This is a genomic window from Mesorhizobium sp. M0910 (assembly GCF_040319465.1).
GTDB lineage: Bacteria > Pseudomonadota > Alphaproteobacteria > Rhizobiales > Rhizobiaceae > Mesorhizobium.
Window position 1 is genome coordinate 557547 of record NZ_JAMYNZ010000002.1, and the last position, 55195, is coordinate 612741.

A 55195-nucleotide genomic window follows, 5' to 3' on the forward strand; every position below is an offset into this window, starting at 1 on the left:
GTGATGAAATAGAACCAGCCCCAGTCGATCAGCAGGTCGAACTGGCGAATATGACGGTCCTTTTCATAGGCGTTGATCGTCGAAACTTCCTTGGCGCCGGCGAATATCTCCGACTCCACGGTCGTCGATTGCCCGGGAGCGATTGTGACCGGATCGGACAGGAAATCGGATTGGTAGCTATGCGGGTGGGGTCCGCTTTTGAACTCGAAATAAGAGAATTTGGGCTGAAATTCGCGGCCGCTCGGCGGCACCAGGGTCACCGCCCAGTATTTATCGGTGATGCCGAGCCAGCCGTCGCTCGACTTGCCTGGTTTGTACTCCTTGTCCGATTCGACGCTGGAGTATTTGTATTCCTGCAGGCCCTCGCTTCCGGTAACGCCGATCAGGCCCTCGTGCAGCACATAGGTGCTGGCGATAGCCGGCTTGTCGAAGCGGGTGACTCGGCCATAGTTCGACAACGTCGCGGGTGCCGAGCCGCCGTTCTGGACCGTGTCGGATACGGTGAACATATATTGGCTGTCGACCGAGAAGGTGCGCTTGAAAACCAGGCCCTTGTCGTTGGTGAAGGTCAGCGTGACCGGCGTCGCTGGTGTCAGCGTCGCATTGCCGTCGGTCTGCCAGACCGTGTCGGGGCCGGGCAGCCTGCCCACATCCGGCGTGCCGGAAAAGCCGATCTCGGCGAAATAGCCGTTTGGCAGGGACGCCGGGTTGAGCAACGCGATCTCGGGCGAGGTCTTGTCGACCGTCTCCCTGTAATGCTTGAGCCGGAGATCGTCGAGGCGCGCGCCGGTGAGGTTGATCGAACCTTCGAGGCTCGGCGTGTCGATCTTGACGCGCTTGGTCGAGGCGATCGCCTGGTCGCGGCTAGCCGCGGTGACGGCTTCGCCGCCAGGCGCGCTCGGAATGGCGCCCGGCTGCACCGGTGTTTCGCTGGCGCCCGGACTGGTGCTTTGGGCGACCTTCTTCTGCTCCGCCACGCGCTGCTCTTCGATGCGGGCGGCTTCGCGCTGCATCTCGCTGCGCGGCATCACATAGAAATATTGCCAAAGCGCCAGGATCAGCACCGACAGTGCGATGGTGATGAAGAAGTTGCGGTTGTTTTCCATCGAAGCCCTTGGCCTATCGTGTTCCACGCAATCTGCGGGAGAGTTCGGCCTTCAACTGGCCGAACGGAGTGGTAAGCACGTCTTCGCGCCCGACGATGACATAATCATTGCCCGGCGCCATGTCATCCGCGGCATGCGTGCGCACGGCCTCTCTGAGCCGCCGCCGGATGCGATTGCGAACGACGGCGTTGCCGACCTTCCTGGTGACGGTGTAGCCGACGCGCGGCGCCTCGCTGTCGCCGCGGCCCAGGACCTCGACGAGGAAAAGCCGCCCGCGGCGCTTTTCGCCACGGCGGACGGCCAGGAATTCCGCGCGCTTCAGAAGCCGCTTGGGATGGGCACCCGTTGGCTTGCCGGTTGCGGGCAACGATCTTGTCTCTCGCTTGGTGCTCAGGCGCTGAGACGCTTGCGGCCGCGGTTGCGGCGGGCTGCGACGACGCCGCGGCCACCTTTGGTGGCCATGCGGGCGCGGAAACCGTGCCTGCGTTTGCGGACGAGTTTGGACGGCTGGTAAGTACGCTTCATTTGTTTAAATACCGCGGGGTGCGGCCCTTCTTGATTCTGTCACTTTGTAACAGGAGCTTTGCCGGGCCGGTTTTGGCGCGATCGAAACCGCGCCGGGACGAATGGCCCGAGCGTGAGCGGGCTTATAGAAAGAAGGGTTTTGGAAGTCAATCCAGCGTGTCGGGCCGGCATTGTCGGACCGGCATCGAAGTCTTGCGGCCCTTTGTCCGGCTTCGACCAAGGATGAATTTGGCAAAAAAGCCGCAATCGCCTAATCTCACCCGATCAAGCGATCGTGAAGACGAGCAGTCCCTAAGACAAGCAGCCGTGATGACAGGCAGCCGTGACGACGAGCATGAGTGAAGTCCCAGCAACCGACGAAAGCATCGCCCAGGCGAAGGCGGCCACCCGCAGGGTGCCGCTGGCGCGCGGCCTGTCGACCAAGTTGCTGCTGCTCACCATCGTCTTCGTGCTCTTGGCCGAAATCCTCATCTTCGTGCCCTGGATCGCCAGCTACAGGCTGAGTTGGCTGAAGGAGAGGCTGAGCACCGCCGCCGCGGTTTCCATCGTCCTGGTGCAGGGCGAACCTGCCTCGCTGTCGCGTGCCGCCCAGAACGACGTACTGATGGCGATCGGCGCCAAGGCGATCGCCGTGCGCGACGGCGGCGTCTCGCGGCTTCTGGTCGTGGCCGAAATGCCGCCGCAGGTCGACGAGCATATCGATATCGCCAATGTCGGCATGATCGAGGGTATGACCGGCGCGCTGGACACGCTGTTTTTCGGCGGCAAGCGGATGCTGCGCGTTTTCGGGCCGGTCGGCGACAGCGACAAGGAATTCGAGCTGATCATGCCCGACCACCGCCTGCGCAATGCCATGCTGATCTATTCGCGCAACGTCGCCTTCGTCTCGCTGCTGATCTCGCTGTTCACCGCCATGCTGGTCTACGCCGCGATAGACCTGATCATGATCGGCCCGATCAGGACGATGACACGCTCGATGCTGTCCTTTTCCGAGGCGCCCGACGACCCCGGCCGCATCATTCACCCCGCCGCCCGGGCCGACGAGATCGGCGTCGCCGAACGCGAGCTGTCGCAGATGCAGGAGCGGCTGCAGAAGATGCTGACCGAGCAGAAGCACCTGGCCGATCTCGGCCTGGCCGTGTCGAAGATCAACCACGACATGCGCAACATCCTCGCCTCGGCGCAACTGATGTCGGACCGCCTGCGCCAGGTCAAGGACCCGACCGTGCAGGCCTTCGCACCAAAACTGCTGCGCGCGCTCGACCGTGCGGTGTCCTACTCGGAGGGCGTGCTGGCCTATGGCCGCACCCAGGAGCCGCCGCCGTCGCGCCGCAGGCTGCGGCTGCGCCAGCTGGTCGAGGACGTCCAGGGCCTGCTCGACATCGAATGCGGCATCGAATTCGTCAACGCCGTCGATCCGGTGCTCGAGGTCGACGCCGATTCCGACCAGCTGTTCCGCGTGCTCACCAATCTTAGCCGCAACGCCGTGCAGGCGATGGCGGCCGACACCGAGAGCGCCGTGGTGCGCCGCTTGACCATATCGGCCGAGCGCATCGGCAGCGTCAGCCGCATCGTCGTCACCGACACCGGCCCCGGCCTGCCGCCAAAGGCGCGAGAAAACCTGTTCGCGGCATTTCGCGGCTCGGCCCGCAGCGGCGGCACCGGCCTTGGCCTGGCGATCGCCCATGAACTGATCCGCGCCCATGGCGGCACGGTGGAGCTGGTCGAATCGATCGGCGGCCGCACCACATTCGCGGTCACCATTCCCGACCAGCCGGTCCGGCTCGACCAGGCCCGCAACGGTCTGCGCCGCCCGGCGTAACGAACCGTTTCGTTACGGACCGTTTCAATTCGCAAATGGTTGGTCCGAGACTACGAGCCATCGGCTCGGCCGCCGTGCAACGGCGTGTTTCGTTACGGGCCGTTCCGATTGGCAAATGACTGATCCAAGACGACGACCTATCGGCTCGGCCGCCGCGTGACGCGATCTTGCCTTCGCCGGCCGGCGCATGACGGCAAAACTTTTGGCCAGGATCGGCTTGCTTTTCGCAAATTCAGTCGCTAGGGAACAGCTCACATTCGCGGCCGATCGCCAGGATCGGATCGCGGGGCTATGCAAAGCATGGCCTGTTGCGCGCCCGTAGCTCAGCTGGATAGAGCACCAGACTACGAATCTGGGGGTCAGGAGTTCGAATCTCTTCGGGCGCGCCAAATATCCACCGATCGCACTATATAGCCCGATTCCCACCAGACTACGCCCGCGCAAATCGCGGGAGATAGTCCGCGAGCGAAAGGCGTAGAAACGGCGGCGTTAGGCGGTGGAAAAGGTCGAATCTCTCGGGTTGAATGGCTGATTTCTGATCAGCAGGCACGTGCCATATATCACTTGGGTGGCATCAGCCATTTCACTCTAAATCTACTTCGGTTGCGAACGTAGAAGGCCGCTGATTGCCGCGAAGTTTACCAATAAGACCTCTTTGCAGGCGCCCGTCGGCCTCGGTGCGTGCTGTAGGCTAAATACAAGGCAATGGCCGTCGTACAAAAGGTGACACCGGCGCTGATAAAGAACACAACGCTCAAACCTGCTCGATCGGCAGCCCATCCCAACACCGGGCTTCCTAGAGCCATCGCGACATCGAGAAAGACCGTGTAGATGCCCATTGCCAGCCCGCGGCTTTCAGGCGAGGTGTCACGGACAGCCTCGACACCCAGACCGGGATAGACGAGCGAGTAGCCGAGTCCCGCGAGAGCGGCTCCGGCGGATGCCATCATCATGCTTCGGGCCAATCCCATGAGGATCAATCCGGCCGCTTGCACCAGAACGAACACCAAGGCGATTCTCGCGCCACCGAACTTATCCGGTAGATGGCCAAACATCATTCGCGCCACGATCAACGCCGCGCCAAAGGCAGTGAAGGCAAGCCAGACGGGCTGCCAGCCGTGATTGACATAAAGGAGCGGGCTGAATGCGAGAATGGCGCAATAGCCGATGCTGCTAAGCGCCGCGCCAAGTCCGGGTAGCCAGACCGCTCCAATCACGCCGCCAAAAGTGGATCTCGTCCGTGCCGATAGGACAGGCGGACTCGGCGCTCGCAATAGGAACAGCAGAACGAGCAGTGGCGCCAAGGTCGTGATAAGGCCGATCGCCGCAAAGCCGTACGGTACAAAGAGCATCGTGCCGAGCGGACCGCCGAAGGCGAGCGCCGCGAACATGGCCGTGCCGACCCAGGCGATGACCTTCCCCGCATGGCCGGAATCGACCATTGCCAATCCCCAGCTCACGCCCCCGGTGATGATGAAGCTTTCGGCTCCACCGAGCACCGCACGTCCCACCAGAAGAATCGCAACAGAGAGGGTTGGCGAACTCACGAAGGTCAAGGACAGGAGATACAGCAATCCAGCACCGGCGGCGGCGATCAGGCCGAGGACGACGCTGCGTTTGCCACCATTCGCATCCGAATAGGTGCCGGACCATATGCGCGTGACCAGAGACGCGGCAAATTGCGAGCCCGCAACCAGGCCGACGACGAAAGTTCCGAAGCCGAGATCCTGATTCACATGCAGCGGCAGCACCGGCAGGGCCGCGCCGATGACGAGGAAGCCGGCCAACACGGCCGCCATGATCGGCAGCAACGTCACGGCGGCCGAGGGCGGCGGTCTGGACGATGAGGGCAAAGGAGTCATCGCGACCAGCAGCGTTCAGTTGGCGGAGCGCTTCTCGAACACGGAGCGCGCAACGGCGGCTGCCGAGAAAGCGTTCGGCCATCCGGCGTAGTACGCGAGATGGCTGATGGCTTCGGAGGCTTCCATGCGCATCAGTCCATTATCCATCGCCCGGTTGAGGTGGTAGGGAATCTGCTCGACCTGGCCGGCCGAGATCAGGGCGCTGACCGTCACCAGACTGCGATCGCGCGGGGCGAGATCGGGCCGCAGCCACAGGTCGCGAAACAATACGACGGTCGTATCCCTCACCAATCCCGGCGATGCCGGTCCTGTGCCTTGCGCGACGCGGGCGGCGCGATCGGCCTCGGCTTTTTCGTCCAGCGGCAGGAAATCAACCATGGCCTTGGGGAGCTGGTCGGGTCCGACACCGCGCGCCGCGAACACCTCCTTCGTGATGCCCGTCGCGGCAACCGCATTGCCCCAGCCGGCATAGAAGGCGAGATGCGTGATAATCTCTGAGATTTCGGCCGGCTTCACCCCATTGTCGAGTGCGAGATGCACCTGCTCCGGCAGGAGAATGTCCTGGTTGCGCGTGATCACGGCAGCGACAGTGACGATGCTGCGATCCCGCAGCGACAGGCCCGGCCTCTTCCAGAGGCCATTTGCAAGCTTCTCATCGGCGTAGCGCTCAAGCGCGGGCGAAACCGTTCGCACGTCCTCGCGGGACAGGCTGCCGGTCTGCGATCCGGCCTGCGCGGCGGCATCGACGGCTCCCATGGAAAGAGCGAGAGCCAGAACGGTCGAGGTTTTCATGATGAAGCCTTTCGTTCAGTATCCCGTCAGCGGTATTGCTCGTCGGAAACAGGTTCGAACCAGTCGACGCTCTTGCCGTCCCGCATGTAGCTCAAGGCGATATGCGCCATGGGGCTGATCGCGGTCGCTCCATGCCAGTGCTTCACGCCGGCCGGAATCCAGACCACATCGCCAGGATTGATGCCTCGCCGCTCCTTGCCCTCTTCCTGCACCCAGCCTTGACCGCCCGTGATGATAAGCATCTGGCCTGCCGGATGGCTGTGCCAGACCGTCCGCGCGCCGGGCGCGAAGTTCACAAGTCCGGTGCTCGCCCGCGTCATGTCGGTAGGCGGATAGAGCGGACTGATGACCGCCTGCCCGGTGAAGTTGTCCGCCGTTCCGATCACGGCCGGCGTGCTGCCGTTCGTGCGGATTTCGATGGTCTCGGCCTCGGCCGGCATTAAGCCGGCGGTGCTGATTGCAGCGGCAGCGAGAATCTTCTTCATGTTCGTCTCCTTCTGCGTTTGCAGCTTCTTGCTGTTCCCGGTGAATGATGCGGGTTTTTCCGACACCCGCGGCATTGTCCTGATGCGCAGCGGCCTTCCAGGTTCAGGAAAGCATTTCGACGTGCAGCGGATGTTCTCCGCGCATCAGAAGCGGCGCAGGTCCCTGGTCTAGTCGCCCGAGCCGGATCAGGCCGCGCGACCAGCGATAGGGACCATGAAACATCGCGAGATTGCCCCAGGGGGCGTAGTAGCAAAGATCGCCAGCCGCCTCGTTCCCGAAGCGACCGTTGCCTTCCTCGGTGAGCTTGCGCGGCAGATAGGCGATCTTCTCGTTGGACGAATAGTCGTCGATCGTCAGGTCCAGCGGCAGCATCGAGACCAGGTCGTGCGCGGAAGGATTGTTCTCCAGCGTCGCCGTGAAATCCTGATCTGCAAAAACAAATCTCAGGCGCATCGGGGCTCCTTTCGTACCCGGGGTTGTGGAGGTCTGAGAGTGCACCGAAGAGGGAAGCGCGAAGCTGACAGCGCCTGCCAGCAAGGTGCGGCGTGAAAGCCATGTGGCGTCGCGTGTCATTTAAGGTCTCCCAATCGGTGCGGCCATATCCATTGTTCCGGCACACGGCCGCACCCTTCGACGAATACGGCCTTGTTAAGCTGCCAGATGCTGACCGAAGAAGCTGGTAAGCCTGTCGAACGGAATCAGGTCCACACGGTCGTAGAGATCGACGTGACCGGCGCCCTGGACCCAGACCAGTTCCTTCGGCTCGGCTGCCAGTCTGTAGGCTTCCTCACTGAACTCCTTCGAATGCGCCTGATCGCCGCTGATGAACAGCATTGGGCGCGGCGAGATCGTCTCGATGTCGTTGAACGGGTAGAAGTTCATGAATTTGACATTGCTGGTCAGCGTCGGCTTGGTCGTTATCTGGTCGGAGACACCCGCCGGGGTAAACTCTCCGCGGGGTGTCCGATAGAAATCGTAGAACTCACGCTGGATGGGATGCGTCGACGCGGTCAGTTCGAGATCGGTTCCGCCCGTATACTGGATCTGGCCGCCTTCGAATTCGGAGTAGCGCTGCTCGGCGGCGGCCGCGATGATCTGCTTGCGTTGCTCGACGCTTAGCGAGTGATTGAGTGCGTTTCGGTTCGCCGCGCCCATGTCATACATGCTTACCGTGGCAATGGCGCGCATGCGTGGGTCGATCTTGGCGGCGCTGATGACGAAGCTGCCGCTGCCGCAGACACCAATCGCGCCAATGCGGTTGCGGTCCACGAACGCGCGTGTCCCGAGGAAGTCCACCGCCGCGCTGAATGCCTCGGCATAGACATCCGGTGAAACGATCTGTCGGGCTTCGCCCTCGCTCTCGCCCCAGAATGGCAGATCGATCGCCATGGCGATGAAGCCCCGCTCGGCCATCTTGGTGGCATAGAGCGTCGCGCTTTGCTCTTTCACCGCGCCCATTGGATGGCCGACGACGATGGCCGGATGACGTGCATTGCGGTCAAGGTCCTTGGGAACGAGCAGATTCCCCGCGACATTCATCTGGTATTGGCTCTTGAAGGTGACTTTCTGCAGCGTCACCTGATCGCTCGTATAGAAATTGTTTGCACCGTTGGACATGTCTTGAGCCTTTGCGAAGGTTAGGTTTCCAAGTGACATCGCGCCGAATGCGGCGATGCCTGTTCCGGTCAGCTTCATCAACTCACGCCGGTGAATGTTTCGGGCCGGGGCTTTCTGGTTTGTTGCGTCAGGGATGTTCGTAGGCATCTATGATCTCCTGCAAGGTTAGAGTGGATTTGAGATTGGCCGATCCTGCTGGTCATTCAGGCTTGAGCAGACGCGGCCCATTGCCGGCCAGAATCACGCTGCCGACGAACGCGGCGAAGATTGACATGCCAGCCAGCAGCAGCCCGCCGACCACGGCACCGAGCAGTGGTGATGACCATGCTCGCAGCCACCGCGAAGAGGCCGCTGATCGAAATCGCCTGTCCGGTTGCTACCTGCATCTGCTGTGGCGGCGATCGCCATATGGTTCGGTCCCGCTGAATTGTTGCAGTGCAAACCTAGTGGTTTTGCCATAAAACGATTACCCGTCGAAATTGGCATGAACTAATCGACCACATCGAATAATCTGTTGCGAGATGGCAAACGAAGGAAGCTCATGGCCAGAACCGATCTCAACCAATTGACGTGGTTTCAGGCCGTCGCAGAAGAGCGCAGCTTCACCAAGGCAGCGGCAAAGCTCGGCGTCGCGCAATCGACGCTCAGTCACACGATCAAGCAGCTCGAAACACGCATGGGCATACGCCTTCTGACCCGCACGACGCGTAATGTCGCGACGACCGTTGCGGGCGAAAGGCTGCTACAGACGATCGCTCCGCGCATTGGTGAAATCGAAGACGAGATCGCAGCGCTGATGGCGTTCCGCGAAAAGCCGTCAGGCTCGATCAGGTTGACCCTGTCCGACCACGCGCTCGAAAGCGTGGTCTGGCCGAAGCTTAAGCCGGTCCTCAGCGCCTATCCCGACATCGGCGTCGAACTGATCCTGGACAGCACCTTCCGCAACATCGTCGAGGAAGGCTTTGACGCCGGTGTCCGGCTTGGAGAGAGCGTCGAGAAAGACATGATCGCGGTCCGCATCGGCCCGGACTGGCGATTGGTGGCCGTGGCTTCGCCGCGATACTTCGCGGCGCACGGTGTGCCTGTGCATCCGCAGGATCTGGTCCGGCACATCTGCATCAACATGCGCCACGAAACCGCCGGCGGTCTGTACGCATGGGAGTTCGAGAAGGATGGACAGGCGCTGCGTGTCCGTGTGGACGGTCAACTTACCTTCAACAACACCTACGCCATGATCGACGCCGCGGTGAGTGGCTATGGTATCGCCTATGTTCCCGAGAACATCGTGGAGCGGCACGTCGCCTCAGGGTTGCTGGTGCAGGTCCTCGACGACTGGTCGCCCTTCTTCGATGGCTATTTCCTCTATTATCCTAGCCGCCGCCAAAACCTTCCTGCGTTCAAGATTATTGTGGACGCATTGCGGCATCGGGAATGAAGCGACAGGATCTAAACCCGCGCGATTGGCTCACGCCCCATTTGGGAGTGTTCTAGAGGCAATAGGCAGAGTTCTCATCATCGCCCCGATGCGGCGCCATTAAACTCATGCCCACCCCGGGAACATAGGTAACAGAATCTATCGCCTGCGGCCGGAAGATTGCGAGGAGTGAGCGCCATCCCTGCCAAAAGAGCGGTGTCGGCTGAAGCTGCTCAGTCGGCCTGCTTGACCTCCGGACCTGGTTCAGTTGGCGGAACTGGCGTGCAATCTTGGCCGGTGCATTCCTGCACAGGATCGTTCGCCGGCGGGAGACAATTTTGGCCTTCACAATGAACGGGCGGCTGCGCTGTTGCGGCTTTATTGTTTGGCGGCACAGGCCGATCCTCAGCGTGAACGGCCGGCATTCCAAGGTCGATCATGGCCGTGCACAAGAGCGCAATCCGAAGCAAATTCATTTTCGCCTCCGCACCTGACAGCGAGACGCAGACTATACCTTCGAACTGCGGCCAACATCCTGTCACTCCCGAACGGCGTTAACAGCGCGTTACACGCAGCGGCAGCTTGAGGGCGGACATACGGATGCTGTTTCCGGCGAGGCCGTCTTCGAAACGGGCGGCAGGTTGGTATAGGGTTCGCACTTCGAAAAGCTTATGCTGTGCTTCCCGGCTCCCTCACCTAAACCGCACATTTTCCCTGGAAAGCTCTGCCACCGACCTGCATCCCATCAGCCGCATGCCGCGTTCGATCTCGGTTCGCATCAGGCCGAGCGCCCGTTCGACGCCGGCCTGTCCGGCGGCTGCCAACGGGAACAGATAATACCGCCCGACGCCGACGGCCTTGGCGCCCAACGACAGGGCTTTCAGCACATGCGTGCCGCGCTGGACGCCGCTGTCGATGATCACGTCTATCTTGTCGCCCACCGCGTCGACGATCTCGGACAGCTGGTCGAAGGGGCTGCGCGAGCCGTCCAGCTGCCTGCCGCCATGATTTGACAGAACGATGCCGGTGCAGCCGATGTCGACCGCCTTTCTGGCATCGGCGACGCTCATGATCCCCTTCAGGCAGAACTGGCCGTTCCAGAAGCGGACCATGTCTTCGACATCCTTCCAATCCAGCGACGGGTCGAGGATCTCCGTGAAATAGCGGCTGATGGAAAGCGCTCCGCCGCCGAGATCGATATGGCCGTCCAACTGCGGCAGGCTGAACTTTTCGTGGGTCAAATAGTCGATAGCCCATCTCGGCTTGATCGCGAACTGCATCATGCCGCCGAGCGTAAGCCGAAAGGGGATAGAAAAGCCGGTCCGCAGGTCACGCTCGCGGTTTCCGCCGGTGACGCTGTCGACGGTCAGCATCATCACCTCGACGCCCGACGCCTTAGCGCGCTCCATCATGGCGCGGTTCAGGCCGCGATCTCTGTGGAAATAGAACTGATAGACCTGCGGCGTCCTGTGCTTGCGCACTTCCTCCAGGCTAACCGTGCCGAGCGACGAGACGCCGAACATCGTGCCGAACTTCTCCGCCGCCGCGGCGACGGCGCGCTCGCCGCTATGGTGAAACAGCCGCTGGAGAGCCGTCGGCGAACAATAGACCGGCATCGCCAGCTTCTGGCCCATGACGGTGACCGACATGTCGACCTGTCCAACGCCGGCAAGGACGTTAGGGACGAGATCGCAGTCCTCGAAAGCCGCCGTGTTGCGCCGCAGCGTCGTCTCGTCGTCCGCGCCGCCATCGATATAGTTGAAGATTGGGCCTGGCAGGCGCTGTTCTGCCAGCCGGCGGAAGTCCTGAAAATTATAGCAGCTTTGCAATCTCATGAAATCAATCGGGTATATGGCGGGCCTGATGTCAAGCCTGTGCACTGTCGATCGCCGGCGCGCTCGCCTCAGCCCGCCACGGCGCCAACCGACTCCCGCTCGACCAGCGGGCATTCGAGCTTGGTTACGGGATAGCGGCTCCGGCCGCGACCGGGAGCAGCGGGGACTTCCAACTGCTCGATCGCCCATTGTCCCATCGCCATATGCGGCAGGATCGACGTCGTCAGCGGCGGGAACAGATGCCGCGCGATCTCCTCGTCGTCATAGCCGACCACCGAAATATCTCCGGGGATGTGCAGGCCGGCCTCCTTCAGCGCCTCGTAGCAGCCGATCGCGGTCCGGTCGTTCTGGCAGAAGATGGCGGTCGGCCGGTCCTTCAGCGCCAAGAGCTTGACGGTCGCGGCATAGCCGGCGCTCGCTGACCAATCGCCTTCGACGACCAGCTCCGGGTCGAACGGGATGTCGGCCGTCGCCAGCGCCCGGCGGTAACCTTTCAGCCGGTCCTGGGCCGCCTGCATCCAGGGCTCGCCGGTGATGGTGGCGATGCGGCGATGGCCATAGCTGATCAGGTGCCGGGTCGAGCTCTGGCCGCCGGCGATCTCGCTCGGCACCACGGCGGGAAAGGCATAGTCGGCGGTGTAGCAGTTGAGCAGGATGACCGGAATGTCGAGGCCGTAGAGATAGTCCGGCGCGACGATCTCGCGGGTGAAGATGGTCATGTAGATCAGCGCCGAAATGCCCCGCTTGGTCAGTGCCGCGATGGCCCGGGGCTCCATCACCTCGTCGCCCAGGGTCTGCGCCACCAACACGACATTGCCGGCGTTCCACGAGGCTTGCCGCGCCCCTTCAATGGCGACGACCGCCTCCGGGCTGGTCGCCAACTGGTCGACGGCGAAGCCGATCACGCCATCCAGCCCGTCGAATGCGGCAACCGGGGCTCGCAAAGCAGAAAACACCGGCGGCGAATAGCCCAGTGCTCGCGCCGTCTCGATCACCCGCTCTCGGGTTTGCTGCGACAGCCTGATGCCCGGCGTGTTGTTGAGCACGAACGAAACCGTCGCCTGCGAACAGCCGGCGACCCTGGCGATGTCGGTCATGGTAACGCGGCCCTTGGGGTTTTTCCCGGACAGCTTGCGCCGCCTGGTACCCTCAAGGACGGGATCACGCAATGGTTCGTTCATGTCATTGGTCCCTCGAATCTCGCATTTATAGGGCGAAGCCCCGCTAATAGATATAATCGAACCTCTTGGGCGATGTAGTCCCCGGTTCAAAACGGTTGCTGGGGAGGCCTCTCTCCTTCGTGGCGAGAATCTCGACCAAACTAATACTCTTTACTAATATCCGGCATCCCTATAACGTCAATCCATCATGCCCGGACGACATCGGACCGCGCATGTTCGGAACGCAAGCCAGCCTGGTATCGGACGGTTCCCGTCAGCCGAAGCTTGCCTGCCGCTCCGGGAAATGTCAGACAAATCGGACTATTTACGAACGGCGAATGAGTCTCTAAAGTCGACGATCGCGGCTGGAATGGCGTCGTTCTTCGCTGCCGGAAACCCTTGAGGAGGAGGGCGTCCAAGCCGCGCCGGCACGTTCATCATCAGCGAAATTACTGAGTCAAAATGGGAGGTTAAATATGAAATCTGTGATACGAAATGCGTCCGTCGCCGCTGCGGCCCTGCTGCTCGGCCTGTCCGCCAGCGCAATTGCGCGGGCCGACGACAAGCCGACACTGGCCTTCGTCGTCAACGGCGCTTCCGATTTCTGGAAGGCGGCGGAAGCCGGCGTCAAGAAGGCTCAAGCCGAACTGCCCAACTACAATCTGGAACTCAAATATCCGGAGCAGTCCTCGGTCGCCATCCAGCAGCGCCTGATGGACGATCTGGTGACGGCCGGCGTGAAGGCGATCATGGTCTCGGCCGTCGATCCCAAGACGTCGACCGACGGGCTGAACAAGATCGCCTCGGAAACGGCGTTGTTCACCACCGACAGCGACGCGCCGCAGACCAAGCGTGTCGCCTATATCGGCTCGTCCAATGTCGATGCCGGCAAGCAGGCGGCAGAGATCGCCAAGAAGGCAATGCCTGACGGCGGCAAGTGCCTCGGCTTCGTCGGCCTGCTCGGCGCCGACAACGCCAAGGAGCGCATCCAGGGCATGAAGGAAGGTCTCGCCGGCACCAAGATCGAATTGGTCGACGTGCGTGGCGACGACATCGATCAGGCTCGCGCCAAGAAGAACGTCGAGGACGCGCTGGTCGCCAGCCCCGACGTCACCTGCATGGTCGGCTTCTATTCCTACAACACGCCGCGCATCTATGAAGCGCTGCGCGATGCCGGCAAGCTCGGCCAGATCACCGTCGTCGGCTTCGACGACGATCCGATCACGCTGGGCGGCGTCAAGGAAGGCACCGTCGCCGCCACCGTCGTGCAGCAGCCCTTCGAATGGGCCTATCAGGGCATGAAGCTGATGGCTGCCTATCTCGAGGGCGACAAGTCGGGCATTCCCGCCGACGGCCTGATCATCATCCCGACCAAGATCATCGGCAAGGACGATGTCGACGCCTACGCCGCCAGCCTCAAGGCGATGTCTGGAAACTGAGCGAATTAGGTTGCGCCGGCTCAAGGTTCGCCTTGAGCCGGCGTTCTATTGACGGGCCTCGCGAGGCTCGTCAGTCTGAGACCAAACGGCTCACCGGCTGCTGTCAGGCGTGATGAATTATTCCGACCCATCCATCGTTGCATCTGCGGACGCTCCGTTCCTGAGTCTCGACGGTGTGCGCAAGACCTATCCCGGCGTCGTTGCGCTGGACGGGTTCTCGATGGAGGTCAGGCCCGGCGAGGTCATCGGCCTGGTCGGCGAAAACGGCGCCGGCAAATCGACGCTGATGAAGATCCTCGGTGGCGTGACCAGGCCGGACACAGGCACCATCACCGTCGATGGCGTCGCCCATGACGGGCTGACTGTCGAGGCCAGCATCGGCTCGGGCATCGCTTTCGTCCACCAGGAACTCAACCTGTTCGAAAACCTCGACGTGGCCGCCAATATCTTCTTCGGCCGCGAACCGCTGCGCGCCGGGCCGCTCAAGCTCGTCGACCGCGCCAGGCTGCGAGCGCAGGCGGCGCCGCTGCTCAAACGCGTGGGCGCCAATTTCTCGGCCGATACGCCGGTGTCGGCGCTGTCGCTGGCGCAGCAGCAAATGGTCGAGATCGCCAAGGCGCTGTCGATCAAGGCACGGCTGGTTATCCTCGACGAACCGACCTCGAGCCTGCCGATCGCCGAAACCGACAAGCTGCTCGGTGTCATCAAGGCGCTGAAGGCAGACGGCATCAGTGTCATTTTCATCTCGCACCGCCTTCACGAGGTCGAGCGCGTCGCCGACCGCGTCGTCGTGCTCAGGGACGGAATGCTCGCCGGAACCTTGCCGAAGAGCGCCATCAATCACGACCAGATGGTCAAGCTGATGATCGGCCGCATGCTCAAGGAGCGCGAGAAGGCCGCAGAATCGGCGCGCCCGCCTGGCTCTGTCGCGCTGTCGGTCAAGGCCATTCGCACCGCCGCCTATCCTGACCGCCCCGTCGACCTCGACGTCAGGCATGGCGAAATCCTCGGCCTGGCCGGTCTCGTCGGCTCCGGCCGGACGGAACTGGCGCGCGTGCTGTTCGGCATCGACAGGAGCTTTGGCGGCTCGTTCCAGCTTGACGCAAAAGATCTGGTTCTTGGTTCGGCCGCCGACGCAGTGGCCAACGGTATTTTCCTCGTCCCGGAAGACCGCAAGCTGACTGGCATCCTGCTCGACCTGTCGATTGCCCAGAACATCTCGCTGCCCAATCTGCCGGCGCATTCGCGGCGCTCGCTGGTCTCGGCCAGCGCCGAGGCCGCCACCGCCGAAAAACAGAAGACCGATCTCGGCATCAGGGCGCCCTCCGTGCAGACGCGCACCGGCACGCTGTCGGGCGGCAACCAGCAAAAGGTCGTGCTGGCCAAATGGCTGGCGATGAAGCCGAAGGTGATGATCCTCGATGAGCCGACACGCGGTATCGATATCGGCGCCAAGGCCGAGATCTACGGGCTGATGCGGGCGCTGGCCGATGCCGGGGTCGCCGTGCTGATGATCTCCAGCGACATGGAGGAGGTGATCGGCGTTTCCGACCGCATTGCCGTCATGCATGAGGGCCAGATCTCCGGCATTCTCGACAAGGACCGGTTCAGCCAGGAAAACGTGCTGCTGCTGGCGGTCGGCAAGCAGCCGAAGTAATTCGCAGGCGTTGGGAGAAGACGATGAGCAAGAAAGATCTCGGCCTGCTGATCCTGATCCTGGTGGTCGGCGCGGTGGTGGCGATCATCAACCCGCGCTTCCTGCTGCCGATCAATCTCGCCAACACCTCGAACCTGATCGGGCTGTTCGGCATCCTGTCGATTGGCCAAGCCTTCGTCATCATCACCGGCGGCATCGAATTGTCGGTCGGCTCGGTGGTTGCGCTACTCGGTACGCTTTTCATCGATTTCATCGCCGTGCGGGAGATGGAGTGGCCGCTGGCCTTCGTGCTGATCATCGCGCTCGGCGCCATCATCGGCCTGATGCATGGCTGGCTGATCACCCGGCTGAAGTTGCAGCCGTTTGTCGTCACTCTCTGCGGCCTGCTGATCTATCGCGGCGTGGCGCGCTTCTACACTGCCGACGGCACCGCCGGCTTTGCCTTTGGGCAGAACTTCCCGGAACTCGAATTCCTGACGGCGGGGCGGTCCTGGGGCGTGCCGAACAGTTTCATCGCGCTGATCGTCATCGCCGTCGTCATGTGGGTGGTGCTGCACCGTTCGGTATTCGGGCGCTATCTCTACGCCATCGGCAAGAACGAGGAAGCGGCAAAATATTCCGGCATCCGCACCGGCCGCATCGTCATAGCCGCCTATGTCATCTGCGGCGTGCTGACGGCGCTGTCGGCTATCTATTTCGCCATGTACACACGCTCGATCTCGCCGGCGAGCCACGGCCAGTTCTACGAACTCTACGCCATCGCGGCAGCGGTGCTCGGCGGCTTCTCGCTGCGCGGCGGCGAAGGCTCGCTGATCGGCGTCCTGCTCGGCACGGTGCTGCTGCAGGAGCTGCAGAACCTCGTCAACCTGCTCGGCATCCCGTCCTCGCTCAACTTCGCCGTCATGGGCGGGGTGATCCTCATCGGCGTGCTGGTCGACCAGCAATGGGGCGTGTTCAGGGCGCGGCGGCGGATGCTGGAAGCTACCCGTAAGGGCGTGGCGGGTGCTGCCGCGGAATGACGCAAAAATAGCTGGATGAAATGCGCCGACTGCCATTGGCAGGCATCTCTCCATTTGGAACGAAACCCGTATCGAAGCGTTTATTTAAGCTTTGCTATGCGGAGGCGTCCCATGCCCACGAATCCAGTAAGTACCGCAAAGGTCGGAACTCACCCTCTCCACCCGATGCTGATACCTTTTCCTGTCGCGTTTCTTGTCGGTGCCTTTGTCACCGACCTGGTTTTCTGGGGAACTGCCGATGCTTTCTGGGCACGGGCATCGATGTGGCTGATCGGGGCAGCCATCGTAATGGCCCTTCTCGCCGCGACAGCCGGTTTTATCGACTTCCTCAACGAGCCGCGCATTCGCGCCTTGTCGGACGCCTGGTATCACATGCTGGGCAACCTGACCGCGGTCGTTGTGGCACTGATCAATTTTTATCTTCGCTATGCCCAAGGCGCCGAAGCCGCGGTCCGCCCATGGGGTGTGCTCTTGTCGTTCATAGTGGTCTGCATACTGCTGTTCACCGGCTGGAAGGGCTGGGAAATGGTGTATCGCCATCACGTTGCAGTTCTGGATACACCGGCGGATGCGCCAGTGAAGCCTTCGATAACCACTGCCGCGGATACTCGTCACGCTGGTCGGGACCGGCACGCCGCATGAGGCCATAATCCCGAAAAGGGGGTACCGGCTTCCAAAGATATTGGTTAGACAAGTAGCGCCCATACCGAATGCATCGGATGGGCGCTACTTTAGATAAGGCCCGACATGTCGGAGAAGGCCATGGCCTTGCGCAGCACCTCGGCGAAGCGCTCGCCGGCGGCTTCACGAGGGCCGCTATTGTCGATCGAGGTGACACCCGGTCCGGACAGCGCCACATTGGCACTGCGCGCCAGCCGTGCCAGAACTTCGCCGCGCGACTCGCGACCGCGCAATGCCAGCCGCTCGGCCAGGATATCCGGTGTAGCCGTGATCTCGACGACAGCCAGATTGGCGTAGCGCTCCCGCAGCGCAGGGATGATCGCGCGCGAGACGTTGGCGATCGCGACACGGCCGTTGGAGACCGACCAGTCGACTTCGGCCGGGATGCCGTAGTGCAGGCCATGCGCCTCCCAGGAAATGGCGAAGGCGCCATCCGCTTCGGCCTCGACAAAGGCAGCATCGGCGAGCGTATCGTGATCCTCGGTGGCCGCATCGCTCGGCCGGGTGATCACCCGGCGCACGAACTCCAGCCGGCTCTCGCGGGCAAACACCGCGCGCGCATAGCCGATCACCGTGTCCTTGCCGGCACCGCTCGGCCCGACGACGGCGACGAAGACACCGTCGCGGATCGGAAATCCCGCGGCGGACAATTCACGCTCGACCGATGCCGACACCATCATGCGACCCGGCGTCCCTGCCGCCAGACCGTGCGGACGACCGGGACATGGTCGTCGACGCGCACGCGAACCAGATCGGCGCGCCGGCCGGGCTCGATGACACCGCGATCGGTGAGGCCGACCGCCTCGGCCGGGTTCTTCGAAACCATGGCCACAGCCTGCGGCAGCGAGATACCTTCGACCACGTCGCCGAGGAAGAAGGCCGACTGGATCAGGCTGAACGGAATGTAGTCCGATGACAGTATATCGAGCAGGCCGTCGCCGGCCAGCGTGCGGGCCGAGACATTGCCCGAATGCGAAGCGCCGCGCATGACGTTCGGCGCGCCCATCAATACGCCGAGCCCTGCCTTTTTCGAAGCCCTCGCTGCCTCCTCGGTGGTCGGGAACTCGGCGACGCGCACACCTTGCTCGATCGCGTCGTCGACATGGCCGACGGTCGCGTCGTCATGGCTGGCGAGCACGATGCCGCGCTCATGACAAGCCGCGGCGATGAAGCTGCGGTTCGGGCTCGAGTTCCTCGCCGATTCAGCCATCCGCTTTTCGCAGAATTTCTGGAAATCGCGGTCCGTAAGCTTCAGCTTGCGCTGATAGTAGTAGGCGTAGGTCTCGAGATCGACGAATTGCCGCTGTCCCGGCGCATGGTCCATCAGCGACGCCAGCCTGACCCGCTCGTCACCGTCGAAATTGGCGAAGGCTGGAAGGCAGTCCGGCGCCGAAACCTCGCAGCGCAGATGGATGAAATGGTCGGCCCTGAGCCGGTCCTGCTGGACACTGTCCTCGATCGCGTCGGCCAGTTTGCGTATGTCGGCAGCCGTCAGGTCCGCATCCTCGTCCATGCCGACGCGCAAGGCGTCGAGCACGGTGGTGATGCCGGCGGTCGCCACCTGCGCGTCATGGGCGAGCACCGCGGCGATCGGGTTCCAGCGCACTTTCGGCCGTGGCGCGTAATGGCCTTCGAGATGATCGGTGTGGAGCTCGACCAGGCCAGGGATGATGAAGTCGCCGCCCATGTCCTCGCCGCTGCGGCCGGGTCCGGCATCAATGGCGGCGATCATGCCGTCGCGCAGCACGATCGACCCTTGGACGATCTGATCGGCGAGCACGATGCGGGCGTTGTCAAGAACAGTCTCGGCGGTCATTTCAAGCAGTCCTTGCAGGATTTTGCAGCCAACTGGAACCAATTGGCGTCGCACAAACGCGGTTAGAGCAAATAGTCATTAGGCAGTTCTTCTGGCCGGGCGGCGCCCGAGCGCGTGATGGGACAGCACCATGAACGGCGCGCCAGGTTCAGTTTCCACAAACAGCGTCAGCGCGCCCACCGGCACCGGCCTTTGCAGCACGCCCGCAAACAGGCTGTCGATTGCTAAGCGAAGACGAGGGCTTTCCTGTGACGAGACCCGGCCGGACAGCGTCATGTGGAAGCGAAACGTCTCGAACACATAGGGATAACCCCATTGGCAGAGATTGCGGAACTCGTCGGGCTTCAGCGAATCGGGGCTGCGCCGTTCGATCTCGGCTTCCGTCAACGGCGCGCGAAAGCGGTCGAAGTCGCGCACCACATCATCGGCGAAGCGGTTGAGCGACGGCAGCGGTGCTTCCGGCACCAGCGCGAAGAAGCCGTCGATCTGGCTGACGACGAGGCGCGGGATCGTAACCACCGGCGTCGCCTCGGCAAAATCGTCGAGTGCCGCGCGAAGCGAGGTTTCCGTCTCATTGGAGGCCAGTCGAAAGGGCGCCTTCAGCGTCGCATGAAAGCCATAGCGGCGCGCCGAAGCGGTATGGAAGGCAACTTCTGCCGCCGACAACTCGCCTACTGCCTCGACCGGCTTTGTGGCGGCACCGAATGGGTCGCGGCCGAGCCAGTTGGCGGCGATCCGTGCCAGCGGTTCGTCCTGTCGGGGGGTGAAATAGATCGCGTAGCGCATCGAAAGTCCTTGTCAGCCCCGCTGCCATAGGTGATTTCCATGACGAATTGACGAAGCTTTGCGGCGTTTTCGGTAACAAAACCACGCAGCCGGGTAGTTAGCCGACGATTTTTCGCTTGGACCAGCCGTTGGGGCGAAGGGGAAGTGGTCAGGCCTTCATCAGCCATTCGTGCTCGGGCGCGTTGTGGAATTTCCACGTCCGCTTCGGTCCGGCCATGACGTTGAGATAATAGAGATCATAGCCGTGGCAGGCTGCGCAGGGGTGATAACCCCTGGGTACCAGCACGACGTCGCCGTCCTCGATAGCCATCGCCTCGTCGAGCGAACGAGCACCGCTCTGGTCGGCGTCGGTGTAGACGCGCTGGAAAGCAAAGCCCTGCGGCGGGTTGAGGCGGTGGTAGTAGGTTTCCTCCAGATAGGATTCAGCCGGCAAATTGTCCTGGTCGTGCTTGTGCGGCGGATAGCTCGATGTGTGGCCGCCGGGTGTGATGACCTCGACCACCAGCAAGGAATCGGCCGGCTTGTCCTCCGGCAGGATGTTGGTGACGTAGCGCGTGTTGGTGCCTTTGCCGCGAACCTCCTGGCCGAGATCGTCGGGCCCGATGACACGGACCAGCAGACCGCCGCCCAGTCCTGGCGCCGAGCAGACGGCAAGTTCGAGATCGGTATCGGCGCTCACCGACCACTCCGACCCCTGCGGCACATAGACCGACCAAGGCTTGCCTTCGAACGGCGACATGCGTTCGCCCAGCAGGCCGAGATCCTTGCCGCCGGCTTTGGCCTTGCCCTTGCCGGTGACGAACACCAGGCAGACCTCACGATCCGCGGTTTGCCCGGAAGCGCTCTCGCCGGGTCTGAGCCGATGCAGATCGAAGCCGACATAGGTCCAGCCGGCGTTTTGCGGCGTCACATGAGCGACGCGGCCGTGGCCCTTATTGGCTTTGATGAGCAGCTTAGACATGGTCATTCCTTCGGTTTGGCGTCCGCCGATGGCTTGTCCTCGTCAGCCGGCTTGTAGAGATAGAAGAATTGCCAGACGGCATAGCCGGCGAAGCCGAGCGCGATCACGCCCCAGAACGGCGTGCCGGTGGCGAATTCGATCACCGACCAGACCAGGCAGACCGCGACAACGGCAACGCGCCGCCACAGCGGCCGGAAAAACGGGTGCTCGGAGTCTTTCATCGGATCACCCCCGGCATCGGATCAGCCCTTCCTCGCGAGCCTCAAGCATTGGGAAAGCCTTGTGTCTCCACCGTATAGCCGGCCGCTGTCATCACCCGCATCAATTCCTTGTAGCCGACCTGCGCCATCTTGAGCGGCGGGTTCTTCTTCGGATCCTGCTCGGCCTCGACCACGAACCAGCCTTCATAGCCATGGTCGGCGAGCCTCTGGACGATGGCGCCAAAGTCCAGCGAGCCATCTCCCGGCACGGTGAAGGCACCAAGCGCCACCGCATCGAGAAAGGATTGCCTGCTACGATCCAGCTTGTTGATCACCTCCATGCGCACGTCTTTCACATGCACGTGGTTGATGCGCCGGTGGTGGTTATCAATAGCGCGCAGCACATCGCCCCCGGCAAAAGCCAGGTGACCCGCGTCGAGCAGCAGTGGAATGCCTTCTCCCGAATAGCGCATGAAGGCGTCGAGCTCTGGCTCGGTCTCGACCACCGCCGCCATGTGATGGTGATAGGAGAGCGGCATGCCTTGCTCGGCACACCATTCCCCGAACTGCGTGAGCTGCTTCGCGTAGGCTTTCATCTCATCGTCCGAAAGCCTGGGCTTGCTGGCGAGGGGTTTCGAACGGTCGCCCTGGATGGAGCGGCCGACTTCGCCATAGACGATGCAGGGCGCATTCACCGCCTTGAACAGATCGATCATCGGCTGGATACGATCCTTGTTTTTCGCCATGTCTTCATTGACCAGCGTCCCCGAGAACCAGCCGCCGCAAAGTGTCACGTCGGCCTCTTTCAGGATCGGCAGCATGATTTGCGGATCGTTGGGAAAGCGGCGGCCCATTTCCATGCCGGTAAAGCCAGCCGAGCGCGACTGGCGCAGGCACTCCTCCAGCGACACATCATCGCTGAGTTCGGCAAGATCGTCGTTCCACCATGCAATGGGGGACATGCCCAGTTTGGCTTTCAAGTCGTCACTCCAGTTTCGGACATTTCGAGGCGCGTTCGCGGATGGTTCAAAGAACCCGCCCGCTCAGCGCTTCCTCGTATTTCTTGCGCGCCGCATTCACTTGCGGCCGTGCCGAGACTTCCGGCACTGCGACATCCCACCAGCTTCCACCGGCCTCGGTCGAAACCAGCGGGTCGGTGTCGATGACCAGCACGGTCGTTCGCGTGTTCTTCTTCGCTTGCGCCAGCGCCGTTTCCAGCCCGGCGATCGATGGCACTTTTTCGGCAATCGCACCCATGCTCGCAGCATGCGCGGCGAAGTCGATCTCGGGCAAGGTTTCGTGACGGGCGTCCTTCAGCAGATTGTTGAAGTTGGCGCCGCCGGTCGCCATCTGCAGCCGGTTGATGCAGCCATAGCCGCGGTTGTCGAGCAGCACGATGGTCAGCTTGAGGCCGAGCATCACCGAGGTCGCGATCTCGGAATTGAGCATCAGGTAGGAGCCGTCGCCGATCATCACGACTACCTCTTCGTCCGGCTTGGCCATCTTGACGCCGAGTCCGCCGGCGATTTCATAGCCCATTGTCGAGAACCCGTATTCTGCGTGGTAGGAGCCGGGCGCGCCCGCCTGCCAGAGCTTGTGCAACTCGCCGGGCAAGCCGCCGGCGGCATGGAGCAGTACCACGCCGGAGCCCATGGCGCGCTGTACGGCGCCGATCACCTGCGCGTCGGACGGATAGGCGGCATTGGTCGACGCAGTCACCTTGCCCGCCTCCGCCTGCCACTCCTTTTTGCCCTTGATCGCATTGTCGGTCCAGGCGGCAGGCACCTTCCAGCCCTTCAGCGCCTCGCCGAGTTCGGCGAGCCCTTCCGCCGCATCGGCGACCAGCGTCAGCGCCTGGTGCTTTCCGGCGTCGAAGGGCTGGACGTTAAGTCCGATAATGGTCTTGCCGGAATTCTTGAACAGTGCCCAGGAGCCGGTGGTGAAGTCCTGCAGCCGGGTGCCGACGGCAAGCACGACGTCGGCCTCTTCGGCCAGCCTGTTGGCAGCCGAAGTGCCGGTGACGCCGACCGCCGCCATGTTCAGCGGATGATCGTCGGGCAGCGAGGATTTGCCGCCTTGCGTCTCGCAGACCGGAACGCCGGCGTCCTGCACCAGTCTGGCCAGTTCACCCGAGGCCTGCGAATAGAGTACGCCGCCGCCGGCAATCACCAATGGCTTCTTCGCCGCTTTAAGAGCCGCCACCGCGGCGGCCAGCTCCTGGCGATCCGGACGCGGTCGCCGCTGATGCCAGATTCGTTCGGCAAAGAAGCTCTCGGGGTAGTCATACGCTTCTGCCTGCACGTCCTGGCACAGCGCCAGCGTCACCGGGCCGCATTCGGCGGGATCGGTCAGCACCTGCATGGCGCGGTTGAGCGCCGGCATGATCTGCTCCGGCCGGGTGATGCGGTCGAAATAGCGCGACACCGGCCGGAGGCAGTCATTGACGGTCGCCGTGCCGTCGGAGAAATCCTCGGCCTGCTGCAGGACCGGATCGGGAATGCGATTGGCGAAGACGTCGCCGGGCAGAAACAGGACAGGCAACCTGTTTACATGCGCAAGCGCCGCAGCGGTCACCATGTTGAGCGCGCCGGGGCCGATCGAACTGGTCGCAGCCAGGAAGCGGCGGCGGAAATTGGCTTTGGCATAGGCGATCGCCGCATGCGCCATTGCCTGCTCGTTATGGGCACGGAAGGTCGGCAGCTCGTCGCGAACCTGGTACAGCGCCTCGCCGACGCCGGCGACATTGCCGTGGCCGAAGATCGCCCAGACGCCGCCGAAGATCGGCACCTTCTTCCCGTCCATCTCGGTCATCTGTCGAGCAAGAAAGCGGGTCAGAGCCTGCGCCATCGTCAGGCGGATTGTCTTGGTCATGTCGGTTCCTCCGCAGTCCTTGTGCCGCGCCTTCTTATGCTGCTTTGCGGCCGCGCGCGGCAAGCCACGCCTCGGTCAGTCTCTCGAAGCGAGATGCCATGTCGGCAACCGCTTCATCGTCCGACATCTTGCCGGCAAGCCATTGTTCGGCCGCGTTGATGAAGATGGTGCGACCGACGGCAAAGCCCTTGACGATGGGCGCCTTGGCGGTGGCGGCAAAGGCCGCTTCCAGCTCGTCCTGCGGCGCTTCCAAACCGAGCAGCACAATCCCGCGGCACCACGGATCGTTTTTAAGGATCACCGCCTCGATCTTTGCCCATGCGCCGTGCGATGCCCGCGGTTCGAGCTTCCACCAATCGGGCTTGATGCCGAGTGCGTAGAGTTCCTCGAGCGCGCGCGGGATGGTCATGTCGTCGAGCTTGCCGTGCTTGCCGGCGATGATCTCCACCAGAAGTTCTCTGCCCACTTTCCGCGCGGCCTCGAACAAAGCGCGCAGTTTCTGCTGCTGTTCGGTCTTCAGCTCCGCCGGATCATCGGGATGATAGAAGCACAGGCACTTGATGCAGTGGTCGACCGGCCATTCGGTCAGTAGCGAACCAATGTCTTGCGAGAACTCGAAGCGAAGCGGCCGCGAACCCGGCAACTCGACCGGCCGGCCGAGCCAGGTGAAGGAATGGTGGGCGAATTCGAACATCGCCTCGCGTCCGTATTTTTCGTCGAGCAGCATGCCATAGCCGGCGCGGCCGGCCGCGACTTTGGCCGCAGCCTTGACGGTCAGCACCTTGAAAGCCGGGATCCGCGACGGATCGGCGCCGGCTTTTGCCGCGACGTCCTCCAGCTGGACGCGGTGGTCGCAGGCGAACGCCATCAGCGAGGGGATGTCGCGCCGGCGCGTGGTCGCCCAATGGATGTGGTTGATCGCCTCGTCCTTGCGCAGCGCCAGGTGCTTGCTGCCGTTTTTCAGGAAGAACTGCAATTCCTCGAAAGTCGGGTATTCAGGTGCGCAGAGGAGCCGCGACACGGCAAATGCCCCGCAGGCATTGGCCCAGGTCGCCGCCGTCGCCAGGCTTTCATCGCCGAGCCAGCCGCGCAGGAAGCCCGACATGAAGGCGTCGCCGGCGCCAAGCACATTGTAGACCTCGATAGGAAACCCCTTGCCGACGATACCGTCCTCGAGATCATCGCTGATCGGCCCGTCATAGACGATGCAGCCCATGGCGCCGCGCTTCAGCACGATGATTGCCGCCGACAGCGATCGGATGGTTTTCAGCGCGCTCAGGCAATCGTCTGCGCCCGACGCGATCATGATTTCCTCTTCGGTCCCGACGATGAGATCGCAGTCGGGCAGCACCGTCTTCAGCCGCGCCGAGACGCGGTCGGATTTCACATAGCGCTCGAAGCCTTCGGCGTGGCCGGCGAGACCCCAGAGGTTGGGGCGGTAGTCGATGTCGAACACCACCTTGCCGCCTTTGGCTTTCATGACACGGATCGCCTTGCGCTGGGCGGCGTCGCTGTTGGGTCGTGAAAAATGCGTGCCGGTGACGACGATCGCGCGTGCCGAAGCGATGAACGCCTCATCGATGTCGTCTTCCGAAAGTGCCATGTCGGCGCAATCGCTGCGATAGAAGATCATCGGCGAGACGCCTTCAGCCTCGACCGACAGCAGCACCAGGGCGGTCAGCCGCTCCGGATCGGCCTTGAGGCCTTGGACCGAAACGCCCTCGCGGGTCAGCTGCTCGCGGATGAAGCGGCCCATCTGCTCATTGCCGACGCGGGTGAGCAGCGCCGAGCGCAGGCCTAATCTGGCAGTGCCGACTGCGATATTGGCTGGACAGCCGCCGACCGACTTGGCAAAGGAAGTAATGTCCTCGAGGCGCGAGCCGATCTGCTGGCCGTAGAGATCGACGGAAGCGCGGCCGATCGTGATGATGTCGAGCGGCGAATATTTCGCTTCCACGGCTTCGCCCATTCGAACCTCCCATCGGCTTTGTTGTCTTGGGTAACACGCGCGAGCGGCAGCGTGGCGCCAGCAATATGAAATAATAATTCCAATCCATAGTCAATATGGAACGAGCATTCCCAAGCTGAAAAGTGTGCAAGGCTCGCGCGTTCAGAAATTTTGAAGTCAGACGAACGTCAAGTGTCTACCCCTGAGACCAGCTGATTTACCAAGGAAGTGGGCCATCATCGTTGAAGTACCCCGCGGTCGGGCCATCGGCGTCCAAGGTCGCCAGGTGAATGACGATCTCGGCCGCCTGCTGCACCGTGCGGTGACCTTTATAGCCGTTGAGATCGGTGGCAGTGTAACCAGGCGCGGCGGCGTTGACCTTGATGCCTTGCGGTGCGAGCTCCTTGGCGAAGGCCACCGTGATGGCGTTTAACGCTGTCTTGGAGCTGCCGTAGCTCATCATATTGATGGCGTGGTTCGCGGTGGCGGGATCCAGCGCCCTGCCGATGGAGCCGGTGGAGCTGCTCACCATCACGATCCGGGCAGCAGGTGCTGCCAGCAGCAGCGGCAGGAATGCCTGGGTCACGCGGATCGGGCCGAAGACATTGACGTCGTAGGTGGCCTGGATATCGGCGATCCGCTGCTGGCCCGGCGGCAGGTCGTAGTTGATGGCGACGCCGGCGTTGTTCACCAGCACGTCAAGGCGGCGGCTGGCCTGCCCGAACGCCTCGGCTGCCGCCTTCACACTGTCATCCCTCGTGACGTCCAGCTCAAGCCACTCTACGTCGTGGCCTTCGGCACGCAATGCCTGCGCCGCCGCCATGCCGCGTTCGGCGCTCCTGGCTCCGAGCCAGACCTTGAAGCCCATGGTCGCCATTCGCCGGGCGATTTCACGGCCTATACCCTTGTTGGCGCCGGTCACCAGCGCAGTTTTCGATGTCGTCATGTCGTGTCTCCATGTTTGCTGTCGAAGACCCACAAATGGCGCGAGGCAGCGGGCGCCGCGCGCCGGAAACTCTCCAGCTCTTGCCTAATCCCCTCACGCTGTTGCGCGGCCGGTGCGAATGCGCGATGCTGGCGCAATGAGCGAGGCGCTGCAGGAGTTGATCGAAATCGCCGGCCGCCATGCGCGCGGGCGAAGAATAAGAACGGCAATTCCCCGCGTTTCGATCGGCCGCAGCGAAGTCGCGACGGCGCCATTGCCGGGTGTGTGGGGGTCGGGGGTCTTATTCGTATTGCAGGGCGCGAAGACGGTTCTGATCGGCGACCGGGCTCTTCGTTACGACCCGGCCAGCTATTTCATCTACACTGTCGAGACGCCCAGCATCAGCCAGATAGTCGAAGCGAGCGCCGCACGTCCTTATCTGGCCATTGGCTTGACCCTTGACCTGCAGGCTGTCGCCGCGCTCCTCGTTGAGCACGGGCCGGTCCTCGGCGGCGACAGGTTCTCCACCTCTCCCGTTGATGACGACCTGCTCGACGCGTTGCGTCGAATGCTGCGGCTGCTTGACCGGCCAGCGGAGATTCCCGTGCTTGCGGCCATGCTCGAGCGGGAGATGCTGTTTCGGCTCCTGCAAGGCCCGCAAGGCGGAAAGCTTCGTGAACTTGCGCGCGCCGACGGCCATCTGTCCCGGATTGGCCAGGCGATCGCCTGGATCCGCTCGCATCCCCATCAGCCGGTCCGGGTCGGGGATCTGGCCGAAATCGCCCATATGAGTAGTGCTGCGTTCTATCGTCACTTCAAGGCGGCGACGGCCATGAGCCCAATCCAGTATCAAAAGCAAATCCGCTTGCTGGAAGCCCGCCATCTGCTGATTGCCCAGCCGGGCAACGTGGCGCGTGTCGCCTTCGCTGTCGGCTATGAGAGTGCTTCCCAGTTCAGCCGGGAGTATGCCCGCCAGTTCGGATCGCCGCCTGCCCGCGACGCAGCGCGGCTTTTGGCAGGAGGCGAAACGGCAATAGAGGTGCTCTAAGGCTTGCGCTTCCTGCCGCTGTCGCGCCGCTTCTCGCCGACGGCGACAGTCAGCGCCATGGCCAAGGCCATCGTCGCCGACAGCGAGCGGAAGCCGGCGAAATCGGCCTCGGCGACCTCGAACCAGACCCTGGCGAACTGGGCGAGCGGCGAAAAGGAGGAGTCGGTAATCGCCACGATCGGCACGCCTTGTTCCGAAATGACGCGCGCCTCCTCGATGGTGGCCGGGGCATAGGGTGAAAAGCTTATGGCGATGACGGCGTCCCTTGGAGAGGCAAAGCCGATCATCTCCGCATTGAGGCCGGCGGCCGATTCGATCAGCTGGTTGCGGATCTTGAGCTTGCCCAATGCGTAGGCGATGTAGGAGGCGACCGGGTAGGAGCGCCGCTTGGCCAGCACGTAAATGGTTTCGGCCTTGGCCAGCACGGCGATAGCATCTTCGAAATGGTCTTCATTCAGCGTGCGCGAAATGTCGTTGAGCGAGGTGCTGGCTGCGGCAACAAAACCATCGAAAATCGCGCGGTGGCCGGCGCCTTCCTCGGCCTTGGCGCGCAATGCCGCCAGCCTTTCATCATAGGACGAGTTGCGCTCGCGCAGACGCTCGCGAAACACCAACTGCAGGCTGGTGAAACCATCAAAACCAAGCTGCTGGGCAAAGCGGATCAGGGTCGAAGGCTGGACACCGGCGGAAGCGGCGATGCTGGCGGCGGTGCCGAAGGCGATATCGTCTGGGTTGTCGAGCGCATAGGCGGCGATCTGGGCGATACGTTTCGGCAGGCTCTGGCGCCGCTCCAGGATCGTCGCCCGCAGCGTCTCGAAATCGCGCGGCACCCGTTCGTCCATCGTCGCTCCGCCCAGGCTCATCGTCTGGTTCCCTCTGTGCCCCATCATAGCGGGCCTGTGCAAGAACACCATAAAAAATGAGACAAGCGTTCCATCTGCAGACAAAATGGACTAATTCATCCACACAAACTTTGCACACAGGGAGGCAAGCGGATGGTCGGGGTAGGTCTTATCGGCACGGGCTTCATGGGCAAGTGCCACGCCATTGCCTGGAACGCGGTCGGCACCGTCTTTCCCGATGTGGCCAAGCCAAGGCTGGTTCATCTGGGCGAGGTCAACGAGGACCTTGCCAAACGCCGTGCCAGCGAATTCGGCTTCGCCAAGGCGTCCGGTGACTGGCGCGCGGTGGTCGACGATCCCGACGTCGATGTCATCTCGCTGACCACGCCGAACCAGTTCCACCCGGAAATGGCCATCGCCATCCTCGAAGCCGGGAAGCATCTGTGGTGTGAAAAACCGATGGCGCCGAGTTTTGCGGAGGCGCAAGCAATGGCTGCGGCAGCCCAAAAGTCCGGCAAAGTCGCCGCGCTCGGCTATAACTACATCCAGAACCCCGCAATCCGCCATATCGGCGCGCTGCTCGACGAGAAGATCATCGGCGAGGTCAACCATCTGCGCATCGAGATGGACGAGGACTTCATGGCCGATCCGGAAGCGCTGTTCTTCTGGAAGCACGAGGCGGCGTCCGGTTACGGCGCGCTCGACGATTTCGCCGTGCATCCGCTTTCGCTCATCGCCGTGCTGTTCGGCCGCGTTGCCCGCGTCATGTGCGACATGGCCAAACCCTATGCCGAACGCCGCGTCGCCTCTGGCGGGCGCCGCGCGGTCGAAACCTACGACATCGCCAGCATCCTGATGCATCTCGAAAACGGCATCGCCGGCACGCTGCTGGTCAACCGTTCGGCCTGGGGCCGCAAAGGCCGGATCGCCATTCAGATTTTTGGCTCGAAGGGCTCGATCCTGTACGATCAGGAGCGGATGAATGAGTTCCAGCTCTATCTGACAGCCGACCGGCCGACCGAGCAAGGCTATCGCACCATCCTGGTAGCGCCGCACCACAAGCCCTACGACGCCTTCCTGCCGGCACCCGGCCACGGGCTTGGCTTCAACGACCTCAAGATCATCGAATGCAGGGAACTTTTGACGCGGCTGGCCGGCAAGCCGGCGCGCATCATCGACTTCGACGAAGGCCTGGAGATCGAGCGCACCGTGCACGCGATGGCCAGGTCGTTCAGTGAGAGCCGCTGGGAGGACGTGAGGTAGCCCCTCCCCCGGCATCCGATTCACAGTGGCCGCTTCAGCCGCCTGCGGCTGAGGTGTCCGTTTCCCACCCGTTCACCCAGACCTGCCGCAAACCGTCGCCTTCACCCTTGAACCATAGTCCCGTCGCCTGGCAATCCTCGATCCGGTCGCTGCGGAAATTGCGGATTGCCTGGCGCAGCTCGCACCAGGCAACGATGTTGGCGGTTTCGGAGTAGTAGATGAGGGCGATCGGACAGATGATGCGGTCGGTGGCTCGGCCCAGTTCGTCGCGGTAGGAAAGGTCCAGCTTGGCCTCGTCGCGGATGGCACGGCGCACCAACGCCAGATCGACCGCGGAGGCCGATGGCGCGGCAAAACCCCATGCATGCAACTGATTGGCGTCGAGCGTTTGGCGCAAAGGCGGCGGCACCGCGCCGGCGATCTTGGCGCTGACGCGCTTGGCCGCCTGCTTGAGCTCGCTGTCGCCCGTGCGTTCGAGCAGCGCGAGAGACAGTACGATCGCCTCCATCTCCTCGATCGAAAACATCAACGGGGGCAAGTCGAAGCCAGGACGCAGTATGTAGCCGATGCCGCGCCCGCCCTCGATCGGCACGCGCATCGCCTGCAGCGCGGCAATGTCACGATAGACCGAGCGCACCGTCACCTCCAGCCGCTCGGCGATCATTGCCGCCGTCACCGGTCTCCTCGCCGGCCGCAGGATCTGGATGATCTCGAACAGACGCGACGCCTTGCGCATTCCCTCACTCGGCCCGAAGGCAACTGACAACACCTCGTCAGTTGGACTGACCTATAGGATCGCCTATCGGATTGAAAATCAACAAGTTCCTCTGCAGCTCGCCTGCATGAGGCGACAGGCAACTGACATGGACTACGCGGCAAACCTCTGGCTCTTTTTTCTCCTCCTTGTCGGCATCATCATCGTGCCCGGCATGGACATGCTTTTCGTGCTTGCCAATGCGCTGACCGGCGGCAGCAGCAGAGGGCTTGCGGCGACCGGCGGCATCATGCTGGGCGGCGTGGTGCATACGCTGAACGGCGCGCTCGGCGTCGGCCTGCTCATGCATTTCTTGCCGATCCTCTTCAATCCGCTGCTGATTGCCGGCGCCGCCTACATGGCCTTTATCGGCATCACGCTGATGCGCAGCTCCATCACCGTCAGCCATGACGGCCCTGCCGCCAGCCGCTCCGCATGGAAGGCCTTTCGCCAGGGGATCATGACCTGCCTGATCAATCCAAAGGCCTATCTCTTTGTTCTTGCCGTCTATCCGCAGTTTCTGAGGCCGGATTACGGCCCGATCTGGATGCAGGCGATCATCATGGGGCTCATGACGATCGCCACGCAGTTCGCTGTCTATGGCGGACTCGCAATTACCGCCGGTCGCAGCCGCGATCTGCTGGTCGCCAATCCAAGGGCAACCGCTCTTGCCGGCCGGGCGGCCGGACTGCTTCTCGTTGCGGTTTCGGCGCTCACCGTCTGGGAAGGCTTGAAGGCGGCGTGAATTCCGCGCCCGAAGGGCGCAACGTCCATGGCAGCGGCGCCGGCCGGGTCAGGCGGCTCCCGGACGGCTTGATATCATGGCGCGGCGCACCGACCGGCGCCGCTCGACCGCGTCGGCAAGGCCGTAAAGCACCGTCTCGGTGGTTGCCCAGTCGATGCAGCCATCGGTGATGCTCTGGCCATAGACGAGCGGCCTGCCGGGCACGACATCCTGCCGGCCGGCGACAAGGTTGCTCTCGATCATAACGCCGATGATGCGCTCGTCGCCCGCCGCGACCTGGCCCGCCACCTCGGCTGCCACCCCTGGCTGGTTTTCCGGCTTCTTGCTGCTGTTGGCGTGGCTGACATCGATCATCAGCCGCGGCGCCACGCCGATCCGGCCGAGTTCCGCGCAGGCAGCAGCAATGCTGGCCGCGTCATAATTCGGCACAATACCGCCGCGCAGGATGACGTGGCAGTCCTCGTTGCCGGTTGTCGTAGCGATGGCGCTGCGCCCACCTTTCGTCACCGCCATGAAATGATGCGGCTGGGCGGCGGATTTCACGGCTTCGGCGGCGATCCGCAAATTGCCGTCGGTGCCGTTCTTGAAGCCGACCGGGCAGGACAGGCCTGACGCCAGTTCGCGATGGATCTGGCTCTCGGTCGTACGCGCGCCGATCGCGCCCCAGGCGACGAGGTCGGCAATATATTGCGGGGTGGCCATGTCGAGGAATTCGGTGGCCGCCGGAAGGCCGAGATTGTTGACCGCGGAGAGCACGTTGCGGGCCATCCGCAACCCCTTGTCGATGTTGAAGCTGCCGTCGAGATCGGGATCGTTGATCAGGCCTTTCCAGCCGACCGTCGTGCGCGGCTTCTCGAAATACACCCGCATCACGATCTCCAGCCGGTCCGACAGGCTTTCGCGCAGCGTCGCCAGACGACTGGCATAGTCTACGGCAGCGGCCGGGTCGTGGATCGAACAGGGGCCGACGACAACCACCAGTCGGTCGTCGGCGCCGGTCAGCACGGCGTGGATCGCGTTGCGTGATGCGGCAACGGTGCGCGTCGCCGTCAGCGTGCGCGGTATCTCCCGCATCACCTCGTCCGGCGTGCTCAATTCCCTTATTTCTTTGACCCGAAGATCGTCTGTGGTCGTCAACACGGCTTTCTGCTCCTGTTTGTTTGGAGCATGATCTTTTCCGAAAACCGGATGCCACTTTTCGGGATCATGCTTTAGGAGACCTGCCGGCAAACAAAAAAGCCGCCAGGTCTGGCGGCTGTTCGGATTTTTGATGCTGCAATCTTCAGATCGAGCGCAATCCTCCCGCCGCCAGCGAGCTGCTAAAGTACCAATAGGTGGCGGTCAGGTTGATCATGCGGCTCATATAATCGATGCCGGGGCGTTTGTCACGTGGGTGATGAGGCGAAGCAGTGTCTCAGTTTGAAATGTGCTCCTGGCCTTGGGGAAACCAGATGCCACGCCGAAACCAGTTGGCCACGCCCAGATTGGGTATGACGTGATTCTGGTCAAGGTCATTCATGTCCTTGATGATCTCGATGCCGACAACATTCTCGGCAGACCCAAAGGCAAGCGAAAAGAGTTGTAGCGCGTCGGCTTTCGATTGCGCGGTGACGCCAACCCCGAGGTGGCCGCTTACCTTGATCCAATAGGGATGCATCAGACGTGCTCTTGCCGCCCCAGCGGTTCGTCACGCTGACGCCCAAGGTTGAGATCGGCGCCGCGCAACGGGGAGTCCAACAGGAACTCCGCAAGCGTACCCTTGCGTGCGGTCTTGCGCTGCCATTCCTCGGCCGAGACGACAACCACGATCGGTTTGCCGTTTCTGGTGATCGTCTGCGGCGCCGACTGCGCGCGCTCGATGACCTCTGAGAGCCGGGCTTTTGCCCCGGCGACCGTCCAATTGGTATTCTTAGGTGCAGGCGGCATCTTAATCCCGTGACTAGTCCGACTACGTTGACTATGCGGGAATGGCGATGCCGACGCAACAGACGCAGGGCCACTCAGCTGGCCTTACTCCGGCGACGCCCCCGCGATGCTCTGGTCGTAGTCGACCAGCGATCCGGTCATGACGCCGGACTGCGGGCTGATCATATAGCTGATCAACCTGGCAAGCTGTGCCGGTTTCACCAATTGACCCATCGGCTGCGCGGCCTCGGCCCGTTCCAGCCAGTCGTCCGGCGCGTCGTGCCATTTTTTCTGCACGATCGCTTCGCCCTCGGTGTCCATCCAGCCGGGCAGCACCGCATTGCAGCGGATGCGATTGCCGCGATAGGCATTGGCGACATTCTTGGTCAGTGTCGCCAGCGCACCCTTGCTCGACGAATAGGGTGCCAGGAACGACTGGCCGCAATGCGCCGACATCGACAGCACGTTGACGATCGAGCCCGGTGCCTTGCGCGCCAGCAAATGCGCCACCACGCCCTGCATCAGGAAAAACGGGCCGCGGACATTGGTCTGGAATATCTGGTCGAAGAGATCCTCGGAGGTCTCGACCAGCGAGCCGCGAGCCGAGGTGGCAGCGGCGTTGACCAGTGCGTTGACGGTACCGAAATGGCCAATCGCCATCTCGACGGCACGCTTGCAGTCGGCCACTTTTGAGACGTCGGCGCTGATGAAGATGGCATCGACGCCTGCCCGCTTGAGAACGGCGACAGCCTTGTCGCCCTTCTCCTGCGAGCGGCCGATCAGCGCCAACGCCCGGCAACCCTCGTCGGCCAGCGCTTCGGCCACGGCGAAGCCGATGCCTTGCGCGCCGCCGGTGACGATGGCGCGTGTTTCGGAATTGCGACCGGCTGAACCGTTCATCGCCTTGCTCCTGTGCTTGATAGTCAGATTGTTTTGTCGAGGCGGACGGTCTTGCCTTCCTTGGCCGATTTCAGCGCCGCATCTGCCAGCCTGAGCGCCACCAGGCCATCCCTGCCGCTCGGCACCGCCTTCTTGCCCGACGTCGCTGCCGCGATGAAGGCGGCGATCTCGTTGGCATAGGCGTCGAGATAACGGGTCATGAAGAAATCGTGCAGCGGCGGCCGCGTATAACCTTTCTCGTTGGCCAGTTCGATCGACACCGGCCGCTGGTTTTCGGCCGCGATCATGCCTTTCGAGCCATGCACCTCGATGCGCTGGTCGTAGCCATAGGTGGCGCGGCGCGAGTTGGAGATGACGCATTGCTTGCCGGAGGCGGTTTCGAGAATGACGCTGACGCTGTCGAAGTCGCCGGCTTCGCCGATCTTTTTGTCGACCAGCACCGAAGCGTGCGCGCTGACCGCCACCGGCTCCTCGCCGAGCAGGAAGCGCGCCATGTCGAAATCATGAATGGTCATGTCGCGGAAGATGCCGCCCGAGCGGCCGATATAGTCGAGCGGCGGCGGGCCGGGATCGCGCGAGGTGATCGTCACCATTTCGACGGTGCCGATGGCGCCGTCGTCGATCGCCTTGCGCACGGCGGCAAAATGCGGATCGAAGCGGCGGTTGAAGCCGACCATCAGGGTGGCGCCGGCCTTGTCGACGACGGCCAGGCAACGTTCCACCCTGGCGGCGTCGAGGTCGATCGGCTTTTCGCAGAAAATCGCTTTACCCGCTTTGGCGAAGCGTTCGATCAGATCGGCATGGGTGTCGGTCGGCGTGCAGATGACGACCGCATCGATATCGCCGGCCTTCTCGATGGCATCGATGCTGCGCACTTCGGCGCCATAGGCAGAGGCCAGATCGGTCGCCGCCTTCTCGAAGGCGTCGGCAACTGCAACCAGCCTGGCCTGCGGATTGGAACCAACGGCGCGAGCATGGACCTTGCCGATACGGCCGGCACCGAGAAGAGCAAAGCGAAGAGGCATGAAGAATTTTCCTTTGAGGATGGTTGGGAAGGGAAGGCGTGTCAGCGCCGGTGGCCTCGTTGCCGTTACGCCGCAAGCTCCGCCTGCCCGGTCTTGGCACCGGTGATGTAGGAGACGATATCGTTGCCGTCGGTGTCTTGCTTGCGCAAATTGGCGACGATGCGGCCGCGCCGGAAAACGACGATGCGGTCGACCAGGTCGAACACCTGGCGCATGTTGTGAGAGATCAGGATCAGCGGTTCGCCATTTTCCTTCAGCGTGCGGATGATGTTTTCGACCTGCATCGTCTCTTGCACGCCGAGTGCCGCCGTCGGCTCATCCATGATGATGAGTTTGGAAGCAAAGGTCGCGGTTCTGGCAATTGCCACGCACTGGCGCTGGCCGCCCGACATATGGCGGATGGTGTTGGAAAGATTGGGGATCTTGACCGCCGTGCGGACCAAGGCTGCCTCGGTCGCCTTGCGCATGAACTTGCGATCGAGGATCGAGAAGGGTCCTAGATTGAACAGCACCCGCTCGCGGCCGAGGAACAGGTTCGAGGGCACGTCGAGATCGTCGGCGAGCGCCAGGTTCTGGAACACCGTCTCGATGCCCGCCTCGCGGGCTTCGATCGGGCCGGCAAAATTCACTTCCTTGCCGTCGAACCACATCCTGCCGCTGGTGCGCTGCTCGACGCCGGTGATCTGGCGCACGAAGGTCGATTTGCCAGCGCCGTTGTCGCCCATGATAGCGACATGCTCGCCCTTGCGCAGCTCGAAGTTGGCACCCTCCAGCGCATGGACGCCGCCATAATACTTGGTCAGGTTTTCCGTCTTCAGGACGATGTCCGACATGGTCAAGCCCTCATTGCCCGCAGGCGCTGGCGCCACTGGTCGAGAACGACTGCGCCGACGATGATCACGCCTTTGACCATCTCCTGATAATAGGCGTCGAGGCGCAGAAAGGTGAAGCCGGAGATGATGACGCCGAAGATCAGCGAGCCGATCACCGTCCCAATAATCGAGCCGCGGCCGCCCGACAGCGAGACACCGCCGATAACCGCCATGGCGATCGCGTCGAGCTCGTACATCACACCCATGCCGGCCTGGGCGGTGAGATTCTTCGAGCTCAGCACCACGGCTGCGAGCGCGGCGAGGACGCCGGCAATGACGTAGACGAGGATCTTGTGGTTGGCGATGTTGATGCCGGACATGCGCGCGGCGTCCTCATTGGAGCCGATGGCATAGCAGTGCTTGCCATATTTGGTGTAGCTCAGGATCAGCTGAAACAGCACCGCGAGCGATATGAAGATGATGACCGGCATCAGCCCCTTGCCGATGGCGGCGAAACTCTCGGTCGGAAACGAGATCGGCTGTCCCTTCGACCACCATTTGGCGATGCCGCGCGCGGTGACCATCATGCCGAGCGTGGCGATGAACGGCGGAATGCGGGTGTAGGCGATCAATGCACCGTTGACCAGGCCGGCCAGCAGTCCGCAGCCGATCGCGACCAGCACCGGCACGATCACCGGCAGGTCGGTCCAGCCCTGGGCTATGAACATTGCCTTGGGGTTCGGGTTGCCGTTGACGGTCGCCACCTGGGCGAAGCTCATGGCGATCATTGCCGTGGCGCCGACGATCGAACCTGAGGACAGGTCGATGCCGCCGGTAATGATCACCTGCGTCACGCCGATGGCAATGATGCCGACGATCGACACCTGCAGGATGATGATCTGCAGGCGCGCTTCGTTGAAGATCGCATCGATATTGTCGCGGGTATTGAACAGGAAGCTGTCGCCCAGGAAGACCCGGCCGATCAGCTCGAAAGCGCCGACCAGGATGACGAGTGCCAGGAAGACGTTGAATTCGGCCGGCCACGCGCGCCGCTTCGCATCATAGCTGAGCCCGCCGACGCCTTGAGATGTCTGTGCCAATCGTGCTTCCTCCGTCAGCCACGGTCTCTTTCGGCCGCTCTTCAGGCCGAGAGAGAAGGAGGAGCGGCGCTGGTGCGCCGCTCCGGTCCGCTGCCTCAGTTCTTCTTCAGGAACTTGTCGATATTCGCCGGCGTGACCAATTGGAACGGGATGTAGACCTTGTGCTCGACCTTTTCGCCCTTCGCCAGCTTGAGCGCCGCGTCAAGCGCGCCGGCGCCCTGGCCGGCCGCATCCTGGAACACCGTCACATCGAGATCGCCCGCCTGCATCGCCGCAAGCGCGTCCTGGGTAGCGTCGACGCCGCCGACGACAACCGACTTCATGTCGATGTTGGCGGCCTTCATCGCCTGGATGGCGCCGATCGCGCTTTCGTCATTGTTGGCGATGACGCCGTCGAACGGCTTGCCGGTCGACAGCCAGTTGGTCATCAGGTTCTGCGCTTCTTCGCGCTTCCAGTTCGACGTCTGCTTATCGATGATCTTGATGAAGCTGCACTCCGGCGTGGCGATCACATCGTCAATGTCCTTGGTGCGCTGCACTGCTGCCTGGTTCGACAGTTCGCCCATGATCACATAGACGTTGGCTTCAGTCTTGCCGGCCTCCTTGAACAGGCGGCAGACCTCCTTGGTCTCGAGCGTGCCGGAATCGGCTTCGTTCGAGGCGACGAAGGCCTGATTGTCGGGCAGCGTGTCGACGTTGACCGGCTCGCGATTGACATAGACCAGTGGAATCTTGGCAGCGGCGGCTGCGTCCGACATCGCCTGGGTCGCCGAGGTGTCGACCGGGTTGACGATGATGGCGTCGACGCCCGAGGCGGCGAAGTTCTTGATCTGGTCGAGTTGCTTGGCGACGTCGTTCTGCGCATCCTCCACCTGCAGTTCGACGCCGTCCATGCCCTTGGCCTGCTCGATCATGCCGTTGCGCAGCACGGTGAGAAAATTGTCGTCGAACAACGCCATCGACACGCCGATCTTGGCAGCGAAGGCGGACGAACTCATCAGCGCCGCGAACGCGACGCCCAAAAGCAGTTTTTTCATTTTATTTCTCCTCCACATTGGTGTCCGGCTGCACCGATCTACCCGGAATCCCCGATCTCGCAGGGAATTCTCTCCCGATTGCCATGTAGTTCCGGAGGCATTTGCCTGAAACAGATCTTCCGGAACGAAAGAACCAAAATGCTCAGTTGGTGAAATATTTATTCCATTTCGCGTGGGCGTCAAGCGAGATTTCGCCATGAAGGATGGATTTTCGGCATTTCAAGCGCTTTTGGACGGACGCTCAGGCAAGCCAAGCCTGAAAGCGTTCTGATAGATTACATCATGTCTGCCGCCAATGACCGCGACGTCAGATGTTTTCCGGCAGATAGATGTCGAAGGGCAGAAAGGTCTGGCCCGGCGCATTCGCAGCGCCGCTCTCGATGGCATGCGCCATCAGCCCGACAAGCTCGCGGCAAAGCGCTGCCAGTGGCGTCGAGATGACCATCGTCAGGAAATTATCCGCCAGCGCCGAGCGGGAGTCGGGCGTGATCTCGTTGCAGACAACCGCCGGCACCTCTGCCGGCTTTGCCTCCCTCAGCGCCGAGATCGCGCCTTCCATGCCGCCACCGGCGACATAGCAGCCGACGAGATCAGGGTGGCGGGCTAGAAGCTCGATCATTGCATCATGCGTGATCTGGTTCGCTTCCAGATTGACCAACGTCTCGAGCAGAGTGAATTCCGGCGCCTGCTCGCGAAAGAAGGAGCGAAAACCGATCTCGCGAAGCTCATGGCCATGGAAGCGATGGCTGCCGACGAAGAGGGCAACCTTGCCAGGCCTCTTCGCAACCTTCGAGATTATCCAGGCGGCGGTGCGGCCGACCTTGCGATTGTCCAGGCCGACATAGCCCTCGCGAATACCGGACGCAAAGTCGGAAAGCAGGGAGAACGCCGGTACGCCATTGGCTTTGAGAGCCTCGACGGCGACCGTCAGCGTCGGGTGATCAGGCCCGACCAGGGCGACGGCCCTGGATTTGGCGGCCAGCTTGCGCATCCGCTCGACGATCTCGTCCGGCGCCAGCGAGCCGGCGAAGTCGATGGTCGCCACGCCGCGAAAGCGCGGCGACTGCGATACCGCCAGTTCAAGCTCGCGGGCAAATTCGCTGTAGAAGACGTCCTCCCGCCGCAACAGCAGGAACCCGAGCCGATACTCCGGCAATTCATGGCGCATCCGCTGCTTGATCAGCCCGGCTGCGTGATAGCCAATGCTGGTCGCCGCTTCATAGACGCGGCGCGCGGTTTCCTCGCGCACCGGCAACCGGTTGTTCAGCACCCGGTCGACGGTGGCAACGCTGACCCCCGAAATGCGTGCCAGGTCGGTAATCGTCGGCCGTTTCGCCATCGCTGCCTCGCTCTATTGTTCGGCTTTTACGCCATTATGATGTAAAATGATAGAAACTATCTTTGTGATGTTGAGCCTATCAGGCTTCGGCGTTATTTGAATGCGGACCGACTATGATCGAGGCCTCCGCCATGGTGGATATTGGACTCCGAACCGGGAACACGATCGCCACAGCAGCGTCCCGGCGTGACTACAGCCTGATCGGCCGCGACGCGAAGCTCGCCATCGAGAGCGGGCTGGCGGCGGCCGAGTGGTATCACACGGACGTGCCACGCAAGCAGATGAAGGAGCTGATGCAGCGCTCCGACGGCCCGGCGATCCGCGATACGGTCATGTGGCTCGGCGCCTTGATCCTGAGCGGAGCCGGCGGCGTCTGGTTCTGGGGCAGCTGGTGGTGCGTGCCGTTCTTCTTCGTCTACGGCGTCCTCTACGGCTCCTCCACCGATTCACGCTGGCACGAATGCGGCCACGGCACCGCCTTCAGGACGCAGTGGATGAACGACGTGGTCTATCAGATCGCCTGCTTCATGATCATGCGCAACCCGGTGACCTGGCGCTGGAGCCATACGCGCCACCATACCGATACCATCATCGTCGGCCGCGATCCTGAGATATCGGTGATGCGTCCGCCCGATCTGCTGCGCGTCGTGCTCAACTTCGTCGGCATTCTCGACGCCTGGCATGCGATGAGCGACATGCTGCGCAATGCAGCCGGTATCGTCAGCCCGGCCGAAAGAACCTTCATTCCCGAGCAGGAGCAGCCGAAGGCAATTGGCATTGCCCGCATCTGGACGACAGTCTATGCCGCGACCATTGTGCTGGCGCTCTACACGGGCTCGTTCCTGCCGCTGATGCTGGTCGGGCTGCCCAGGCTTTACGGCGCGTGGCACCATGTCATGGTCGGCCTGCTGCAGCATGGCGGCCTGGCTGAAAACGTCACCGATCACCGGCTCAACAGCCGCACCGTCTACATGAACCCGATAAGCCGCTTCATTTACTGGAACATGAACTACCACGTCGAGCATCACATGTTTCCAATGGTGCCCTATCATGCGCTGCCCAGGCTGCATGAGCTGATCAAGCACGATCTGCCGGCGCCGACACCGTCCATCCTGGCCGGCTACCGCGAGATGATACCGGCCTTCCTGCGCCAGCTGCGCAATGAGGATTATTTCATCAAGCGCGAACTGCCGCCGACGGCGAGGCCCTATCGCGAGCACTTCCACAACGACAACGCTACCGCTGCGGTGGCTGCCGAATGACAAGCCTATGCCGAGGCACCCAAAATCGAGGAACCGTAAATGAGCGACTGGGTCGAGGCCTGTGACGCCGAGGACATCGACGGAGAGGACGTGATGCGCTTCGACCATGGCGGCCGCACCTTTGCTATCTATCGCAGCCCCGACGACGAGTATTTCGCCACCGACGGGCTTTGCACGCATGAGAAGGTGCATCTGGCCGACGGGCTGGTCATGGACGACATCATCGAGTGCCCGAAGCACAATGGCCGCTTCAACTACAAGACAGGGGCTGCCAGGGGCGCGCCGGTCTGCGTCGACCTAAGGACCTATCCGGTCAAAGTCGGCGCCGGCAAAGTCCTTGTCCGGATCGGTTGATGATGACGAAGGGAATGGTCGTCATCGGCGCCGGCGAATGCGGCGGGCGCGCCGCCCTTGCGCTGCGCGAGCTCGGCTATAATGGCCCCGTAACCTTGGTCGGCGACGAGCCGCATCTTCCCTATGAGCGCCCACCACTGTCGAAAGACGCGATGGTCGCCGACGCGCCCCTGATCAAGGCGATCGCCAGCGACGCGATCCTGGCCGAGCGCTCTATCCGGCATATCCATTCGGTTCTGGCTGTGGCGATCGACCGCACGGCGCATGTCGTGCGCCTGTCAGACGGTTCCGCCCTGGCCTACGACAAGCTCCTGCTGGCGACCGGGTCTGTGCCGCGCAAATTGCCTATGCCGGGCCTTGGCGGGCGCTGCGTCTACCTGCGAACCTTCAACGACGCGCTGGCCATTCGTGCCCATCTCAACGCCGGCAATCGCATCGCCATAGTCGGCGGCGGCTTCATCGGGCTCGAGCTCGCCGCGGCGGCGCGCAGGCTGGGTGCCGCGGTCACCGTCATCGAGGCGCAGCCGCGCATTCTGATGCGGGGCGTGCCGGCCGAGATCGCGCAGGTCATCCATCAGGCGCATGAAGCCGAAGGCGTAAAAATCCTGTGCGGCCAGGGCATCGCGGCCATTGCCGATGACGGCGCCGAAGTGCGCATCGCGCTTGCCGGTGGGCACGACATTGTCGCCGATCTTGCCGTGATCGGTATCGGCGCCGTGCCGGTGACCGGACTTGCCGCGGAGGCGGGGCTGACCATCGACAATGGTGTCGCCGTCGACGCCGAGCTTCGCACCAGCGACCGGGATATCTTTGCAGCCGGCGATTGCTGTTCGTTTCCGCTCGCTATCTATGGCGGCCGGCGCGTGCGGCTGGAAGCCTGGCGCAATGCGCAGGAGCAGGGCGCACTCGCCGCAAGGAACATGCTTGGCGCCGGCGAGGCGCATTCGGCGGTGCCTTGGTTCTGGTCAGATCAGTACGGATTGACCCTGCAGATCGCCGGCCTGTCGGACGAAGGCCGCAGCATCGTTCGCCGCGACGTTGGCGACGGCGCCTTCATCCTGTTTCATCTGGCCGAGGACGGCAGGCTGGTTGCGGCAAGCGGCATCGGCCCCGGCAACGCGGTCGCCCGTGACATAAGGCTGGCCGAGATGCTGATTGCAAAGCAGGCAAAGCCGGCGCCGGAAGCGCTAGGCTCGCAAACGGTCAAGCTGAAGTCGCTGCTGGCGGCGTGAGCTGAGGGCGTGGATAGTTGGCCGAACGCGTTCGGCTAAAACAGCGCTTTCAGCTCCGGCAGCTTGTCGTTGACCAGCCAGCCATAGTAATTTTCCTCAGGCAATTTTTCCGGCTCGCCCGCAGCGCGGCGCTTGTCGTTCTCGGCCTTCAGCGCATAGGCGCGCTGTTCGGGGTTGCCGACATTGTAGAGCGTCGACGTGATGCCGGGGTTGCCTGATATGTCGAAGCCGGCGATGCTTCTATAGGCGTCGATCGACTTCCGGATCGTTGCTGCGACATAAGGCAGTGTCAGGTCAGGATCCATGATGGTCTTGTAGACCGCGTTGGGGTCGCCGACGTCGAGTTCCGGCAGGCCGGAAACCTTGTGCACGAGGTCGCTCATTTGCAGCGCCGTCAGCGGATTGAGCTGGCCAATGCCAAAAGTCTGGCCGGCATAATAAGGCTGGAAGAAAGTGGCACCGAAGCGGTCGTTGGGAAAGCTCTCGCCGTTGACGGTCTTGTCGCGGAACGACCGGTTCCACACCTGCTCGCGGCACTCCCATAGGTCGTAGCTATCGGACTTCCCTGCGCATTTGGCGAATTGCGGCCGCTGCACGAAATCGGTGATGTCCTCGCCGTCATAGGCGAAGGAGAGCTTGCTCGATAAATACGAGATCGCCTTGACGTAGTAGGTCTGCAGCCGGTCATAGGCATCGACATTGTAGGTGTGCTCGCCGACGATGGCGCCGACGATATGCATTGGGTCGATGCCATAGGCCGCGGCTGCCCGCTTGATCTTGCCGCGCAGCTCGGCATCGTTCTGGAGCAGCGCAAAGACTTTGCGGTATTTCGCCTGGAAGGTGGTGTTGGTCGCCTGGGTGCGCCGGCTCGATGCGCCCGGTATGTCAGGCTGCTCGGTGTTGCGGTTGCCCGGCGGCACCATCGTTGCCGCTTGCGCGGCGAACATCGCTGTCGCCAGCGTCAGCCCCAAAATGACGAGGATCAGTTTTTTCATGCGCCGCCGCCCAAATAGTCGGCGGCAAACTAGGTAATGCTCCACCGGGAGTCGAGAGACGCCTGCACCGGACGGGACGAAAGCTTGCCGGATGCTTCCATTTGGCCACACCTCCGGAATGCCGCGCCGAATTGACGGAGGCCGGGAGTAATTCCCCGGCCTCTTGGAGAATCAAGAGTCTCCTACAAGATGAAACGCGACAAGTCCGTGTTTCTGGAGAGGTCGCCGACATGCTTCTCGACATAGGCGGCATCGATTGTCACCGAGGTGCCGTTACGGTCCGGCGCGTCATAGGAGATGTCGTCCAGTACCCGTTCCATCACCGTCTGCAGCCGCCTGGCGCCGATATTCTCGACGCTGGCGTTAAGGTCCACGGCGATGCCGGCCAACGAATCGATCGCGTCATCGGTGAAGACCAGGTCGACGCCTTCGGTCTTCATCAGCGCGATATACTGCTTGATCAGGCTGGCTTCGGTCTCGGTGAGGATGCGGACGAAATCGTCCTTCTCCAGCGCCCGCAGCTCGACGCGGATCGGCAGGCGGCCCTGCAATTCCGGCAGCAGGTCGGAGGGCTTGGCGACGTGGAACGCGCCCGAGGCGATGAACAGGATATGGTCGGTCTTCACCGGTCCATATTTGGTCGCAACCGTGGTACCTTCGACCAGCGGCAGCAGGTCGCGCTGCACACCTTCACGCGAAACACCGGCACCGATGCCGCCTTCGCGCGAGGCGATCTTGTCGATCTCGTCAAGGAAGACGATGCCGTCATTCTCGGTCGATTCGAGTGCCCGGCGCACCACTTCGTCCTGATCGAGCAGCTTGTCGGACTCGTCGCTGATCAACAGCCCGTAGGACTCCTTGACGGTCGTCTTGCGCAACTTGGTCTTCTTGCCGCCCATCGCCTTCGACAACATGTCGTTGATGTTGAGCACGCCGATATTGGCGCCCGGCATGCCGGGGATCTCGAAGCCAGGCATGCCGCCATTGCCGGTATCGGCCACTTCGATCTCGATCTCCTTGTCGTCGAGCTCGCCGTCGCGCAGCTTCTTGCGGAAACTGTCGCGGGTGGCCGGGCTCGCCGTCTTGCCGACGAGCGCTTCGAGCACCCGTTCCTCGGCGTTGACGTGGGCACGCGCCTTGACGTCCTCGCGCATCTTCTCGCGCACCAGCCCGATGGCGATCTCGACCAGATCGCGGATGATCTGCTCAACATCGCGGCCGACATAACCGACCTCGGTGAACTTGGTGGCTTCGACCTTGACGAAAGGCGCACCGGCAAGGCGCGCCAGGCGGCGTGAAATCTCGGTCTTGCCGACACCGGTCGGGCCGATCATCAGGATATTTTTCGGCATCACCTCTTCGCGCATCTGGCCCTCGAGCTGCTGGCGGCGCCAACGGTTGCGCAAGGCAATCGCCACCGCACGCTTGGCGTCTTTCTGGCCGATGATGAAGCGGTCGAGTTCCGAAACGATTTCGCGGGGAGAGAAGGTGCTCATATCACTAAATTCCACTTTGCCACTGCCGAATGGACTCGAACGGATGCAGCAGCATGATCACGTTGAGTGTCAGATTGTCCCGGATGAGATAGCCGACACCGAATTCGAAGATGAGGGCGAGGGTGACGATCACCCATATAGGAAGCCTTCGCGCCATGACAAACCCCAGCACCATGGCCAGCGTGTCGGACACCGAATTGATGATGCTGTCGCCATAATAGTCGAGCGAGATCGTGCCGGCGCGGTAGCGGTCGATGATGAAAGGGCTGTTCTCGAGCAGCTCCCAGCCGCCCTCTATGACGACCGCAAACGCCAGCCGGAGCCCGATCGGCGAGCGCGGGAAAAGGAACCACGCCAGCGCATAGAACAGGAAGCCGTGAATGATGTGCGAGAAGCTGTACCAGTCGGAAATATGCTGGGAATTCTCGGAGCTTTGCACGATGCCGTGCCACAGCTTGACATAGCCGCAGGTACAGATCGGCGTCCGCCCCATGCCATAGAGGACCCCGGCCTGGAAGATGACCAGCCCGAGAACCAGCAGGAGCCCCATTCGCCAACTGTCTTCGTAGGCCGAGACGGTTTTGTCGCTGGATACGCTCATGCTGCTATTGCCCCTCTTCTGCGTCACCCTGTCCGGCATCACCCTCTGGGGCATCAATGGCCATCAGCACGGCATCGCCATATTCCGACTTCCTGCGATCGATAGCCGTAAAACCGGCCTTTTCATAGGCACGGATAGCCCGTGCATTGGCGGGGTCCGGGTCGATGATGACGCGCGGCGTACCTTCCTCGAAAAGCTGCTCGACGAACTGCCGGACGATCGCGGAGCCGTGGCCGACCCCGACAAGCTCCGGCACGCCGATCGACAGATCGATGCCGAGCGTGCCGAACGGCTGGTCGCTATAGGGATGGCCGTCCTCCAGATGCGGATCGTAGCTCTGCAAATAGCCGATGGGCTTTCCGTCCAGCTCGATGATCAGCGGCTCGACCGAAATGCTGTCGATATGCTCGCGGATCTCCGCAATCTCGGTCTCTGGGTCGTTCCACCACTCGGCGACATGCGGCTCGGCAAGCCAGCCGGCGATCATCGGCAGGTCCCTCTGGGTCACCGGCCGAAAACCATAGCGGAGGCTCCGCTCAGGCGGCATCGAGGGTTTCGACGACGAAGTTGTTGTTTGTGTAGACGCAAATGTCTGACGCGATCTGCATCGCCTTGCGGGCGATCTCCTCTGCGCCCTTGTCGCTGTCCATCAGCGCGCGTGCCGCTGCCAGCGCGTAATTGCCGCCGGAGCCGATGGCCATGACGCCAAATTCGGGCTCCAGCACGTCGCCGGTGCCGGTCAGCGCCAGCGACACCGACTTGTCGGCCACCAGCATCATCGCTTCCAGCCGCCGCAAATAGCGGTCGGTGCGCCAGTCCTTGGCAAGCTCGACGCAGGCGCGTGTCAGCTGGTCGGGATATTGTTCGAGCTTGGCTTCGAGCCGCTCGAGCAGAGTGAAGGCATCGGCGGTGGCGCCAGCGAAACCGGCGATGACGTTGCCGCCCTTGCCGATGCGGCGCACCTTCTTGGCGTTGCCTTTCATGATCGTCTGGCCGAGGCTGACCTGGCCGTCGCCGGCGATCACCACCTTGCCGCCCTTGCGCACGGTCAGGATGGTCGTGGCATGCATGGTCAGTTCATTCGACATTTCCTGCTCCGACAAGCACCGATCCCATCGAGGCGATCGGTGCGTTACGAGTGACTTGATCGGCCATATGTATGCATAGGCCGGACGATTGCAAACCGGCCATCCGCCGGGCCGGATAGTGCTCCGCAGCGGTAACTGGCAATCGCCGGATCATGCTGCTAGAAGGCTTTCGTTTTCAGGCCTGTGAACGCCTGACGTGCAAATCTGAAACAAGGATGAGGTCATGGCGCCCCGTTCCGCCGAGATAAGCCGCAAGACCAGGGAAACCGACATCTCCGTGTCGGTTCAAGTCGACGGCTCGGGCAAATCCGACATTTCGACGGGCGTCGGCTTCTTCGACCATATGCTGGACCAGTTGTCGCGCCATTCGCTGATCGACATGACCGTGAAGGCCAAGGGCGACCTGCATATAGACGACCACCATACCGTCGAGGATACGGGCATCGCCCTCGGCCAGGCGCTGGCCAAGGCATTGGGCGAGCGGCGCGGCATCATGCGCTACGCCTCGATCGACCTCGCCATGGACGAGACACTGACGCGGGCGGCAATCGATGTCTCCGGCCGGCCTTTTCTGGTCTGGAATGTTTCGTTCTCGTCGCCGAAGATCGGTACGTTCGACACCGAGCTGGTGCGCGAATTCTTCCACGCTCTGGCGCAGAATGCCGGCATCACGCTGCACATCACCAATCATTACGGCGCCAACAACCACCACATCGCCGAGACCTGCTTCAAGGCCGTGGCGCGTGTGTTGCGTTCGGCACTTGAGCGCGACCTGCGCCAGCTGGACGCGGTTCCCTCCACCAAGGGATCCCTGAAAGGGTAACGCCATGGCCATCTATGTCGTGATGGAGCCGCCAGGCCGCGGTGAAAGCGTGGACACCATCTTTATCCGTGACGGCTTTGCCTGGCTCGGCTTCGTGGTGCCGCCGCTGTGGCTGGCCTGGCACCGGCTGTGGGTTGAGGCGGCATTGGCGTTTGTCGCCATGGGCCTGCTCTCGATGCTGGGCGAAAGGCTGGACCTGGAAACAGCCGGCTCGCTTTTATCCTTCCTTGTCATGCTCTTTGTCGGGCTGGAGGGACAAGGCTTGCGAATTGCAGCCCTTCGTCGCCGCGGCTGGCATGAATGGGGTGTCGTCGAGGCCGACAGGCTCGACGACGCCGACATCCGCTATGTGTTGGAAGCCGCTGCGGATTCGGATTCACAAACTCATGCGCAGCGTATCGTCCCAGACGCAGCACATGCCCGGCCGGCGCAGATGGGCCTGGCACTGGGGCTGAACCATATTCCGGGAAAGCCCTGAGATGAGGGTCGCGATCATCGACTACGGGTCGGGCAATCTGCGCTCGGCCACCAAGGCCTTCGAGCGTGCTGCGCATGAAGCCGGCATTGCCGCCGCGATCGAACTCACCGCCGATGCCGAGCGGGTCAGGACCGCCGACCGCATCGTCCTGCCCGGCGTCGGTGCCTATGCCGATTGCGCCGCTGGACTGCGTGCGGTCGCCGGCATGTGGGAAGCGGTGGAGGAGGTGGCGATCGCCAAGGCTCGGCCGTTCCTCGGCATCTGCGTCGGCATGCAGCTGATGTCGGAGCGGGGCCTGGAAAAGACCGTCACAAAGGGCTTTGGCTGGATCGCCGGCGACGTCAAGGAGATCACGCCGGCCGATCCGACACTGAAGATCCCGCAGATCGGCTGGAACACGATTGACCTGAAGCGCAAGCATCCGCTGTTTTCCGGCATTGCGACGGGCGGCAAGGGACTGCACGCCTATTTCGTCCACTCCTACCATCTCGATGCACGGAAAGAGGATGAGGTGCTGGCGGTTGCCGACTACGGCGGCCCGGTAACGGCCGCTGTCGCCCGCGACAACCTGGCCGGAACGCAATTCCACCCCGAGAAGAGCCAGGCGCTGGGCCTGGCGCTGATCACCAATTTCCTAGGCTGGAGGCCCTGAACCATGAGCAAGAAGGGCTATTGGATGGCAATGGTCGATGTCCACGATCCCGAGATCTACAAGCAGTACATCGAGGCCAATGCCGCGGCTTTCGCGAAATACGGGGCGAAGTTCCCGGTGCGCGCCGGGCGGTATATCAGCCCGGAAGGACCGACAGGCAATCGCCACGTGCTGGTGGAATTCGAATCCTATGAAATGGCGCTGGAATGCTACGGCTCGCCTGAATACCAGGAGGCCTTGAAGTACAGGCTCGCCGGCTCGACCGGCCACTTTGTCATCGTCGAAGGCGCCTGAAGGTGATCCTGTTTCCGGCCATAGACCTTAAGGATGGCAAATGTGTGCGCCTCAGGCATGGCGACATGGCAACTGCGACGATCTATAACGACGATCCCGCCGCTCAGGCGCGCGCCTTCGAAGAGCAGGGCTTCGAATGGCTGCACGTCGTCGACCTCAACGGCGCCTTCAAGGGCCAGAGCGTCAACAGCGCCGCGGTCGGCGCCATCCTCAAGGCGACGAGCAGTCCGGTGCAGCTCGGCGGCGGCATCCGCACCTTGGCGCAGATCGAGGACTGGCTCGACCGTGGGCTGGCCCGCGTCATTCTTGGCACCGTGGCGGTGCGCGATCCGGATCTGGTCAGGCAGGCCTGCAAGGCATTCCCGGGCAAGATCGCCGTCGGCATCGATGCCAAGGGCGGTAAGGTCGCGGTCGAAGGCTGGGCCGAGGCCTCGAGTCTCGGCGTCATCGAACTGGCGAGGAAATTCGAAGGCGCCGGCGTCGCCGCCATCATCTACACCGACATCGATCGCGACGGGGTGCTGAGCGGCATCAACTGGGACGCCACCATCGATCTTGCGGAGGCGGTTTCGATCCCGGTCATCGCCTCGGGCGGGCTCGCCTCGATCGCCGACATCGTGCGCATGACCATGCCCGATGCGCAGAAGCTCGAAGGCGCGATCTCCGGTCGCGCGCTCTACGACGGCCGCATCGATCCGGCCGAGGCACTGGCGATCCTGCGTGGCAAACCGATGGCAGGGGTGTGAAACGTGAAGGTCTCGATTATCCTCGCTCCCTATGACAGCGGGCACTATCACGAAGGGTGCGGCCAGGGTCCGGACGCCATTGTTGGCGGTGGGCTCGTCGAAGCCCTGACCGTGGCTGGCCATGAAGTCGCCGTCGAAGATATCGGCAAGGTGGGAGACGAGCAGGGGCGCGAAATCGCAACCGGCTTCGCCGTCTGCAACGCTGTCGCGACCAAGGTTGGCCTCGCCCGCGATGGAGGACGCTTCCCCATTATCTTTGCTGGAAATTGCCTGACCGCCGCCGGTGCGGTTGCCGGTGAAGCTGCGGATTCGATCATCTGGATCGACCAGCATGGCGATCTCAACACGCCGGAGACGTCGGCCTACGGCTTTCTCGACGGCATGGCGCTGGCGGCGACTCTCGGGCTCTGCTGGCGTCCGATGGCGGCAGCGATTCCGGGGTTCCGGCCGATAAACCCGGCGCGCTGCATGCTGGTCGATGCCCGCGACGTCGATCCCGACGAAAAGCGCCTGCTGGAAACCTTGCCGATCGTGCGCACCGAATGTGCCGGTGCACTCGATATGATCGGAAAGCTCACGGCGACAGTGACTGTGCGGGCGCATCTGCATCTCGACCTGGACGTCGTCGATCCGAATGTGCTGCAGGTGAACCGCTACACGCATCCGGGCGGTCCGAGCCCGGAACAGTTACGGCAGCTTGCCTGCGGACTGGCCAGGTCTATCCCGATCGCGGGCGTTACGCTCTCGGCATACGACCCGGCCTTTGATTCCCAGTCCGAGGTTCCGCCCGTCGTCGGCCAGCTGCTCGTCGACTTTCTTGCGGCGATCGAGAGGATCTGATGCTGAAAGCCCGCGTCATCCCCTGTCTGGATGTCAAGAACGGCCGTGTCGTCAAGGGCGTCAATTTCGTCGACCTGGTCGATGCCGGCGATCCCGTCGAAGCGGCAAAAGCCTATGACGCGGCCGGCGCCGACGAGCTCTGCTTTCTCGACATCACCGCCTCGTCGGAAAACCGCCAGACCATTTTCGATGTAGTAGCCCGCACCGCCGAACAATGTTTCATGCCGCTGACCGTTGGCGGTGGCGTCCGTCAGGTCGCCGACATCAGGAAGCTGCTATTGGCCGGCGCCGACAAGGTGTCGATCAACACGGCGGCGGTGAAGACCCCAAATTTTGTCGCCGAAGCAGCGGACAAATTCGGCAACCAGTGCATCGTCGTCGCCATCGATGCCAAGAAAGTGTCCGCTGCGAGCGAGGCCGACCGCTGGGAAATATTTACCCATGGCGGCCGCGAGAAGACCGGCATCGACGCTGTCGAGTTCGTTCGGCGAGTGGTCGATCTCGGCGCCGGCGAGATCCTGCTGACATCAATGGACCGCGACGGCACCAAGGCCGGCTACGACATAGCCCTTACCCGCGCGGTCGCCGACGCCGTACGCGTGCCGGTCATCGCTTCCGGCGGCGTCGGCACGCTCGACCACCTTGTCGAAGGCATTCGCGACGGCCATGCCGGCGCGGTGCTGGCGGCGTCGATCTTCCATTTCGGCACCTACAGCATCGCCGAGGCCAAGCTGCACATGGCTCAGGCCGGACTGCCGATGCGGCTGGACTCGCCGGGTAATCGGTCCTAGAGCCTTTTCCGGCTAAGAAGAGGCTGTAAACGCCGTCATGACCGAGTTCTCGCTCTCCGATCTGGAGAAGATTATTGGCGAACGCGCGCGTTCCGGCGATCCGGATTCGTGGACGGCCAAGCTCTTTCAGCGCGGCATGAGCAAGGCAGCGCAGAAACTCGGCGAAGAGGCGGTCGAAACGGTGATCGCAGCCGTCAGCGCCGACCGGGACGCGCTTGTTTCGGAAAGCGCCGATCTCATCTATCATTGGCTTGTCGTTCTCGGCATAGCGGACATTCCGCTGAGCGATGTGCTCAACGAGCTTGAACGCCGCACCGGTCGTTCGGGCATCGCCGAAAAGGCGTCTCGGCTGGACCGGGGCTGATCGCTGCGGAGGAACTCGATGGACCAGCTCGCTCCTACCGAGAAGTATTCACCCTATCGTTTCTTCTCGGCCGAGCAATGGTCGCGGTTCCGCGCCGATACGCCGATGACGCTCACCGAGGACGAAATCCGTCGTCTGCGGTCGCTGAACGATCCGGTCGATCTCCACGAAGTCGAGCGCATCTATCTTTCGATGTCGCGGCTGTTGTCGGCTCACGTCGAAGCCAGTCAACTCCTGTTCAGGCAGCGCCAGGCCTTCTTCAACGCGCTGGACGCGGCCAAGACACCGTTCATCATCGGCATTGCCGGTTCCGTCGCGGTCGGCAAATCGACCACGGCGCGCGTGCTAAAGGAGCTGCTGGCGCGCTGGCCGTCGAGTCCCAAGGTTGACCTGGTCACCACCGACGGCTTCCTGCTGCCGAACGAAGTCCTGCGCCGCAACAATCTGATGGAGCGCAAGGGCTTTCCCGACAGCTACGACGTCGGCGCGCTGCTGCGTTTCCTGTCCGGCATCAAATCGGCGCAGCGCAACGTCCGCGCGCCGGTCTATTCGCACCTGACCTATGACGTCATTCCGGGCGCGTTCCAGACCATCGACCGGCCCGACATCCTGATCTTCGAAGGCATTAACGTCCTGCAGCCGGGCAAGCTGCCGAAGGACGGCAAGATCGTGCCTTTCCTGTCGGATTTCTTCGACTTTGCCATCTACATCGATGCCGAGGAGGCGCTGATCCATCACTGGTATATCGCCCGCTTCATGCGGTTGCGCGAAACCGCCTTCCGCGACCCGGCCTCCTTCTTTCACCGCTATTCGCAACTTTCCGAGGATGCGGCCCGCGCCATCGCCGAGGGCCTGTGGACCAACATCAACCTGAAGAATCTGCGCGAGAATATATTGCCCACCCGCGCCCGAGCCGATCTCATCCTGCGCAAGGGCGCCAACCATCTGGTCGAGGAAGTGGCGCTCAGGAAACTGTAACGGCGCGGTTAACGGCGCCTTAGGCTATCCCGGCTAGTGTTCGATGGGCAATTCCAGCGGATCTGTCGGGAGCAGTCTGTGATCAACGCGAGCAGTACCGGAGTTCGTGCGAGGCAGCCCCGCTATTCCCTGGTCATTCCGATCTTCAACGAGGAGGCGGTTCTTCCACTCCTTATCCGGCGAATAGTCGCCCTGCTCGACGCGCTGGACGCACCGGCAGAGGCTATTTTCGTCGACGACGGCAGTACCGACACGAGTGTGATCTACCTGCGTGGGATGGTTGCCGAGGAGCCACGCTTCCGGCTGATCGAACTGTCGCGCAATTTCGGGCACCAGATTGCAATTACGGCCGGCATGGATGCGGCTGCCGGGGAAGCCGTGGTGGTCATGGATGCCGACCTCCAGGATCCCCCTGAAGTCGTTCTCCAACTGGTGGAAAAGTGGAAGGAGGGCTATGAAATCGTCTACGCGAGGCGTATGCGGCGCGAAGGCGAAACCTGGTTCAAACGGCTGACAGCCAGCATCTTCTACCGGCTGATGGAGAAGATGACTTCGGTCGACATTCCCCGCGACGTTGGCGATTTCCGACTAATCGGCCGCAAGGCTCTCGATACGTTCAAGCAGATGCCGGAGCGCAACCGTTTCGTGCGCGGCATGTTCGGTTGGATGGGATTCAAGCAGACGGCGGTTTCATTCGAGCGACCGGCGCGCGCCGCAGGTGAAACAAAGTATCCTTTCTGGAAGATGCTCCGCCTGGCTGTCCACGGGGTCATCGGCTTTTCGGAAAAACCATTGCGTATGGCGCTCTGGGCCGGGCTCGCTATCTCGGGGGTAGCCGCGTTGCTCGGGCTCTTTGCCGTGGCTTCCTGGGCATTCAGTTTCGGTGTTGTCCAAGGCTGGACGTCGACAGTTGTGATTGTTTCCTTCTTGTCCGGGATCAACCTGTTCATGACCGGTATCGTCGGCCTCTATGTCGGCGGGATCCACTCCGAGATCAAGCGCCGGCCGCTCTATGTCGTTGATCGCCTTACTGGCTTCGAGGACGCGCTCCGGGCGGAAGTCGACAATCGAAACACCGAGGCGACGTTGTCGGCGTCACGCGACAGAAGGTTTGGTTGATGGCCGAACTCTTCGATCAATATCGCACCACCTATAACAGGACTGTCGACGACTCGATCAGCTTCTCCGGGCTGAAGCATGACTTCTTCCTGCAGGCGAAGTCAGTCCTCCTTGCCGACCTGATCGCCGAGCGTGGTATTGCAAGGCGCGACGGTTGCGTTCGGGCGCTTGATGTTGGCTGTGGGGTCGGCGCACTGCATCCCTACGTGAAGCCGCTTTTTTCAGACCTTCATGGCTGCGACATTTCGAGGGAATCCATCGCCCGGGCGCGTGAGGAAAACCCCTGGGTCACCTATGCCGACTACACGGCTCCCGTGCTGCCTTACGCGGATGGCACATTCGACCTCGCATTCGCCGTTTGCGTCGTCCATCATGTGCCGCCTGAACATTGGCCGAGCTTTGTTTCCGAGATGCGGCGCGTCGTCCGGCCCGGCGGCGTCGTGTCGGTGATCGAGCACAACCCGTTCAATCCATTGACACGCCTGGCCGTCTTCCGCTGCCCCTTCGATGAAGATGCTGTCCTGATCAGTCGCCGCAAAGCCGGCCGTCTCCTGGAGGCGGCCGGCCTCACACAGGTTGCAGGCAGGCATTTCCTGATGTTTCCCTTCGCGAATTCCGTCGCGCGCAAGGTCGAGGGCTGGGTCTCGCACCTGCCGCTCGGGGCGCAATATGTGTGCAGCGGCCGTGTTTAGCGCCGGTTCGGGCTTCAGACTTGCAAAGCAGCCGGCGCGTTTCCTGATTATCGGCTTTGGCGCCACTCTGCTCTACGCACTGCTTGCCGCGGTATTTTCGATGGGGGACGCGGTGTCGCTGCGGCCGGCTTCGGCCTCGGTGCTCGCTTACGCCATCGCCGCCCTCTTCTCCTATGCCGGGCACAAGTATTTTACCTTCGCGTCCAGCGGGGCGCATCGTTTCGAGGCGCCTCGCTTTTTCGTGCTGACATTGCTTGGTCTGGCGGTGTCATTTCTTCTGCCCGCCGTGTTGTCCGGGATTCTGGGCCTGCAGGCGCAGATCCCGATTGTGCTGACATGCATCGTGGTCCCGCTCGTCAACTATGTGGTGCTTCGCCACTGGGTATTCGCCAGTGCTGGTCTAGGTTTGCGGAACGGCTCGAGATGATGCGATTCCCGGACCGCCCGAGATCGGCTGTTGGCGCTCCAGGCCTGGCGTGCGCGCAACGATGCAACGCACCGCCAGGCTCCGGGCTTGCAACCCTGGCCGGGCAGTGCCCTGCTGCTGGCCAAACGCTACAACGGCGGTCGTGCTACTGGCACCCCCGGCCACCTGAACAGCCTATTTCGGCATCGTCACCCGTCGCAGCGTCAGATTGATGCGGCCGCCACTCCTGAGCAATGCCGAGGTCGACGGGTAGATACGGTCGACGCCGTGA

General features: G+C 62.5%; 60 protein-coding genes and 1 tRNA gene (2 of these 61 only partly in view). 25 read left to right on the plus strand and 36 right to left on the minus strand.

Annotation, left to right across the window (positions count from 1 at the left end; all coding sequences use genetic code 11):
- The 3 genes in view from yidC to rpmH are tightly spaced (at most 23 nt apart) and all read right to left on the minus strand, a layout consistent with a single transcriptional unit that may run on beyond the window.
- Window positions 1–1106, minus strand: partial view of a membrane protein insertase YidC gene (yidC, locus tag NKH78_RS06660; protein ID WP_352736727.1) — the 5' portion only. 718 nt of this gene lie to the left of the window's left edge; only the first 1106 of its 1824 coding nucleotides appear in the window; it begins with the start codon at window positions 1104–1106; its stop codon lies off the left edge, out of view.
- A gap of 13 nt (window positions 1107–1119) precedes the next feature.
- Window positions 1120–1473: a ribonuclease P protein component gene (gene rnpA, locus NKH78_RS06665; RefSeq protein ID WP_352539960.1), complete on the minus strand. Its 354-nt coding sequence runs from the start codon at window positions 1471–1473 to the stop codon at window positions 1120–1122.
- 23 nt (window positions 1474–1496) lie between these two features.
- Window positions 1497–1631, minus strand: coding sequence for a 50S ribosomal protein L34 (rpmH, locus tag NKH78_RS06670; RefSeq protein WP_008833937.1), 135 nt, complete (start codon window positions 1629–1631; stop codon window positions 1497–1499).
- A 334-nt stretch (window positions 1632–1965) separates the two neighbouring features.
- Here rpmH and NKH78_RS06675 point away from each other — a divergent pair, with 334 nt between their 5' ends.
- Window positions 1966–3453 carry an ATP-binding protein gene (locus NKH78_RS06675; RefSeq protein ID WP_352455990.1) on the plus strand — a complete coding sequence of 496 codons (1488 nt, stop codon included), beginning with the start codon at window positions 1966–1968 and terminating at the stop codon, window positions 3451–3453.
- Between the two features lie 312 nt (window positions 3454–3765).
- Window positions 3766–3842, plus strand: a tRNA-Arg gene (locus tag NKH78_RS06680).
- A gap of 249 nt (window positions 3843–4091) precedes the next feature.
- Here NKH78_RS06680 and NKH78_RS06685 read toward each other — a convergent pair.
- The 5 genes from NKH78_RS06685 to NKH78_RS06705 form a co-directional block, all read right to left on the minus strand.
- Complete coding sequence (locus NKH78_RS06685; RefSeq protein WP_352736728.1) at window positions 4092–5315, minus strand: arabinose transporter; 1224 nt, start codon at window positions 5313–5315, stop codon at window positions 4092–4094.
- A 15-nt stretch (window positions 5316–5330) separates the two neighbouring features.
- Window positions 5331–6107 carry a carboxymuconolactone decarboxylase family protein gene (locus NKH78_RS06690; protein WP_502899781.1) on the minus strand — a complete coding sequence of 259 codons (777 nt, stop codon included), beginning with the start codon at window positions 6105–6107 and terminating at the stop codon, window positions 5331–5333.
- A 26-nt stretch (window positions 6108–6133) separates the two neighbouring features.
- Window positions 6134–6667 (minus strand): (R)-mandelonitrile lyase, encoded by a 534-nt coding sequence (locus tag NKH78_RS06695; protein WP_352882367.1) that lies wholly within the window; start codon window positions 6665–6667, stop codon window positions 6134–6136.
- A gap of 28 nt (window positions 6668–6695) precedes the next feature.
- A complete protein-coding gene (locus tag NKH78_RS06700; protein ID WP_352736731.1) occupies window positions 6696–7166 on the minus strand; it encodes a cyclophilin-like fold protein in 471 nt (156 codons plus the stop codon).
- A gap of 75 nt (window positions 7167–7241) precedes the next feature.
- Entirely contained in the window at window positions 7242–8357 is a 1116-nt protein-coding gene (locus NKH78_RS06705) for an alpha/beta hydrolase (RefSeq protein ID WP_352736733.1), read from the minus strand.
- Window positions 8358–8751: 394 nt separating this feature from the next.
- On the opposite strand from NKH78_RS06705, the gene NKH78_RS06710 reads away from it, so the two are divergent.
- Window positions 8752–9645: a LysR family transcriptional regulator gene (locus NKH78_RS06710; RefSeq protein ID WP_352736735.1), complete on the plus strand. Its 894-nt coding sequence runs from the start codon at window positions 8752–8754 to the stop codon at window positions 9643–9645.
- A 671-nt stretch (window positions 9646–10316) separates the two neighbouring features.
- Here NKH78_RS06710 and NKH78_RS06715 read toward each other — a convergent pair.
- A complete protein-coding gene (locus NKH78_RS06715) occupies window positions 10317–11459 on the minus strand; it encodes an alpha-hydroxy acid oxidase (protein ID WP_352736737.1) in 1143 nt (380 codons plus the stop codon).
- Window positions 11460–11527: 68 nt separating this feature from the next.
- Window positions 11528–12556 carry a LacI family DNA-binding transcriptional regulator gene (locus NKH78_RS06720; RefSeq protein ID WP_352882548.1) on the minus strand — a complete coding sequence of 343 codons (1029 nt, stop codon included), beginning with the start codon at window positions 12554–12556 and terminating at the stop codon, window positions 11528–11530.
- A gap of 539 nt (window positions 12557–13095) precedes the next feature.
- Here NKH78_RS06720 and NKH78_RS06725 point away from each other — a divergent pair.
- From NKH78_RS06725 to NKH78_RS06740, 4 genes are all read left to right on the plus strand, one after another.
- Window positions 13096–14058: a sugar-binding protein gene (locus NKH78_RS06725; protein ID WP_254815899.1), complete on the plus strand. Its 963-nt coding sequence runs from the start codon at window positions 13096–13098 to the stop codon at window positions 14056–14058.
- Window positions 14059–14170: 112 nt separating this feature from the next.
- Complete coding sequence (locus tag NKH78_RS06730) at window positions 14171–15715, plus strand: sugar ABC transporter ATP-binding protein (RefSeq protein WP_352506000.1); 1545 nt, start codon at window positions 14171–14173, stop codon at window positions 15713–15715.
- A gap of 23 nt (window positions 15716–15738) precedes the next feature.
- A complete protein-coding gene (locus NKH78_RS06735; protein ID WP_254815901.1) occupies window positions 15739–16734 on the plus strand; it encodes an ABC transporter permease in 996 nt (331 codons plus the stop codon).
- A 111-nt stretch (window positions 16735–16845) separates the two neighbouring features.
- Complete coding sequence (locus NKH78_RS06740) at window positions 16846–17376, plus strand: DUF2231 domain-containing protein (RefSeq protein ID WP_352505999.1); 531 nt, start codon at window positions 16846–16848, stop codon at window positions 17374–17376.
- An 89-nt stretch (window positions 17377–17465) separates the two neighbouring features.
- Here NKH78_RS06740 and phnN read toward each other — a convergent pair whose 3' ends face one another.
- The 9 genes from phnN to NKH78_RS06785 form a co-directional block, all read right to left on the minus strand.
- Window positions 17466–18095, minus strand: coding sequence for a phosphonate metabolism protein/1,5-bisphosphokinase (PRPP-forming) PhnN (gene phnN / locus NKH78_RS06745; protein WP_352736739.1), 630 nt, complete (start codon window positions 18093–18095; stop codon window positions 17466–17468).
- Window positions 18092–19231: an alpha-D-ribose 1-methylphosphonate 5-triphosphate diphosphatase gene (locus tag NKH78_RS06750; protein WP_352882375.1), complete on the minus strand. Its 1140-nt coding sequence runs from the start codon at window positions 19229–19231 to the stop codon at window positions 18092–18094. Before NKH78_RS06750 ends, phnN begins: the two co-directional genes overlap by 4 nt.
- A 78-nt stretch (window positions 19232–19309) precedes the next feature.
- A complete protein-coding gene (locus NKH78_RS06755; protein ID WP_352882378.1) occupies window positions 19310–20017 on the minus strand; it encodes a DUF1045 domain-containing protein in 708 nt (235 codons plus the stop codon).
- Between the two features lie 148 nt (window positions 20018–20165).
- On the minus strand, window positions 20166–20978 hold the full coding sequence (gene iolB / locus NKH78_RS06760) for a 5-deoxy-glucuronate isomerase (RefSeq protein WP_352686469.1): 813 nt from the start codon (window positions 20976–20978) through the stop codon (window positions 20166–20168).
- A 2-nt stretch (window positions 20979–20980) separates the two neighbouring features.
- On the minus strand, window positions 20981–21199 hold the full coding sequence (locus tag NKH78_RS06765; RefSeq protein WP_254815905.1) for a DUF3329 domain-containing protein: 219 nt from the start codon (window positions 21197–21199) through the stop codon (window positions 20981–20983).
- A 41-nt stretch (window positions 21200–21240) separates the two neighbouring features.
- Window positions 21241–22158, minus strand: coding sequence for a myo-inosose-2 dehydratase (gene iolE, locus NKH78_RS06770; RefSeq protein WP_352686472.1), 918 nt, complete (start codon window positions 22156–22158; stop codon window positions 21241–21243).
- Between the two features lie 46 nt (window positions 22159–22204).
- Window positions 22205–24049, minus strand: coding sequence for a 3D-(3,5/4)-trihydroxycyclohexane-1,2-dione acylhydrolase (decyclizing) (gene iolD / locus NKH78_RS06775; RefSeq protein WP_352686475.1), 1845 nt, complete (start codon window positions 24047–24049; stop codon window positions 22205–22207).
- Window positions 24050–24083: 34 nt separating this feature from the next.
- The gene (locus NKH78_RS06780; RefSeq protein ID WP_352686478.1) at window positions 24084–26018 is read right to left on the minus strand and encodes a bifunctional 5-dehydro-2-deoxygluconokinase/5-dehydro-2-deoxyphosphogluconate aldolase; all 1935 of its coding nucleotides are present in this window, start codon (window positions 26016–26018) and stop codon (window positions 24084–24086) included.
- Between the two features lie 196 nt (window positions 26019–26214).
- On the minus strand, window positions 26215–26943 hold the full coding sequence (locus NKH78_RS06785; RefSeq protein WP_352686481.1) for an SDR family oxidoreductase: 729 nt from the start codon (window positions 26941–26943) through the stop codon (window positions 26215–26217).
- Window positions 26944–27079: 136 nt separating this feature from the next.
- Between NKH78_RS06785 and NKH78_RS06790 the strand changes: the two genes are divergently transcribed.
- Window positions 27080–27970, plus strand: coding sequence for an AraC family transcriptional regulator (locus tag NKH78_RS06790; RefSeq protein ID WP_352686663.1), 891 nt, complete (start codon window positions 27080–27082; stop codon window positions 27968–27970).
- On the opposite strand, the gene NKH78_RS06795 is transcribed toward NKH78_RS06790, so the two are convergent.
- Window positions 27967–28812, minus strand: a complete 846-nt coding sequence (locus NKH78_RS06795; RefSeq protein ID WP_352464792.1) for a MurR/RpiR family transcriptional regulator — start codon at window positions 28810–28812, stop codon at window positions 27967–27969. The two genes, NKH78_RS06790 and NKH78_RS06795, sit on opposite strands and share 4 nt — an antisense overlap.
- 153 nt (window positions 28813–28965) lie before the next feature.
- Here NKH78_RS06795 and NKH78_RS06800 point away from each other — a divergent pair, with 153 nt between their 5' ends.
- Window positions 28966–30075, plus strand: a complete 1110-nt coding sequence (locus tag NKH78_RS06800) for a Gfo/Idh/MocA family protein (RefSeq protein WP_352736741.1) — start codon at window positions 28966–28968, stop codon at window positions 30073–30075.
- 34 nt (window positions 30076–30109) lie between these two features.
- Here NKH78_RS06800 and NKH78_RS06805 read toward each other — a convergent pair whose 3' ends face one another.
- Window positions 30110–30811: a helix-turn-helix transcriptional regulator gene (locus NKH78_RS06805; RefSeq protein ID WP_352736743.1), complete on the minus strand. Its 702-nt coding sequence runs from the start codon at window positions 30809–30811 to the stop codon at window positions 30110–30112.
- Window positions 30812–30938: 127 nt separating this feature from the next.
- Between NKH78_RS06805 and NKH78_RS06810 the strand changes: the two genes are divergently transcribed.
- Window positions 30939–31574, plus strand: coding sequence for a LysE family translocator (locus NKH78_RS06810; protein ID WP_352736745.1), 636 nt, complete (start codon window positions 30939–30941; stop codon window positions 31572–31574).
- A gap of 48 nt (window positions 31575–31622) precedes the next feature.
- Here NKH78_RS06810 and NKH78_RS06815 read toward each other — a convergent pair whose 3' ends face one another.
- From NKH78_RS06815 to NKH78_RS06855, 9 genes are all read right to left on the minus strand, one after another.
- Window positions 31623–32714: a 3-deoxy-7-phosphoheptulonate synthase gene (locus tag NKH78_RS06815; RefSeq protein WP_352736747.1), complete on the minus strand. Its 1092-nt coding sequence runs from the start codon at window positions 32712–32714 to the stop codon at window positions 31623–31625.
- Between the two features lie 274 nt (window positions 32715–32988).
- Window positions 32989–33231, minus strand: coding sequence for a hypothetical protein (locus NKH78_RS06820; protein ID WP_352686496.1), 243 nt, complete (start codon window positions 33229–33231; stop codon window positions 32989–32991).
- Window positions 33231–33500 (minus strand): type II toxin-antitoxin system Phd/YefM family antitoxin, encoded by a 270-nt coding sequence (locus tag NKH78_RS06825; RefSeq protein ID WP_352686499.1) that lies wholly within the window; start codon window positions 33498–33500, stop codon window positions 33231–33233. Before NKH78_RS06825 ends, NKH78_RS06820 begins: the two co-directional genes overlap by 1 nt.
- A gap of 84 nt (window positions 33501–33584) precedes the next feature.
- On the minus strand, window positions 33585–34379 hold the full coding sequence (locus NKH78_RS06830; protein WP_352686502.1) for an SDR family oxidoreductase: 795 nt from the start codon (window positions 34377–34379) through the stop codon (window positions 33585–33587).
- Window positions 34380–34402: 23 nt separating this feature from the next.
- Window positions 34403–35404 carry an inositol 2-dehydrogenase gene (gene iolG, locus NKH78_RS06835; RefSeq protein WP_352647757.1) on the minus strand — a complete coding sequence of 334 codons (1002 nt, stop codon included), beginning with the start codon at window positions 35402–35404 and terminating at the stop codon, window positions 34403–34405.
- A 65-nt stretch (window positions 35405–35469) separates the two neighbouring features.
- Window positions 35470–36237 carry an ATP-binding cassette domain-containing protein gene (locus tag NKH78_RS06840; protein ID WP_254815918.1) on the minus strand — a complete coding sequence of 256 codons (768 nt, stop codon included), beginning with the start codon at window positions 36235–36237 and terminating at the stop codon, window positions 35470–35472.
- Between the two features lie 2 nt (window positions 36238–36239).
- Window positions 36240–37316: an ABC transporter permease gene (locus NKH78_RS06845; RefSeq protein WP_352736749.1), complete on the minus strand. Its 1077-nt coding sequence runs from the start codon at window positions 37314–37316 to the stop codon at window positions 36240–36242.
- Between the two features lie 95 nt (window positions 37317–37411).
- The gene (locus NKH78_RS06850) at window positions 37412–38353 is read right to left on the minus strand and encodes a sugar ABC transporter substrate-binding protein (RefSeq protein WP_352505983.1); all 942 of its coding nucleotides are present in this window, start codon (window positions 38351–38353) and stop codon (window positions 37412–37414) included.
- Window positions 38354–38660: 307 nt separating this feature from the next.
- Window positions 38661–39692: a LacI family DNA-binding transcriptional regulator gene (locus NKH78_RS06855; protein WP_352736751.1), complete on the minus strand. Its 1032-nt coding sequence runs from the start codon at window positions 39690–39692 to the stop codon at window positions 38661–38663.
- Window positions 39693–39823: 131 nt separating this feature from the next.
- On the opposite strand from NKH78_RS06855, the gene NKH78_RS06860 reads away from it, so the two are divergent.
- Genes NKH78_RS06860 through NKH78_RS06870 form a run of 3 tightly spaced genes read left to right on the plus strand, consistent with a single transcriptional unit; the run spans window position 39824 to window position 42540 of the window.
- Window positions 39824–40954, plus strand: a complete 1131-nt coding sequence (locus tag NKH78_RS06860) for a fatty acid desaturase family protein (RefSeq protein ID WP_352736928.1) — start codon at window positions 39824–39826, stop codon at window positions 40952–40954.
- 39 nt (window positions 40955–40993) lie between these two features.
- Window positions 40994–41308 (plus strand): MocE family 2Fe-2S type ferredoxin, encoded by a 315-nt coding sequence (locus tag NKH78_RS06865; RefSeq protein ID WP_352505981.1) that lies wholly within the window; start codon window positions 40994–40996, stop codon window positions 41306–41308.
- A 2-nt stretch (window positions 41309–41310) separates the two neighbouring features.
- Window positions 41311–42540, plus strand: a complete 1230-nt coding sequence (locus NKH78_RS06870; RefSeq protein WP_352736929.1) for an NAD(P)/FAD-dependent oxidoreductase — start codon at window positions 41311–41313, stop codon at window positions 42538–42540.
- A gap of 35 nt (window positions 42541–42575) precedes the next feature.
- Here the strand turns inward: NKH78_RS06870 and NKH78_RS06875 are convergent, their stop codons facing one another.
- From NKH78_RS06875 to hslV, 5 genes are all read right to left on the minus strand, one after another.
- Complete coding sequence (locus NKH78_RS06875; protein WP_352736753.1) at window positions 42576–43535, minus strand: DUF1402 family protein; 960 nt, start codon at window positions 43533–43535, stop codon at window positions 42576–42578.
- Window positions 43536–43717: 182 nt separating this feature from the next.
- Window positions 43718–45031 carry an ATP-dependent protease ATPase subunit HslU gene (hslU, locus tag NKH78_RS06880; RefSeq protein WP_352477083.1) on the minus strand — a complete coding sequence of 438 codons (1314 nt, stop codon included), beginning with the start codon at window positions 45029–45031 and terminating at the stop codon, window positions 43718–43720.
- A gap of 4 nt (window positions 45032–45035) precedes the next feature.
- Entirely contained in the window at window positions 45036–45632 is a 597-nt protein-coding gene (locus NKH78_RS06885; protein ID WP_254815925.1) for a DUF2585 domain-containing protein, read from the minus strand.
- 4 nt (window positions 45633–45636) lie between these two features.
- Window positions 45637–46179, minus strand: a complete 543-nt coding sequence (locus NKH78_RS06890) for a GNAT family N-acetyltransferase (protein ID WP_352736755.1) — start codon at window positions 46177–46179, stop codon at window positions 45637–45639.
- Entirely contained in the window at window positions 46169–46720 is a 552-nt protein-coding gene (gene hslV, locus NKH78_RS06895) for an ATP-dependent protease subunit HslV (protein ID WP_254815927.1), read from the minus strand. Before hslV ends, NKH78_RS06890 begins: the two co-directional genes overlap by 11 nt.
- Window positions 46721–46943: 223 nt before the next feature.
- Here hslV and hisB point away from each other — a divergent pair, with 223 nt between their 5' ends.
- From hisB to NKH78_RS06955, 12 genes are all read left to right on the plus strand, one after another.
- Entirely contained in the window at window positions 46944–47543 is a 600-nt protein-coding gene (gene hisB / locus NKH78_RS06900; RefSeq protein WP_352505978.1) for an imidazoleglycerol-phosphate dehydratase HisB, read from the plus strand.
- A 4-nt stretch (window positions 47544–47547) separates the two neighbouring features.
- Window positions 47548–48021 (plus strand): DUF2628 domain-containing protein, encoded by a 474-nt coding sequence (locus NKH78_RS06905; RefSeq protein WP_352736757.1) that lies wholly within the window; start codon window positions 47548–47550, stop codon window positions 48019–48021.
- Between the two features lies 1 nt (window position 48022).
- Window positions 48023–48673, plus strand: a complete 651-nt coding sequence (hisH, locus tag NKH78_RS06910) for an imidazole glycerol phosphate synthase subunit HisH (RefSeq protein WP_352505976.1) — start codon at window positions 48023–48025, stop codon at window positions 48671–48673.
- 3 nt (window positions 48674–48676) lie between these two features.
- Complete coding sequence (locus tag NKH78_RS06915; RefSeq protein ID WP_254815931.1) at window positions 48677–48967, plus strand: DUF1330 domain-containing protein; 291 nt, start codon at window positions 48677–48679, stop codon at window positions 48965–48967.
- A 2-nt stretch (window positions 48968–48969) separates the two neighbouring features.
- Entirely contained in the window at window positions 48970–49713 is a 744-nt protein-coding gene (gene hisA, locus NKH78_RS06920; RefSeq protein WP_254815932.1) for a 1-(5-phosphoribosyl)-5-[(5-phosphoribosylamino)methylideneamino]imidazole-4-carboxamide isomerase, read from the plus strand.
- A gap of 3 nt (window positions 49714–49716) precedes the next feature.
- Entirely contained in the window at window positions 49717–50553 is an 837-nt protein-coding gene (locus tag NKH78_RS06925; protein WP_352736759.1) for an arginase family protein, read from the plus strand.
- Window positions 50550–51344 carry an imidazole glycerol phosphate synthase subunit HisF gene (gene hisF, locus NKH78_RS06930; RefSeq protein WP_352506058.1) on the plus strand — a complete coding sequence of 265 codons (795 nt, stop codon included), beginning with the start codon at window positions 50550–50552 and terminating at the stop codon, window positions 51342–51344. Before NKH78_RS06925 ends, hisF begins: the two co-directional genes overlap by 4 nt.
- Before the next feature lie 37 nt (window positions 51345–51381).
- A complete protein-coding gene (locus NKH78_RS06935) occupies window positions 51382–51708 on the plus strand; it encodes a phosphoribosyl-ATP diphosphatase (RefSeq protein WP_254815934.1) in 327 nt (108 codons plus the stop codon).
- An 18-nt stretch (window positions 51709–51726) separates the two neighbouring features.
- Window positions 51727–52686, plus strand: coding sequence for a type I pantothenate kinase (coaA, locus tag NKH78_RS06940; protein WP_352480184.1), 960 nt, complete (start codon window positions 51727–51729; stop codon window positions 52684–52686).
- 78 nt (window positions 52687–52764) lie between these two features.
- Window positions 52765–53805, plus strand: coding sequence for a glycosyltransferase family 2 protein (locus NKH78_RS06945; protein WP_502896114.1), 1041 nt, complete (start codon window positions 52765–52767; stop codon window positions 53803–53805).
- Window positions 53805–54497 (plus strand): class I SAM-dependent methyltransferase, encoded by a 693-nt coding sequence (locus tag NKH78_RS06950; protein WP_352736760.1) that lies wholly within the window; start codon window positions 53805–53807, stop codon window positions 54495–54497. The genes NKH78_RS06945 and NKH78_RS06950 overlap by 1 nt, the downstream gene beginning before the upstream one ends.
- Entirely contained in the window at window positions 54475–54924 is a 450-nt protein-coding gene (locus tag NKH78_RS06955) for a GtrA family protein (protein WP_352736762.1), read from the plus strand. Before NKH78_RS06950 ends, NKH78_RS06955 begins: the two co-directional genes overlap by 23 nt.
- A gap of 174 nt (window positions 54925–55098) precedes the next feature.
- On the opposite strand, the gene NKH78_RS06960 is transcribed toward NKH78_RS06955, so the two are convergent.
- Window positions 55099–55195: the end of an alpha-ketoglutarate-dependent dioxygenase AlkB family protein gene (locus tag NKH78_RS06960; RefSeq protein WP_352736764.1), read on the minus strand. Its footprint extends 521 nt past the window's final position; 97 of the gene's 618 nt are visible here — the last part of the coding sequence; its start codon lies beyond the right edge, outside the window; it ends in the stop codon at window positions 55099–55101.

Excerpts from the sequence above, each read along its gene's own strand:
- rpmH (WP_008833937.1), bottom strand. The coding sequence starts at position 1,631 with ATGAAGCGTACTTACCAGCCGTCCAAACTCGTCCGCAAACGCAGGCAC.
- NKH78_RS06675 (WP_352455990.1), top strand. The coding sequence starts at position 1,966 with ATGAGTGAAGTCCCAGCAACCGACGAAAGCATCGCCCAGGCGAAGGCG.
- NKH78_RS06685 (WP_352736728.1), bottom strand. The coding sequence starts at position 5,315 with ATGACTCCTTTGCCCTCATCGTCCAGACCGCCGCCCTCGGCCGCCGTG.
- NKH78_RS06690 (WP_502899781.1), bottom strand. The coding sequence starts at position 6,107 with ATGAAAACCTCGACCGTTCTGGCTCTCGCTCTTTCCATGGGAGCCGTC.
- NKH78_RS06695 (WP_352882367.1), bottom strand. The coding sequence starts at position 6,667 with ATGCCGCGGGTGTCGGAAAAACCCGCATCATTCACCGGGAACAGCAAG.
- NKH78_RS06700 (WP_352736731.1), bottom strand. The coding sequence starts at position 7,166 with ATGACACGCGACGCCACATGGCTTTCACGCCGCACCTTGCTGGCAGGC.
- NKH78_RS06705 (WP_352736733.1), bottom strand. The coding sequence starts at position 8,357 with ATGCCTACGAACATCCCTGACGCAACAAACCAGAAAGCCCCGGCCCGA.
- NKH78_RS06710 (WP_352736735.1), top strand. The coding sequence starts at position 8,752 with ATGGCCAGAACCGATCTCAACCAATTGACGTGGTTTCAGGCCGTCGCA.
- NKH78_RS06715 (WP_352736737.1), bottom strand. The coding sequence starts at position 11,459 with ATGAGATTGCAAAGCTGCTATAATTTTCAGGACTTCCGCCGGCTGGCA.
- NKH78_RS06720 (WP_352882548.1), bottom strand. The coding sequence starts at position 12,556 with ATGACCGACATCGCCAGGGTCGCCGGCTGTTCGCAGGCGACGGTTTCG.
- NKH78_RS06725 (WP_254815899.1), top strand. The coding sequence starts at position 13,096 with ATGAAATCTGTGATACGAAATGCGTCCGTCGCCGCTGCGGCCCTGCTG.
- NKH78_RS06730 (WP_352506000.1), top strand. The coding sequence starts at position 14,171 with ATGAATTATTCCGACCCATCCATCGTTGCATCTGCGGACGCTCCGTTC.
- NKH78_RS06735 (WP_254815901.1), top strand. The coding sequence starts at position 15,739 with ATGAGCAAGAAAGATCTCGGCCTGCTGATCCTGATCCTGGTGGTCGGC.
- NKH78_RS06740 (WP_352505999.1), top strand. The coding sequence starts at position 16,846 with ATGCCCACGAATCCAGTAAGTACCGCAAAGGTCGGAACTCACCCTCTC.
- phnN (WP_352736739.1), bottom strand. The coding sequence starts at position 18,095 with ATGATGGTGTCGGCATCGGTCGAGCGTGAATTGTCCGCCGCGGGATTT.
- NKH78_RS06750 (WP_352882375.1), bottom strand. The coding sequence starts at position 19,231 with ATGACCGCCGAGACTGTTCTTGACAACGCCCGCATCGTGCTCGCCGAT.
- NKH78_RS06755 (WP_352882378.1), bottom strand. The coding sequence starts at position 20,017 with ATGCGCTACGCGATCTATTTCACCCCCCGACAGGACGAACCGCTGGCA.
- iolB (WP_352686469.1), bottom strand. The coding sequence starts at position 20,978 with ATGTCTAAGCTGCTCATCAAAGCCAATAAGGGCCACGGCCGCGTCGCT.
- NKH78_RS06765 (WP_254815905.1), bottom strand. The coding sequence starts at position 21,199 with ATGAAAGACTCCGAGCACCCGTTTTTCCGGCCGCTGTGGCGGCGCGTT.
- iolD (WP_352686475.1), bottom strand. The coding sequence starts at position 24,049 with ATGACCAAGACAATCCGCCTGACGATGGCGCAGGCTCTGACCCGCTTT.
- NKH78_RS06780 (WP_352686478.1), bottom strand. The coding sequence starts at position 26,018 with ATGGGCGAAGCCGTGGAAGCGAAATATTCGCCGCTCGACATCATCACG.
- NKH78_RS06785 (WP_352686481.1), bottom strand. The coding sequence starts at position 26,943 with ATGACGACATCGAAAACTGCGCTGGTGACCGGCGCCAACAAGGGTATA.
- NKH78_RS06790 (WP_352686663.1), top strand. The coding sequence starts at position 27,080 with ATGAGCGAGGCGCTGCAGGAGTTGATCGAAATCGCCGGCCGCCATGCG.
- NKH78_RS06795 (WP_352464792.1), bottom strand. The coding sequence starts at position 28,812 with ATGGACGAACGGGTGCCGCGCGATTTCGAGACGCTGCGGGCGACGATC.
- NKH78_RS06800 (WP_352736741.1), top strand. The coding sequence starts at position 28,966 with ATGGTCGGGGTAGGTCTTATCGGCACGGGCTTCATGGGCAAGTGCCAC.
- NKH78_RS06805 (WP_352736743.1), bottom strand. The coding sequence starts at position 30,811 with ATGCGCAAGGCGTCGCGTCTGTTCGAGATCATCCAGATCCTGCGGCCG.
- NKH78_RS06810 (WP_352736745.1), top strand. The coding sequence starts at position 30,939 with ATGGACTACGCGGCAAACCTCTGGCTCTTTTTTCTCCTCCTTGTCGGC.
- NKH78_RS06820 (WP_352686496.1), bottom strand. The coding sequence starts at position 33,231 with ATGCATCCCTATTGGATCAAGGTAAGCGGCCACCTCGGGGTTGGCGTC.
- NKH78_RS06825 (WP_352686499.1), bottom strand. The coding sequence starts at position 33,500 with ATGCCGCCTGCACCTAAGAATACCAATTGGACGGTCGCCGGGGCAAAA.
- NKH78_RS06830 (WP_352686502.1), bottom strand. The coding sequence starts at position 34,379 with ATGAACGGTTCAGCCGGTCGCAATTCCGAAACACGCGCCATCGTCACC.
- iolG (WP_352647757.1), bottom strand. The coding sequence starts at position 35,404 with ATGCCTCTTCGCTTTGCTCTTCTCGGTGCCGGCCGTATCGGCAAGGTC.
- NKH78_RS06840 (WP_254815918.1), bottom strand. The coding sequence starts at position 36,237 with ATGTCGGACATCGTCCTGAAGACGGAAAACCTGACCAAGTATTATGGC.
- NKH78_RS06850 (WP_352505983.1), bottom strand. The coding sequence starts at position 38,353 with ATGAAAAAACTGCTTTTGGGCGTCGCGTTCGCGGCGCTGATGAGTTCG.
- NKH78_RS06855 (WP_352736751.1), bottom strand. The coding sequence starts at position 39,692 with ATGGCGAAACGGCCGACGATTACCGACCTGGCACGCATTTCGGGGGTC.
- NKH78_RS06860 (WP_352736928.1), top strand. The coding sequence starts at position 39,824 with ATGGTGGATATTGGACTCCGAACCGGGAACACGATCGCCACAGCAGCG.
- NKH78_RS06865 (WP_352505981.1), top strand. The coding sequence starts at position 40,994 with ATGAGCGACTGGGTCGAGGCCTGTGACGCCGAGGACATCGACGGAGAG.
- NKH78_RS06870 (WP_352736929.1), top strand. The coding sequence starts at position 41,311 with ATGACGAAGGGAATGGTCGTCATCGGCGCCGGCGAATGCGGCGGGCGC.
- NKH78_RS06875 (WP_352736753.1), bottom strand. The coding sequence starts at position 43,535 with ATGAAAAAACTGATCCTCGTCATTTTGGGGCTGACGCTGGCGACAGCG.
- hslU (WP_352477083.1), bottom strand. The coding sequence starts at position 45,031 with ATGAGCACCTTCTCTCCCCGCGAAATCGTTTCGGAACTCGACCGCTTC.
- NKH78_RS06885 (WP_254815925.1), bottom strand. The coding sequence starts at position 45,632 with ATGAGCGTATCCAGCGACAAAACCGTCTCGGCCTACGAAGACAGTTGG.
- NKH78_RS06890 (WP_352736755.1), bottom strand. The coding sequence starts at position 46,179 with ATGCCGCCTGAGCGGAGCCTCCGCTATGGTTTTCGGCCGGTGACCCAG.
- hslV (WP_254815927.1), bottom strand. The coding sequence starts at position 46,720 with ATGTCGAATGAACTGACCATGCATGCCACGACCATCCTGACCGTGCGC.
- hisB (WP_352505978.1), top strand. The coding sequence starts at position 46,944 with ATGGCGCCCCGTTCCGCCGAGATAAGCCGCAAGACCAGGGAAACCGAC.
- NKH78_RS06905 (WP_352736757.1), top strand. The coding sequence starts at position 47,548 with ATGGCCATCTATGTCGTGATGGAGCCGCCAGGCCGCGGTGAAAGCGTG.
- hisH (WP_352505976.1), top strand. The coding sequence starts at position 48,023 with ATGAGGGTCGCGATCATCGACTACGGGTCGGGCAATCTGCGCTCGGCC.
- NKH78_RS06915 (WP_254815931.1), top strand. The coding sequence starts at position 48,677 with ATGAGCAAGAAGGGCTATTGGATGGCAATGGTCGATGTCCACGATCCC.
- NKH78_RS06935 (WP_254815934.1), top strand. The coding sequence starts at position 51,382 with ATGACCGAGTTCTCGCTCTCCGATCTGGAGAAGATTATTGGCGAACGC.
- coaA (WP_352480184.1), top strand. The coding sequence starts at position 51,727 with ATGGACCAGCTCGCTCCTACCGAGAAGTATTCACCCTATCGTTTCTTC.
- NKH78_RS06950 (WP_352736760.1), top strand. The coding sequence starts at position 53,805 with ATGGCCGAACTCTTCGATCAATATCGCACCACCTATAACAGGACTGTC.
- NKH78_RS06955 (WP_352736762.1), top strand. The coding sequence starts at position 54,475 with ATGTGTGCAGCGGCCGTGTTTAGCGCCGGTTCGGGCTTCAGACTTGCA.